Here is a 57,671-nt window from a genome sequence, read left to right as displayed (position 1 = left end):
CGCACTGGACTTGCATGCCCGCACCATCGACGTCGAGCGACGCTCTGAGGGTGGCGTCCAGTTGCTTCGGACACGGCTCCCCTGCCTGGTCACGATGCTCGAAGCGACGAACCAGATCCGCCGCGGTGCGATGGCTGATGCGCTGCGCGCTGCCCGCGCGACGATCCTGAAATGGAGCGCGCAACAGGCGGGGGTTGATGACATTTCACAATGCGGCTTGCGGGGCTCGCCCACCGTCGTCAAGCGCGTTTTCGCACCAGCCGCCCGCAACGAGAAGGCCACGATGATAGAGCCTGACGAGCAGCCCGCGGAGGCATTGATCAACGCTATTTTCAGGTGCCGGCCGGCCCTCGAGATCGAGCTCGCGGCACTGGCGCGCGGCTATTGAGCTAAAGAAAGGCGCAACATGAATACCGCATCTGAAATCGGCGCTTCCCCTTCGAGTCGCGCCGCGGCTAAGAAGCAGCTGTCTGACCGCTTCAAGACCTACAAACATGTGTGGGTCTTCATCGAGCAAGAACGCGGCCAGGTCCACTCTGTATCCTGGGAGCTAATGGGCGTTGGCCGCAAGCTTGCTGACAAGCTCAAAGTTGATCTCGCCGCAGTGGTGATCGGGCAAGAGGGCGAGGCATCGCAGGCCGCCGCTACCGAGTCGTTCTGCTACGGAGCCGACCTTGTCTATATGGTCGCCGATGATCTGCTCAAGGACTATCGCAACGAATCCTATATCAAGGCGCTCACCAAGCTCGTCAATAGCTACAAGCCCGAGATCTTGCTCCTAGGCGCGACCACTCTAGGCCGCGACCTAGCAGGTTCAGTCGCAACGACATTGCGCACTGGTCTGACTGCCGATTGCACAGAGCTCGACGTCGATGCCGACGGTTCCCTCGCCGCGACGCGTCCGACCTTTGGCGGCTCGCTGCTATGCACGATCTATACGCTGAACTACCGTCCGCAGATGGCTACAGTCCGGCCGCGCGTGATGCCTGTGCCAGAACGCTGCGCGCGCCCGATCGGCCGCATCATCACCCTCCCGCTTGGACTTGTCGAGGACGATATCGTAACGAAGGTGCTGTCGTTCCTACCGGATCGCGATTCCGCACGATCCAATCTCGCTTATGCCGATGTTGTCGTTGCCGGAGGCCTCGGCCTTGGTTCGTCTGAAAACTTCCGGCTCGTGCGCCGGCTCGCCGACGTGCTAGGTGCCGAGTTTGGCTGCTCGCGCCCCCTGGTGCAAAAGGGTTGGGTCACATCCGACCGGCAAATTGGCCAAACCGGCAAAACCATCAGGCCAAAGCTCTACATCGCCGCCGGAATCTCCGGAGCCATTCAGCACCGCGTCGGTGTCGACGGCGCCGACCTTATCGTCGCCATCAACACCGAAAGGAACGCGCCTATCTTCGAGTTCTCGCATTTAGGCATTGTCGAGGACGCGATCCGGTTGCTGCCAATCCTGACCGAGGCGTTTCGCGCCCGGCTGTCGCCGCATTCGCGCGACCGGATCGCAGGATAGGACAAGGAGAGACCTCGTGACCGCGGAAACATTTGACATCATCGTCGTCGGGGCAGGTATGGCCGGCAATGCAGCGGCGCTCACGCTTGCCAAGCACGGCCTGAAGGTTCTTCAGCTCGAGCGTGGCGAATATCCCGGGTCGAAGAACGTGCAGGGTGCGATCCTCTATGCCGATATGCTGGAGGCGCTTGTCGCTAACTTTCGACAAGACGCGCCGCTTGAGCGGCATCTGGTCGAACAGCGCTTCTGGATGATGGATGACCGCTCTCACACCGGCCTGCACTACCGCTCCGACGACTTCAACGAAGAAAGGCCGAACCGCTATACTATCATCCGCGCTCAGTTCGATAGGTGGTTCTCGCAGAAAGTTCGCGAAGCTGGCGCCACGGTGCTATGCGAGACAACGGCAACCGAACTAATGCAAGATGCTAACGGCAAGGTGGTGGGTGTGCGGACTGACCGCGCCGATGGCGAGATCCATGCTGGCGCGGTGGTCCTCGCGGAAGGCGTCAACGGCCTTCTTGGCACGCGGGCCGGCGTACGCAAGCGGCCTACGCCGGACACGGTCGCACTCGCCGTGAAGGAGATGCACTTCCTACCGCGCGAAGTTATCGAGGCCCGCTTCAATCTTAAGGGCGATGAAGGGCTCGTCATTGAGGCTGCGGGCACCATCTCCCGCGGCATGACAGGCATGGGCTTCATCTACACCAATAAGGAATGCATCTCCCTTGGCATCGGATGCCTGGTCGCGCACTTCACAAGCACCGGGGAAACACCGTATGGTCTGCTCGATCGCTTCAAGCGGCATCCTTCGGTCGCTCCGCTGATCGAGGGATCGGAAGTCAAGGAATATGCCGCTCACCTCATTCCCGAGGGTGGCTTCAAGGCCATTCCGCAGCTATATGGCGAGGGCTGGGTCGTCGTAGGCGACGCCGCTCAACTCAACAACGCTATGCATCGCGAGGGCTCAAACCTCGCAATGACATCGGGGCGACTCGCGGCCGAAGCGATCATCCAAGTCAAGTCGCGCGGCGCCCCAATGACAGCGACGAATCTGTCAATTTACAAGACGATGTTGGACCATTCGTTTGTCATTAGGGACCTAAGGAAGTACAAAGACATGCCCGCGCTGATGCACACCTACTCCCGGAACTTTTTTCTGACATATCCGGAGCTCGTCTCGGAATCGATGCAGAATTTCTTGCGGGTCGACGGGACACCAAAGGCCGAAAAGGAAAAGCAATCACTAAACTCCTTCGTCAAGAGCCGTTCGTGGAGCGGCCTGCTCGGTGATGCCGTTCGCCTCGCGCGCGCTTGGCGGTAACGCTTCTCTCACACCCCCATGAGGGCTAACCATGTCGACCGACCGATCCGCGCGCGTCGAGGACAGGCTATTCTACAACCGCTACCTGCTTGATCCTGGGCACCCTCACATCAAGGTGCGGCCACACACGATGCCATCCTCGGAGCTCGTGAGCATGCTGACAACCTGCCCGGCTCACTGCTATGTAGCTAACGACAAGCACCAGATAGAAGTCGCCGTGGACGGCTGCATCGAGTGCGGCACTTGCCGCGTGATCTGCGAGGAGAGAGGTGACATCGAGTGGAGCTATCCGCGAGGTGGTTACGGCGTACTGTTCAAGTTTGGCTAATAATTCGGCTCAACGTAGCTGTGATCTTTCAGGAAGTGCCCATCCGTTCTGAACCGAGAAAGCTGAGTTTCCGAAGCTGCAGTGTTCTGGGAGAGACCGGATGAACACCCACAAGAATGCGCCGTTGATGCCCAAAGGTCGATAGGCGATGCTGCGGAGGAGTAGGCTGCCGCAAGCCGATGGCTGACCTGTGAAACATCTTGCCGAAGACGATTGAAAATAGGTCAAGCGGTTCCGCGCGGAAGGTGTTGCTTGGTTGCGCAATCGCTCCTCCAGACCCTTTCGTCGCCAAGTCCCGCCAGCCACATGTGCAGGCTTCGACGCATTGCGCCGACATCTACACCGGCACGCAGATCGCCGACCAGGTCGAAGTGTCGACGGCCGCCGTCAGCCATCCTCGTCGCTTAGAATTGAACCGGATCGCGAGGAGCTGACTGAGCGGGGAAGGCCGATATGAGCGTGAAAGCCCAGGCGAGATCATTCACATCGACATCATAACGCTGTGGCGTTTTTGGAGGGATCGGAGACGGCATTACCCGGCGCTCCCAGCCCGTCTACATTGACGACCACTCCCGTGTCGCCTTTTCCGAGATCAAGCCATTGGCGCCCAAGGGACGCTGCTGCCTTTCGGACGTCCCTAAGACCCGCGCGGCATTTTTGGTTCGGCGTGCAATAGACGTGTTTCTGTTGCCTAACCTCGTCTGCAATGTCCCCGGCCGCGCGCCGCAAGCCGTCCATCACCGGAACAGTTGCGCCCCTCCACGTGCTCAACGCCGCGGGATTTGGTTACGCGAAGAAGTACTCACACCATGATCGCGCAATCATCAAAACCTCCGGCCTGCTGATGTTGCCATTCAGAGAGACATTTTCTCTTTCTTAAATTGACCATTGACCCATTTCTGTCGTCTCCCCTAAGAAGCGCAGCTGCAACGAATGCGGATTGAACACAACCGGGGATCGCAGATGAGCCACATATCTCAAGCGCCCAGTGCGCGAGTGACGATTCCGCTCCTTCAACAATGGAAGGAGGAACGGCGGCGCATAACGATGACCACCGCCTATGACGCCGTGACAGCGCGGATTGCCGATTCCATCGTCGATATCCTCCTCGTGGGCGACAGCGTCGGCAATGTCTGTCTCGGCTACGACAATACCCTTCCGGTCAGCATGCCGATGATGAACTATCATCTGGAGGCTGTCGCGCGCACAAGACCTCGTGCGCTGCTCGTGGCTGATATGCCGTTTCTCAGCTTCCATGTCAGCCCGCAGGAAACTATCCGCAACGCAGGTGGCTTCCTGCAACGGGGAGCAGATGCCGTCAAGCTGGAAGGGGGCGCCAAGCGCATCGACATGATACGCGCGCTGGTCCAATGCGAAATCCCGGTGATGGGACACCTCGGCCTCACCCCGCAAAGCGTCAACGTCATGGGCGGCTTCAGGGTGCAGGGTCGCACGAGCGAGGCTGCATTGCAACTGCTCGAGGACGCGCACCGGTTAGAGCAAGCGGGATGCTTTGCGCTCGTGCTCGAGGGCATTCCGGCCGAGCTTGCAGCGCGTGTGACCGAGATCCTGAAGATTCCGACCATTGGGATCGGCGCGGGAGCGAAATGTTCGGGCCAGGTACTCGTGTTCCACGACGTGGTCGGATTGACGGAGGGGCACCGGCCGAAATTCGTGCGCCCCTATTCGAACGGATTTCAGGTCTTGCAGGATGCCCTCGCAAGCTGGGCGACCGATGTCCGGGAGGGCACATTTCCGGACGCTCAGGAGTCCTACCGTTTGCCGGAATCCCTGGCGGAGGTCGTCGCAAACTGGACGCCAGGCGAGCGGGACGGAATTTAGCGTCGTGCGCACCATAAAAACCGTCCGCGAGCTGCGCCGCGCCCTCGCTGGTCACAAACCGAATGGTCGCGTCGGATTTGTGCCCACAATGGGATACCTGCACGATGGTCATCTCGCGCTTGTTAAAGCGAGCCGGGCACGCTGCAACACCACGGTCGTCAGCATCTTCGTCAACCCGGCCCAGTTTGGCCCGAAGGAAGATCTCAGCGTGTATCCACGGGACTTCCCCCGAGACGAACGACTGTGCCGCGAGGCTGACGTCGATATTATCTTTGCTCCCGGGGCGGAGGAAGTGTATCGGTCGGGGTTCGACACCTTTGTCGAACCGGGTGCACCGGCACAGCCCCTCTGTGGCCCGTTCAGGCCCGGCCACTTTCGGGGTGTTACGACCGTCGTCTGCAAGCTGTTCAACATGGTGCAGCCTGATCTGGCGTTCTTCGGACAAAAGGACTTTCAGCAATGTGCCGTAGTGCGGCGGATGGTCACCGATCTCAATCTCCCGATCGAAATCGTCACCGTCCCGACGGTTCGCGATCCGGACGGGCTCGCCATGAGCAGCCGGAACCGCTATCTCAGCGCTCCTGAACGCAGCAGCGCCCTTTCCATCAGCCGCGGCCTTTTCGCAGCAAAGGCTGTCTTTCAGGCAGGCGAGCGCGATTCCATCCGGCTGTTGTCACTCGCCAGGCAGACTATAGAGATCGACGAGCTGCAATACCTGGAAATCGTCGATGCCGAAACGCTCACGCCAGCTACAAGCGAGCTGACGCGTCCTGCTGCGATTTGTGTCGCAGGTTATGTTGGCTCAACCCGGCTGATCGACAACATCCTGCTCGATACCACGGAGGCTCGCAGGCTGACCGCGCGGTGATAAGCGAGCACGATCTCCGTCGCGCCAGGAGGCAGGGCGGTGCTCCAGCGCGCGTGCTGATCCCAGCCGCGCTCACTGCGATGATGTTGCAGCTCGTTCGACCTTTTGCACCTTGAGTGCACGACGCTTCATTGTCGCCGTCAGCTTTTTTGCTTTTGCCGGGCGAGGTTTCTTTGGAAAAACGATGCCGGCTTGAGATAGCTCCTTCGGTCCGCGCTTCGTCATCATCATTCTCCGAACATATCTGGTTGATTTCGGGACGGCGCCGCAGCAGCTAACGCCGCACACCTGGCCGCTCGCCAGCTCGCGGCGGTGAAGCTGGATGTCGCGCGCCGCCTGGCGCGCTGAGCAGCAAAAACAAAGCCCTGTTAGCCTCATACCGGGCGGCCAGCCGGCTACGTTTTGAACCTGCCATGACCAGCATCCCTTCATCCGTCGAGAGCGACCAGAACCAGCCGCGGCCACGGCGAGTGAGCAAAATCTCATAATAGGGAAAACGGTCGGACATCGAATCCATTGTTCGTCTGCGCGCGGCGAGTTCCGGACCACCCGCTCGGCCGCGCCTGCCTAGCGGATGGGTTCACATCCAACCGTTGGGGGGCGTGCTGAACAGCTGGATCGGCCTGTTGCAATCCCGCTGCGGTGAAAATCATCAACAAATCCCAGTTCAACGCCGAATTCCGCCAGGACAGCCGGGTCCGTTCTTGCCCCTAGTTGCGCAATGTCGTCCGTGTTCGTTGACACCCGGCCTGGGTGCGTCATCCGGGCTAACAGTTTATATTGTCCTACTTTCAGACGAAAGATCAAATTTGCAACGTGCCTGCTCGTGCCCTTATTTTCCTTCACGTTTTCGGAGTCGCCCGTGTTGGACCCAGCGACGAGTGTCCTTCTCCGCGCCGTGCTTGATGAGGTCTGCCAGGAGATCTCCCGCAGTGAAACTGGCCTTCGTGCCCATGTCGCCTCCAAGTTGATCGAAGCCGCAACCAAGGGTGAGACAACAGCGGAGCGCCTAAGGCAGGTCGCGCTTGAGGCACTTCGCTCGACGCCGACGATGTGGCGCTAGGGAAGGGCGTGGCTGTGACTTTCAAGGTTCGTGTTGAACATCCTGGCCACCGGCAAAGACGGCCTCGCACAGATGCCGGATCTCAAGCAAATATACCAGGTTTAGCTACGGTGGATCCGATTAGGCCAAGCGCTCGAGAAGAATGATCGCATACTTGAGCTAGCCTTTTCTCAGAAGTTGATCGAGCGCATCGATCGAGATAGCGCGTCACCGAACAGAGCCCCGTGCCCTGGAGGCGATGGAAGTAAAGTCGCCTGCTGTCAGCGAGGGCACCAATATCAACAGCGCTTTTCTCGATGCGATTGTAGCTGGCGAGCCGCAGCGCATGACAACAAGCAAGCCGGTGTTCTAGCGACGCCTTTGGCTGCACGCGGATGGAGCCGGTCGCCAAGGCGGCCGGCAGCGGCCCGCACGTCTGCATCTAAACGCATCATACGCTCGTGAAGGTAAGATCGTGCTGAGGGGAAATTTAGCTAGGCCTTCCGGCCTTCTGAGGTTGGAGCGCGCTAATTTTGCTCGGGCGCATCTCATGCCTCGCCCTGGTTATTGGAACATGCTGGCTTCTGGGCGGTTCAATGAAAGGGCCCTTGTGCCCCCACGGTCCTGCCGCATACCCCCAAAGCCCCCCAAAGGCGGGACCGTGCCCCCGCGGAGTCCGCCATGGCATTCCCGACCGAAGAGCAGATCAAAAACAAGGCCCACGAGCTCTGGGAGAAAGCAGGCAGGCCGGAAGGGCGCGAACTCGAATTCTGGCATCAAGCCGAACGCGAGCTGCAGGAGCAGGCAGAGCGCGGCGCTCCGGAAAATGGCTCGCCTGACGCGATTTAGCCGCCGCCGTTTGGCACTCTCTACACGGGATCATGTTGTGCGTGCCCGCAAGACCGCCCGAGCGGAGTGAGCGACGAGCAGACGGGTGGAAACGGTTCGGCCGGGTTATTCGTCAACGTCAACTCTCATCTCGCGTGAGCTCTGCACGTCTGATTGGACGGGCCTCAAACCGCTGGCCATTCAGATCCACGTCCGTCTTCCTCTTCTTCAATGCCGGTCGTTGTCGATGGCGTCGTTCGTTCCGCGCTCGCTCGGCATGTTTTCTGGCTTGGAGCGCGGATCAATCGCTCACGCGCACATTAAAGCGCGATGAGAATGAGATGAATCCTCGTCGCGCTTTAGGTTATTGTTTGAGCCTCCGAAAACCGCTGCACACTTCTCGGGATCATGCTCTAGAAGTTTTCAGTGTTTTGGCAGTGGTGAGGATAACCCGAGCAGCCCCAGAATTTGAAATGGGTTGTGTGATTCTCCCGGATTTTCATAGAGCGACCGCAGGCGGGGCAGGTCTTGCGAGCAAATACCCGCTGGTCCTTCGCCAGCGTCATGATCCTGACTTCGCCGGCGCCGCTGGCGGCGAGTGTCCGGACACATTCCCCGGTGGTCTCCCCGGTCGTGTAGACATCGTCGATCAGCAAGATCTTGTTATTGTTCCATCTGAAATTAGAATGGAAAGCGCCTTTGATTGCTTCGGCGCGCTCCAGCGAATTCATCTGCTTGTAGCCCTCGATTTCCTTGACGACACGCAGGCCCTTCAGCTCCAGTTCGATGTCCTCATCGAAATGATCTGCTGCCTCATTGAGCAGCAATTCAAAGCGATTGCGCTGTTGAGAAGGCTTCATCGGAACCGGCACAACATAGTCCGGTGCCCAGTCGAGGGTTGCGATGGCTCGACCTACGGCCTCACCGAGAATCTTGGCGTGGGTATCATCACTCTTCAGCGACAACACGGCTGCGCTCACGCTTCGCCAATATAGCCGCGGCCAGGAATGTTCGCGTCTCAGCAAGGTGGATGCCTTCGACATGAAGACGTCCGGTGCACTGGAGGAAAGCTCGAAGATTGACGTAGGCCCCCATCGGACCGCAACAGAAGTCACCCCGGCATGGTAACTGGCTTCGATGTCACCGACATCATCACCGATGTAGAGCGTTTCCGTCGTCGCAGCCACGCCGACACGACGTAGCGCTTCCAGGATCGGCTCGGGGTCGGGTTTGTGGTTCTGGGTATTGCCGTAGCTGACCAGCACGTCGTAAGGGATGCGGAATTGCTGGAGGACTGAAGTCGCGTACCATTCAGGCGAAGAGGTGACGATGCCGATCCTCTGTCCGTCCGCCCTGAGAAGGGCGGGAAGCTCATGAGGCGCCGCGCGGCCTTGCGCGGGGAACGGCCGGATCAGATGCATATTCTGCCGGACATTGTCCCACATCTGAAAGCGACGTTGCTGCGCAATGGCCGAGCTATCGAAAAGCGTCATGTCGAGGTCAAACAGGAACATCCCAGCCGTTAGAGCATCGACATCTGCGTGGGTGACGACGGCGGAGCGACTGTTTGGGTTTCGCCACCAGCCAAGCGGCTTTCCAATAAGCCAAGCATGGAGGCGTAGTCTTCCTTGCTGGCTAGCGGCACAGCCACCGGGCGGTTGCCATACCTCTCGGCGAGTATGCGTCGGTAGTCACCTTCAGCCCGCACAGCTTCGGCGAAGCGGCTCGCGGGCAACTGCGTCATGGCCAAGATGCCCTGGCTCTTAGGCTCTGTGGCATGACGGCCCTGCGGCACTGGCGCAAACAGCACGCGGTCCTGTTGGATCGTGAAGCGCACCGTGTGCATCGAGCCGCCCTTGATGTCTGTCTGCATGACAAAGGTTGCTATCGAAAGCCCGCTTTGCAGGCGATCGCGCTGCACAAGATTGCGCGGGGATGGCGGCACGCCGAAAGGCTGCTCGCTGATCAGCGCGCCATCCTTTTCCAGAATCTCTTCGGCGAGCTTGCTATTCTGCTTCGGGTAAATGCCCTCAAGACCACCCGCCATCACAGCGACGGTCCGCCCGCCGTGATGCAATGCGCTTTGGTGGCTCAACGTATCGACGCCGATCGCAAGGCCACTCACGATCGCCCAATTGGCGCCGACCAGTGTCTCCACGATCCTATCGCTGACGATTTCGCCGAATTCGGACGGCTCGCGCGTGCCGATGCAAGCGACGCTGCGGCGCGGCGGAAGCTGGCCCTTCACAAACAGGATGGGCGGGCGATCGGCAAGAGAGCGCAGAGCCACTGGATAATCCGTATCGAAGATCGACAGAACACGCACCCCACGCCGATCCGCCTCGTCGAGCACTCGCTGTGCCTTCTCGCTGGCTTTAACAATGGCGGCGGGCTCCTGAAGGCATTCAGCCACCGCGGCCGAAACGACCGATCGAAGCTTCGCAGGCTCGGCGCCCAAAATCGCTTCAAGAAGCGAGAATCGTTCAGCGAGACGCTCGGCCGTAGCAGGGCCGATACCGCGCAAAGCGGTGAGTGTGAGAATGCCGGCTGCAGTTCGTGTCTCGGTGCCAATCATCGCATTCAACGCCTTTCAAATTGCCCTACTTCGGCGTTCTAGAACGACAGTCTCTCTTAAGGACGAGGATGAACGAGTCCGAGGTTAACGCAGTAAATGGCGAGCACCCTAGGAGATCGGCGGCGGCGAAGGATCAAGATTGCCGTGAACACGAACTTGCGCTTGGCATCCGCACATCGATGGACATCTGCACAATAGGTCATCACAGCGTAAGCAGGCAAGCCGGCCTACTCGATCAGCAGGTTGATAGAGCCGATCACCCGTGTTGAGGAAGCCTCAGCAACGAGAGTTCTTGTCTCGACGAATTAACGACGTCGATGTTGCGGTTAAGTTGCGTTGAGAGGATCTTCTCAAATGCTTCTTCCTCCTCATCCTTCCCGTTCCGCCATCAGCTGTGTGTGTCAACGAGCGAGTAGCTGGTGCTTCTGCCCCCGGCGGCATCTTTCTTAAGGATGCCATGTTCGATCAATTCCTCAATGTCCCTTGCCGCCGTCGCCTGGGAGACCTTCGTTAGCTTTGCCCACTTTGAGGACGTTAGCTTGCCCTCAAATCCATCGAACAGGCAATTAAGCACAGTTCGTTGACGTTCATTGAGCTGGCGAGCCGCATGACGATCCCAGAAGTCCGCTTTCTGGAGAATTCTCCCGAGAATGGCATCCGCGTTGTCAAAGGCGCGATCTAAGCAATCCAGGAACCACGCCATCCAATCGGTGATGTCGAGGTTTCCTTTCTGGATCCGCTCGAGAATTGAGTAGTAGTCGTTCCGCTCGCGCCGAATCTGCGCGGACATACTGTAAAACCTTTGCGGGCTCCGCTCTGATCTTGCCAGCGCAAGGTCAGCGATCGCACGCGCAATACGACCGTTGCCGTCTTCAAATGGATGGATGGTCACGAACCAAAGATGAGCGAGAGCGGCCTTCAACACGGGATCGATGCTAACGATATTACGGTTAAACCACTCCAAGAAGGTCTGCATCTGCGCATCGAGACGCTCGGCCGATGGAGCTTCATAGTGTACGCGCTCGCGACCCATCGGGCCCGAGACAACTTGCATGGGTCCAGTCTCGACCGTCCGCCACGCGCCGACGACTATCTTGGTCATACCGCTGCGCCCAGTGGGGAAGAGCGCGGCATGCCAGCCGAAGAGGCGTTCGGCAGTTAGCTCCTCGGCATAGTGTTCGGTGGCGTCGAGGATCATCTCGACCACGCCTTCGACGTACCGGTCGGCAGGGATAAGGCCCCCAATGTCCATACCAAGATGACGAGCGATGGAGGACCGAACCTGCGCATGATCGAGGATCTCACCCTCGATCTCACTCGACTTCACCACTTCTTCAGTGAGGGTCTGAAGAGTAGCCTCAGTTTTGAGGGGGAATCCGAGCCGCTCCATCCGGCCGAGCAGGCGGCCCTGCTTATGACGGACCGCCGCCAATCGGTCTGCAATCCGCTGCATATCCCAAGTGAATGTGGGCCAAGCAGGCAGTTCATGAATGTAGGCCATAATCTCATCATCTCTTGCAGAGATTATGCAAGCTAATCATTGCGCTGACAAGCTATTCTCTGCAACAAATGATGAGAAAATTGCCATAATCTCAGCAAGAGAATTCGGGGACCTGCGTAATGAGAGTCCGGAGAAGATAACCGTCTCGGGCGGGCGGTAATCGCTTCGAAGGGTTGGATCACACTTCGCCAGCGCCGGAGAAGAGCACCGTCGGCGGCGTTGCGCGGGGCGGCGGGAGGGACCGAACGCCTGGCGATCCCGGTCTGCTCTTCAGATCGTAACGCTGGGCGAGGTCGAGAAGCCGCCGCTTGGTGAATGGGTCGGCTTTCTCTGCTAGATCGCGCGCCCGCTGCGCAAAGCCACTATAGAACTCTTCCACGACGCCCCCCCGCAACATCACTGATAACCCGAATATCATTGCCGGATGCGCGTTCCGTCAAGGGCCTGCTGATGCGTCGGACGGATTTAAAGGATCTGCTTGAGCTCACGGCGCCAGAGAAACTAAGCTCACAGCGGAGGTGTAGCGCGGCAATCTGGGTAGGAAGCGCCTTCCATCCTGATCGCCGCGCGACACGGGGGGAAATCCGATCACAAGGCTCTACGCAAGCCGAAACCCTGTGCCCGACCTGCGGCAAGCCGATGACGGCCGTGCCTGACGACGAGGCGCCCGGCCGGCCGGGCTACGTCTGCCTCGCCTGCGGAGGCGATCCCCTGCACGATCCAGCTGCGCGGAAGTGGGCGGATAGCCCGCTGTGGCCGCCGTCCAAATAGCGCAACAACGAAACCGTCCCCGAGAGCTGGAGCCGACGGTCCTCTCATCTCGTCCAAATGCTTCGTCGTCGACTGCATTTCCAGCCTTGGTTTCATCAAACGAGCTGGCGGTGCTGTAGCAGCCGACGCCACCTCTAGGACGCAAATAAGGGCGCAGAAATATCAAATCAACGGCGGCGTTTCGCGTTGCCTTCGAGAGATGAACAAAGTTGTGATCGGACGCGTCTGTTGGTCAACGCTCGCCTCACATCACGAATCTCCAAGTGCATCCTCAAGGATGGCTTTCAATCGCGCAGCTCCCTTTGCCAGCTCGCCATCAAGATCTGATTTGACGGCAGCGGCATACTCCGCTCCGAGCTCAATGGGATGACCAGCGTCGTTCTGCTCCGGCGCACCTTGAGGCAGAAGCTGATAGGCCCTTATCCCGAGCGCATGGGTGTCATTGGCCCAAGCAGCGATGCGTGCCTCATCATAGGGAGCGGGCTCAACCGCCGGCAACGATGCACCGTCGATTGCGTCCGCATAGCTTCCCCACGAATAGGCCTGAAGGTCGATCAGAGAATCATCCCACATGCTGTGAAACGTCGATGCGCGCGTGTATGACGTTCCATCCGAGCGTTTGGCACGCAATATGACGTGCAACTTGTTACCACCCTGGTCGCCATCCCGTTCACTTGCGTGAAGCGGTTGCTCAAGATCACCCGCAAGATGAACCACCAGCTTGAGCGCACGCAGCCTGTCGTCCTTACTGCGCGAAGTGTCCTTTAACACCGCAATCGCCTCAGGCAGGCCCCGCACGATGCAAGTGCCCTGATTGTTTGCCTCATTGCAGTCCAGCGCGGAATCATAAGTGGCGCGGGCGACATCGATGTCGACGAAGTGCCAGCGATACGTGTTCTTCCCTTCTGCCGTGAACTTGTAGTCGTCAGCCCAGTTCGAGATCGACGCCAACGAGGTCTCTCCGATCAGGTCCTTGAGCTTGGTCGTGGCAGCCGGGGTGAGATGTCGCTGCGCGAGCTCAGCAATCACGGAATGCCCGAGCTGTCCCCACGCGAGCGCAGTCGACGTGCTGCCCGCCAGGATGGTAATGCAGGCGGGAAGTAGAACTCTAAGCTTTGTCACGGCAACCTCCAAAAAACGCATCGCATGTCAAACAGATGGTTGTGTCGGCTCTCGCCGCATCTCGCGGGCACGGCGGAACGTTTCCGCGGATTGGGCTGTCTCAACGCTTCCGATAGCGCTGCTCACCGCGCTCTGCCCTCGACCGGCGCCGGCGGATAGTTCTTCGAATCTGACTGACGAGATAAACGCCCCAAATGATCAGCATCTTGCCAACGCATTCCTTGCTCCCGCCAAGCCTTAAGGTACGTTGACAGGCGGCATGGCTTCCGTCGGACGCAACGCGACACTCTCACGCTGGTGTCCGCGCACGGCCAAGATAATTGCAAAGATGGCAAGGACAATCAGAGACCCACGCATGTCGAAAGGATACTCCCGAACTCTTATCGCAATTATGAAGCCGCTCACATCTACCTGGACGGAGGTTCTGGACCATCTTGTACGGCCAACGTCCAAGCAGCTTAAGTCGTATGCCAAGCCTTAAACGAGGCCTGCTGCTGCAACACGCCTCAGTCGTCTCGAGCAGTGTCCAAAAAATGCATTTTCAACGCGCAATAGCCGAAAAAGTGCGAGCAAGCGGGCTAACAACAGCCGCTCCAAACCTGCTCTGATTCGAAGCTGGCAGAGACAGCTGAGGCACTCATGCGCGAACATGATCTCATCTCAGGAAGCTTCCTGGGCCTGACTGGAGCGGGATTTGTCCTCCTGTGCGCAAGCCTGTTTGCATTCACCTTTTTATAGAGAACCGCTAGATCGGAGCCGGCGCGGATCAAGCCACAGTTACTTTGATGTTTCGGTCTGGGCAGAGACGTGCGCTGGCCTTCTGCTCTTCGACTTCTAATTGCAATGATTTTGTTTGAAGGCGCCGTCAGGCGGAGTCTTGATGCTCCCGACCAAGAGAGGAACCCGATTCGTCCGTTTTGAACATGAACATCGGATGACCCTCCTGGCAGCGGACGGGCGATGGTGGCGCAACTGTATACTAATCGAGGCGTCCGAAACTGGCGCCCGCGTTCTTATCGACGGATCGCCAGACGTGCTGCGATCACGGCATTTTTTCTTGCTGCTTTCAACGACTGGCTTGGCGTTTCGGCGCTGCGAATTGGTCAGGCTGGACGGTTCTGAGGCGGACATTCTGTTCAAAACCGGCAACGCACCTTGCTGAAGAGACGACGTGCGCACGGCCCGACTGGTTTTCCACCCTCACGCAATGGCCCGCACGGCGCCCGAGAACAGGCTGGCCGGGCGGCTCAAACCGTAGTGATCGCGCAGACTGCTGCCCGCATAATCACGGCGGAAGAGGCCGCGCTTGCGCAAGATCGGCACGACCTGTTCGGCGAACAGGTCGAACCCGCCCGGCAGCCACGGAGGCATGACGTTGAAACCGTCGGCTGCGCCGTTCTCGAACCAGGTCTGGATGTTGTCGGCGATCTTTTCCGGGGGGCCGGCGATGACCCAATGCCCGCGCGCACCGGCGAGGCGCTGCACCAGCTGGCGGATCGTGGGCTTTTCGCGATCGATGATGTCGACGATCAGCTTGAAGCGGCTGGCAACGCCATGCGCACCGTCGGTATCGATCAGGTGACGTGGGAAGGGGCCATCGAGATCAAAGCCGGCGAGGTCGAGCCCGGTCATCTGGCGGAGCTGGGCGAGCGAGAACTCCGGCTGGATCAGCGCGTTGAACTCGTCCTGAAGCCGGTCGGCCTCCGCTTGTGTGCTGGCGATGAACGGCGAGATGCCGGGCAGGATCTTGATCTGGTCAGGGCTGCGATCGAACGCACGCGCCTGCCGTTTGATGTCGGCATAGAACTCCTGCGCGCTCGCCAACGTCTGGTGCGCCGTGAAGATGGCCTCGGCAAAGCGCGCTGCGAAGGCGCGTCCGTCCTCGGAAGAGCCGGCCTGGACATAGACGGGCCGGCCCTGCGGCGTCCGTGAGACGTTGAGCGGGCCGCGCACGCGGAAGTATTTCCCTATATGGTCGATCGCGTGGATCTTGCTGGTATCAGCGAAAATGCCGGAGACGGGGTCATTGACGAGCGCATCGTCCTCCCAGCTGTCCCATAGCGCGGTGACGACATCGAGATATTCGCGCGCCCGCTCGTACCGCTCGTGATGCGGAGGATGCTCAGGCAGGCCGAAGTTCTGCGCTGCCTGTGGCGAGCTTGTCGTCACGATGTTCCATCCTGCACGCCCGCGGCTGAGGTGATCGAGCGACGCGAACAGCCGAGCGAGATTGTAGGGTTCGGTGTAGGTGGTTGAAGCGGTCGCGATCAGGCCGATGTGCGTGGTAGCCGACGCGATCGCGGCGAGAAGCGTGATCGGCTCGAGCCGGAAGCGCTGCGCGTAGCGGACGTTATCCGAGAGCACCGGCCCGTCGGCGAAGAAGACCGCGTCGAACTTGTGCGCTTCGGCGCGTTGCGCCAGTTCCTGATAGTAGGTGACGTCGAGAATGCGGTCCGTCGTCGAGGCCTTGTGCCGCCACGCGGCCTCGTGATGACCGTCCGGATAGATGAAGAAGTTGAGGGAAAGCTGGCGTTTGCTCATCATCTGGCTCGCAATGGTTGGTTATCTCCGGATCGCGGCGTCACCGCGCGCGTTGCAGTTGACTCTATGTCGATGCTCGCAAAGCTGTCGATGTAATGAATTTGCGTTGTTGTCGGCGAAGCGAGCATGAACGATACGAGCGCGTCGCTAGCGGGAGATGAGTGCGTTCGTGCTGGTGATCAAGGCAAATGAACCGCGTCGTTTCGTGCGTCCGTTGGCTCGATTTTGCTCGTCTTCGCGCATGTGAGGCGCTCGCATGGGCCGTCATGATCGCAAATCTTTCCGTGCTCGCCGTCCCAACGAAGCGATCATTGCGCGGCGCCGAAAACAACGCTGGTTTCGTTTCATTGACTGGAGCGCCATCGCTTTTACCATCGGCAACGTCCAAGCGAGGTCGTTCACCATGCGGCAATCCGATCCAAACATCGTTCGCAATGTGGCCCGGCTAATGGTGCTGTGCGCATCGCTTCGCACTGCGGCGATGGCGGAGAGCTGTACCGCCGGGATCCGCCTGCTGCCGACTGTCTAGCCGCCGACGTGATCCCCTAGGGCCAACCAGGAAACCACCCGTCACTGTCCGCCGCCGCCGGCATGACCGGCGTATGGCGGAGCTTTGTCCACGAATTCAATGAGAGATACGATCATGAGCAACCCGATCACCATCGACAACGTCATTCCGCGCGCCGATATCGTCAAACGTGCGGCCCGGCTCGGTGCCGAAATCCGGAACGTCAAATTATCAGGCGATTTGTCCGACGACGTCATTCGCGCCATCAATCATGTGCTGCTGGAGCACAAGGTCACCTTCTTCCGCAACCAGGGGCATCTCGACGATGCCGAGCAGGAGCGCTTTGCTATCAGGCTCGGTAAGCTCGTGCCGCATCCGACGGTCGGTGCGACCAAGGGCACTTCATCGATCCTGGAGCTCGATTCAGGTCGTGGCGGCGGTCGTGCAGACCAGTGGCACACGGACGTCACCTTCGTCGATGCCTATCCGAAAATCTCGGTGCTGCGTGGCGTTGTGATCCCGCCATACGGCGGCGATACCGTGTGGTCGAACACGGCGGCGGCCTATCTCGACCTGCCGGCGCCGCTGCGCAAGCTTGCCGACGAGCTCTGGGCGGTCCACAGCAACGCTTACGACTACGCGGTGAAGACGCCCGCGAGCGAAGCGGATCGCAAGCATTTCGACGAGGTTTTTACCGGCACGATCTATGAGACGGAGCATCCGGTCGTGCGGGTTCATCCCGAAACCGGCGAACGCACCCTGGTGCTCGGCAACTTCGTGCAGCGCTTCGTCGGCTTGCCGAAATATGATGGCCAGAAGCTGTTCGAGCTTTTCCAGTCCCACATCACCGCGCCCGAGAACACCGTACGCTGGACCTGGCAGGCCGGTGACCTCGCGATCTGGGACAACCGGGCAACCCAGCACTACGCCGTCAACGATTATGGCGATCAGCACCGCGTCGTCCGCCGCGCCACCATCGATGGGGAAGTGCCTGTCAGCGTCGACGGTCGTCACAGCGTGACGCGCGTCAAGGCGCCGAAGGCGCAGGCGCCCAAGGCCGCTTGATCTCCAACACTTGACCGGGTTTGACACATGAACTCTCTGTTTCAATTTTTTCAAGCGCGGCATCGTGCTGCACGGAGCGCCGCACGGCGGCTGCTTGTCAGCGCGCTGGCATTGGGCCTTGCCGCTCCCGCCTTCGCCGAGCCGCCGCTCGACAAGAGCGAGATCCGGTATCAGGGCTGGGCGGGGCAGGTGACCTTCATCGAGCTCGCCGACGACCTCGGCTATCTGGCGCCCCTGAAGCTGAAATGGGTCGGCAACACCATCAGCGGCCCACAGGACATCCAGACCGTGGTGACCGGGGATATCGACATCGGCGGGGCTTTCTACGGCGCGATCCTCAAGCTGATCGCGGCAAAGGCGCCCATCAAGGCCGTGGTCGGCTATTACGGCTCGGACGCCAACACCTATAACGGCTACTTCGTCAGGGACGACAGCCCAATCAAGACCGCGCGCGACCTGATCGGCAAGAAGGTCGCCGTCAATACGCTCGGTGCCCATCTGGAATTTGTGCTCCGCGAATATCTCGCCCGCAACGGCTTGACATCAGCGGAAGCCAAGCAGGTGACGCTGGTCGCGATCCCGCCGGTCAGCGGTGAACAGGCCTTACGCCAGGGCCAGGTCGAAGTGAGCACCCTTAGCGGCGTGCTGCGCGACAAGGCACTGGAGCGTGGCGGCATCCACTCGCTGTTCAACGACACCGGTCTGTTCGGCAATTTCACCGGCGGCTCCTACGTCCTGCGCGACAAGTTCATCAAGGACAATCCGGAGGCCTCACGCAAGCTGATCGAGGGCATTTCGCGCGCCATCGCTTGGGCGCAGTCGACGCCGCCCGAGGAGGTGCGCGCGCGCTTCGGGCGCATCATCGCGGAGCGCAAACGTAATGAGGACGCGACGCCGATCAAATACTGGAAGAGCACGGGCGTCGCGAGCAAAGGCGGGGTGATCTCGGATGCCGAGATCCAGGTGTGGATCGACTGGCTGGAGAAGGACGGTCTGTTCAAGCCGGGCCAGGTCAAGGCCTCCGAGACCTACACCAACGCCTTCAACTATTTCCGTCCCGGCAAGACGGCGGAGGCCCAGTGACCCAAGCGAGCCCGATCAAAATCAGCTTCGAACACGTCCGCAAGGAATTCGTGACGCGCGGCGAGGGAGGCGGCCCGTTGGGCCGTTTCACCGCCCTCGAGGACATCACGCTCGATGTTCGCACTGGTGAGTTCCTGGCCCTGGTCGGTCCCAGCGGCTGCGGGAAATCGACCCTGCTCGATCTGTTGGGTGGGCTGACGACGCCGACCAGCGGCCGCATCCTGCTCGACGGGCGGCAGATCAAAGGGCCCGGCCGCGACCGCGGCATCGTGTTCCAGCAATACGCGCTGTTTCCCTGGCGCACCGCCCTGGAGAATGTCGAGTTCGGGCTCGACATCGCCGGGCTGAAGGCCGCGCAGCGACGCGAGATCGCGCGGCATTTCCTCGACCTCGTTGGCCTGTCCGGATTTGCCAGCCGCTATCCGCACGAGCTCTCCGGCGGCATGAAGCAGCGCGTCGCGATTGCCCGCAGTCTTGCTTACGATCCCGAGGTGCTGCTGATGGACGAGCCGTTTGCCGCGTTGGATGCCCAGACGCGCGAGACGCTCCAGACCGAGCTGCTGCGGATCTGGCGCGCCACCGGCAAGACCATCGTCTTTATCACCCATGGCATAGACGAGGCCGTAGCGCTTGGCCAACGCGTGGCCGTGATGACCTCGCGCCCGGGCCGGATCAAGCAAATCTTCGACATTCCGGCCTCGCTGCGCAGCGAAGATGAGGACGTGCGTTCGCTGCCGGAGTTCGGTCAGGTCAGGCACGAGATATGGAGCCTGCTCCGGGAAGAGGTGCAGAAGGCGCAGCAGGGACAATCGAGCCGCCCCGCCGATGTCCGTCGCGGCAACAGTGACGTGAAGGAGATCGCGCATGTCTAGCCTTGAAACGCTGACGCTGCTGGAGCTCGCGCATGGGCGTCCGAACGCGTTGTCAGGCGGAGATCGCGCATCCCCACGGATCGCCGGCCGGCTTCATGCTGCCCTGCGCGCGCTCGGCGCATTGGGGCATCGCTCGCTGCTGCTCATCGTGCTGCTGTCGGTGTGGGAGGTTGCCCCGCGACTTGGGGTGGTCGATCCGGTATTCCTGCCGCCGTTCTCCGAGGTGATTGCCGCCGGCTGGCAGCTCGCACAGAGCGGCGAGCTCTATGACGACGTGTCAGCAAGCCTGCTGCGTGCCTTGAGCGGGTTTCTGATCTCGGTTGCCTTGATCGTTCCGCTTGGCCTTCTCGTCGGCTGGTACGCGCGGCTCGGCAATCTCCTGAACCAGTTCATCGAAATCTGCCGTAACACCGCGCCGCTGGCGCTGCTGCCGGTCTTCATCCTGCTGCTCGGCATCGGCGAGATGTCGAAGATCACGATGGTAATCTACAGTTGCGCCTGGCCGCTGCTGCTCAACACGATCGCCGCCGTCAAGCAGGTCGATCCGCTCCTGATCAAGTCGGCGCGCACCATGGGCGCGAGCCCGCAGCAATTGTTCCGCAAGGTCATTCTTCCGGCAGCGCTTCCGACCATCTTCGTCGGCATTCGCCTCGCCAGCGCCTCTGCCATGCTGGTGCTGGTCGCCTCCGAGATGGTCGGGGCGAAGGCGGGGCTCGGCTATCTCATCATCAACAGCCAGTACAGCTTCCTGATCCCGCAGATGTATTTCGGCATCCTGGGCATCACTGTGATCGGGCTGGCGTTCAACGCTGTGCTCGAGGTGATCGAGCGGCGCTTCATGCGCTGGAAGGCGCCGGTTTCGGCGTGAGCGCGCCAATTGTAATGGTTCGAACTTGGGGACGTGTTCAATGACCAACCAAATCCATCGCGCCGAGCGTAGGTCCGCACCTTCAGGATCGGTCGAATATGATGCAGACGTGCTGGTGCTGGGTGGCGGGCCCGCGGGCACCTGGGCAGCGGTAAGCGCGGCCGAACGCGGCGCGCGTGTTGTTCTCGCCGATAAGGGCTTTTGCGGCACCTCGGGCTCGACCGCGGCGGCGGGAACCGGCGTCTGGTACGTCGATCCCACGCCGACTGACCGCGAGGCGTCGATGGCGAGCCGCGAGAAGCTCGGCGGATATCTTCAGGACCGCCGCTGGATGGTCCGCACGCTCGATCTCACTTTTCAGCAGAGCAATCGCCTCGCCGAATGGGGCTATCCCTATCCCGTGGATGACCACGGCAAGTCGCAGCGCAACTCGCTGCAAGGCCCCGAATATATGCGCTTGATGCGCAAGCGGACCAAGCAGGCCGGCGTCACCGTCCTCGATCACAGCCCGGCGCTGGAATTATTGCTCGACGAGGCCGGGGCGGTTGCGGGCGCGAGCGGCCTGCGTCGCCAGAAGCAGGATCGCTGGACCGTGCGCGCCAAAGCGGTGGTGATTGCGACCGGCGGCTGTGCGTTTCTGAGCAAGACGCTAGGTTCGAACGTGCTCACCGGTGACGGCTATCTCATGGCCGCCGAAGCCGGCGCCGAATTCAGCAGCATGGAGTTTTCCAATCCCTACGCGATCTCGCCGGCGTTCGGCTCGGTCACCAAGACGCTGTTCTATGGCTGGGCCAACTTCACCTATGAAGACGGCAGCTGGTGCTGCATCCAAAGGCGGTCGTTCCGCGATTGCCCGAGCCCTGCTTCGGGGGGCCGGTCTATGCGCGGCTCGACAAGGCCGACGCGGACGTCCAGCTGCACATGCGGGCCTCGCAACCGAATTTCTTCCTGCCCTTCGACCGCACCGGAATCGATCCGTTCAAGGATCGTTTTCCGGTTACGCTGCGACTGGAAGGCACCGTGCGTGGCACCGGCGGCCTTCGCATCGTCGACGAGACCTGCGCAACCACCGTCCCCGGGCTCTATGCCGCCGGAGATGCGGCGACGCGCGAATTGATCTGCGGTGGCTTCACCGGCGGCGGCAGCCACAACGCCGCCTGGGCGATGACGTCGGGGACGCTGGCCGGGCAGGGCGCCGCGGACTACGCGCGGCAAGCCGCTGACGGTCGAGAGCTGTCCTCGGCTGGAACGGTCGGCCTCCGGAGCCGGTCGCGGCGCGCATTCGAGCCGGCCGCGCTGGCGCGAGCCGTCCAGGACGAGGTCTTCCCCTATGAGCTGAATTATTTCCGCGAGGCCTCACGGCTCGGTGGTGCGCTGGCGCGCCTCGATGCCGCCTGGCGCGATGTCTCGGAAGCAGGCGCTGCCGGCGCGGCCGAATTGCTCCGCACGCGTGAAAGCGCGGCGATGCTGGCCACAGCGCGATGGATGTACCGCAGCGCACTGGCGCGTCAGGAAAGCCGCGGCATGCATCGTCGTGACGATTTCCCCGAGCAGGACCATCGGCAGCGCCACTACCTGACATCGGGCGGCCTTGACGAAGTCTGGACCGCCGTCCGGCCCCATGCCGAGGCGGCTTACGCGGAGGCTGCGGAATGATCGAGGTCATCGATAGCGAGCGCTGCACCTCTTGCGACATTTGTGTCGCGGTATGTCCGACCAACGTATTCGACAAAACGGACGGGCTTCCGGTGATCGCGCGGCAGAGCGATTGCCAGACCTGCTTCCTCTGCGAGCTCTATTGTCCTGAGGACGCGCTCTACGTCTCCCCTTTTGCCGATGAGACAGAGCGGGTCGATCTTGTCACCGTCAAGGAGGCCGGGGTGATGGGCAGCTATCGCCGTGCCGTCGGCTGGACCGACGAGACGAGCAATCGGCGCAACGCTGATCGCAGCTACCTCCTCTTTGTGCATTGAGGACAGTGCATGCATTCGCTCCCGCTCCGCCATCAATGCGACTAACGTTGCGGCGTAGGTGCGTAACGCGATGGAGGCAACTTCGCTGGGATCGACGCATAGATCTGATAGAAACCGTCAATGACGGTCTACTCGCAACTCAAGAATTTCATATCCAGCGCCGGGCGAGGCTCGCCTGACCCCACAGTCCGCGCGCAGGGACTTCATCGAATTCAAATAACCAGTGGGAAGGAAGCGTCTCTCACTCTATTCTGTCAGAAACCCCGGCTATTCAAGCCTTAGAGCTCCTTGTAGATCGGGATCGTCTCGGTATGTGCATCGATGACTTCGATGACTTGTCGTTGCAGCGGGAGTTCTGTCTTGCGCTCCTTCCAAAGTTTCTTGAAGCGCTGCACCGTTTCCGCAGCCGTTTCGAGCGCAAGCGTCTCCGACATCTTCGCCTTGGCAGCCAGATGCGCCAGCTCGTCCTTTGAGAATTCGGCCATCTTCTTCGTGCGCGAATAGTTCAACGCCATCTTGTCGTCCGGGATGTACGCAATAGTCGAGAGCAGATCGTAGGCGGGCGACAGGACGGGTGTCCGCCCATCAGGGTAGATCAATGACCAGTTCTTCAGGTGCATGTCGGCGTTGCCGATCAGTGTGCTGAATACGAGTCGTCGGACGAACTCGGCGAGGTCGGCCTCACCAGTCTCAATGCCGAGGACACGCGCGATGCTTCGGTAATTCGCCTTGTCGTATTTTTCATCCGGAAAGACGCCGAATACCTGAGCGAAATCCTCCATGTGGACCGGAGCATCAGCCGTGCGGTCGAACCGCTTCACGGCAAACGCCCGCCCCTCGAGTTCGCCGATTCCGTCCGGAAGACCTTTGATTGCCTCGACGTCGATCAGTTGAAGCTCGGGCACATCCATGCCGATGTCCTTCGCCAGGGTCATCATGGAGTATTCGTTCTCAGGCACGCCGATATACTGATGTGACGGTAGCTTGACGATCCATGAACCGCCGACACCTTCGACCGGAATAGTGAGTCCGCCCTTCTTGGGATCATTCTTGAGCGCGGAGAACTTCAGCTGCACGCCCGCAAGCGAGAAGCGCATCATGTTCTGCCGTTTATCGGGCGTAAGATTCTCCTCGACCTGGGGGGGCAGCGCGTCTCCATCGGCCGGGTGGACCGACAGGGCACCCGGAAGGTCTCGGCCCAGCATCCACAGGAGGAAGAACTCGCGCCGTTCCTTCACGCCCGCCCGTTCCGCAAGATAGCGACGAAGCGGCCCTTCCGGCAGAAGATTGGAGAAGAATGGCGCGAGAACTTGTTGATACGGTTTGAACGAGGTGAGCAGATTCCCGAACGAGTCCTTGAAAGACAGGCTCAAGGTGGAACGGTGGGCGTCATCGATGTAGGTCTGATTGAAGGCGAGCAGCGAACGATCGCCCTGCACGAGTGTGAGAGTCGCGATCGGGGTATCGTGCAGGTGGACATTTAGAACGGATACGTCAGGCATCGTCGTCCTCATCGTCGAGAGCGTAGGCGGGGCGAGGGGCTTCTTCGGGATGAGCGACCCTGTTGCGTACACCCTGTAACGCGCCTGCAGAATCTTCCAGCAGAGCCCTGGGTATAGGTTCGACGCTATAGGGACGCAGGCTCTCGACGATATCTGAGACAAGTGCCAGGTCGGTTTTTGAAAGATGGACCTGTTTCAGAAAGCGAAAATATTCGGCGATGCGGTCGAGGGTGGCTGAACTGCCATAGCGTTTCCTTTGACCAGAGACGATGCGTTCGGCCTTGCTGAAGACATCCGACGATCCTTGTTCGGACGAGAATTCGGCAGCGTTTGATCGCAGTAAGCCCTCTATCGCGGGAAGAAGTTTCTTCGGCACAAGGACGAGCTCCAGGTCGAGCGCCCGCGCCATCTGCATGAAGCTCGACAGGCCCGGTTCGAGGCGACTGGTCTCGATTTGCGAGATGTGCGCCTGGGTCATACCCGCGCGGGCCGCCAGCGCGCGTTGGCTCATGCCCGCCTTTGCGCGCTGAGCGGAGGCGGCTTTGATGAGCTCTTCACTTTGGTAAGTCACAATATATTATCCTGATCAAATAAGTCATTCGATCTGTATTATATATCGAAACGCCGACATGTCTCAAGCTGACCGATCAGTATTGTTATCAAGCAGCCATCATGATAAGTAAAATTATCGATGAAGCGCGGACGAATTTCGCTTGCGCGCGGCCTTCGCCGGGCCGGCTCTTGACTAGGCCGCCCGGCCCAGGCCCTGCGGCGTTCCCGCCCGCGCAAGAAACTGCGAAAAACCTAGCTGCCTAGACGATCATCGCTGCCATAGCCGAGAGGCGAACGGATCCATCGTGGACCGATAACGAAAGAGACTTTGAGAGCCTCAGATCCATCAACCCGCTTTGCAAAGGCCGGAACTCATAAACACGAGGGAATTGCTTCCTTGCGAACCAAAATAAAGCCTCAGCGATCGCGGTGTGTTATGGTTTTTTGCAACAACCCAAAATATAACTAGCAAAATTAGCCTCTTAGTTTGGGTTCCATGAAGCGTAGCGATCTCAGCCGCACCATCCGGGAAACCCTAAAACGGCTTCCGCCACCCTACGATTCCCACTACGGGATCGTTCCACCGGCACCTCCAGAGGACGGCGTATTCGCCCCCGGTGCAGCGAAAGCCCTGGAAGCGGCACAAGCGGCATTCGGGACGGTCAACGCCATCCTTACCAGGCGCGAGGCGGTCAGTTCCTCGTCGATCGAAGGCACCCAGAGCACTCTCGACGAACTGCTTTCCGTCGAAGAGACGGGCGATGACGGCGCCCGCAACGAGGCACGCCAGGTCTGCAGCTACGCCGTCGCCCTCGATAGGTTTGTCCCGCGGGCCACCGAGCTTGGCTACGGCGTCTTCACTATTGATCGATCAAGGATCTCCATCGCGCGTGATGAAGGACGACCCGGATTATCAGGACGATCCCGGCGACTTCCGAACGCGCGTAGTCTGGATCGGCGGGAACAAAGACATCGCATATTCAAGTATAAATCCTCCACCCCCACCCGACGTGCCAGATTGCCTCGCTCAGGCGGTCGACTACCTCCGGAACGAGGGCATGCAGCAGATGACTCAAGGGTTCATCACGCGCATGGCCATTGCGCACGCCCATTTCGAAGCGGTACACCCCTTTCGCGCCGGCAACGGTCGCGTGGGTCGTCTCCTCCTCCCGCTCATGATGGCGGCGGAGAAGCGTGTACCGCTGTACCTTTCTCCCTACATCGAAAGCAAGAAGGGCACGTACTACGCATCCCTCAAGAACGCCCAGCAGCGGCTCGACTGGGAGCCGATCATCACGTTCATGGCCGACGCCGTGACCGCCACCGTTGAAGAGCTCATCCGCACCCGGCAGGCGCTGTCGGAGTTGTCCGAACGCTGGAGGGGTCGCCGGAAATTCCGTAAGGGTTTCTGCGGCTCTTCGGGCGCTGGACGAGCTTCACAACTATCCGGTCGTGACGGCGAAACGGCTCCGCGAACTTCTCGACATCTCTACCGCCCAGATCAACCAGGGCATCGCGCAGCTGGAAGAGGTGGGCATCCTACGGGAGCGGACCGGCTACGCGCGCAACCGCGTACGCCGCCTCGGAGGCGCTTGCCATCATCAACCGCCCGTTCGGCGAAGAGCCGGTTCTCGCAAACGTCAGTCCCGAGGTCGGTCCTGACAAGATCTCGGTCGGCCCCAAGGGGCCATAGAGCGAATTCCGGAAGATGGCTGCGGCTCAGAATCGAAGAGGCGCTCCGGCTGCTTCATCGAAATAAATCCGTTCTCTTATGCCGGTATTGGCGGATGAAAAATTTAGAACTGGCAAATTTGGAACTATGGGCAGGCAAACTATGCCGCGAGAGCTAAGCGGATCGTCCAGGTGGTCCACGGCCATGGATGCTCGCGTCATGTTCAACCGCGGCCTTCTTCGCATCCGTCGCAACTGGCCGACCACTGTCCACGCCGCCGGCCTTTATTCGGTATTGGCTATCCGTTGAGCCTACGGCTGGCCGTCTGACAACGAAATCGGCCCCCGCAACCGAATTGCTGCCGGAGCCGGAATTCACCTCGTCCAAATGCTTTCGCCATCAAACTGCAATCCCACGCCTCGTTCCATCGAACGTGGCTCACGGTGCTGTCGACGCAGATCAAGGCGCGCAGGCTCGGAGTGCCGAGGAGTCCGGGGGTGCAACGTAACAGTGCCGGGGACCACGCTCGTGCCGATCGGCAGAATTCAACCTGCGTCTCGGCATGTCGCTTTGAACAGCGTCAACATCGCATCGGCCCACATAGCGGTGCCCATTCCGCAATGCGTCCGTCTGATCGTATTGCGGTCTTTTTCGAATGAACTCAGAGCCTTGATTTAGGCTGCTTCTCCTATGAGTCTCTTCGCGGCCTGAGTTAGGAGGCCCGATCTCGTAAAGCCGTGCGCTTCAGCATATTTGTCGATCTGATTCAGAACGTCCTCAGGAAGGGTGACATTCACACGTATAGCCTTTGGTTGTTCGGGTTTGACCGACACCAAAATAGCTACCCCAGTTCGATGATCAGGATCTGCCATAACATCCTCTAGAGTAGAGGGCTCCGGAATGGCTTCTCCATCTTCAGCAAGACCCTCGATATGAAGGGTGAGGGCTTCCTCTGCCATAGCACGAGCGTCATCAAGGCTTTTGCCTGCCGTGATCACTCCGGGGAAGTCTGGAAATGAGACGCCGAAATCGCTGTCGGCATCCTTATGGATAAGACCAATATAGTTACGCATGGCGCTTACCTCAGTTTGAGACCTGACTGCTTTTCAATACTCTTCAGTGTCCCGAGTGGGACATCCCGTTCGGGGTGCGGAACAATTACGCGACCCTTCTTGAATGGATGTTTGAACTGCACATGGCTGCCTTTCCGGCCCACCTCAAACCATCCATCCCCTTGAAGGATCGAGATAATTTCCCGGCTTTTCATAGTGTGTATTTATACACACTATGTGTAGACTGTCAACCCAATGGTAACCGGTATGAGCTCCCACGTCTGCAGTGATCAGCCTGTGCGAGCGTAGCGGGTCGGCATCCAGTACTGACGCATGGCCTCGACGACGTCCGGAATGTCGGCATGGGCGTTGCGCAGGAATTCCTCGGTCTCGCGGCCTTTCCTTGGTGGTCCAAGCAGTGGACGCCCTTGATCGTCGACGCAATGCAGCAGGATGGGCAGGAGCAAGCCGTGGTGTATGTTGCTGACGTCGAGCAGTGGGCCCCAGGCTGATAGTCGCAACCGCATGGCGGCATGGAATCCCTGACACCACGGCCGCGCATCAACGTCGCCATTCGGCTTGCGGCCATGGACCGGTGCGAACCGATGTGGTGCGGTGGAAAGAACATTACTGATGTCGTTGTGGCGCAGCGCGACGGCCGAAATCGCGGCGAACTCCGGCGTGCCGCCATGGTTGAATGCGTCGGCGTCGATGGCGAGCAGCGGACAGATCCAGTCGAGCGGACTCATCGACACCGGCCCGGCCACGATCGCGGCGACATAGCCGTCGAGCATGGGAAGACTGGTGGCGACGGGATGCTGCTCGGCACGAGCCTGTAGCCAAGGCTCAAGTTCGTCGAGCGGCATCGCGGCTGCCGCCATCGATGATGAAGATGATGAACGGCGGCGGCGGGTCATGCGGCCACCCGTGCGCTGAGCTCGCGGGTCGCCTTCCAGTTCCAGGGGAGAAGTTCGTGCAGCTGGTGGCTCTTGGTCTGACCGGAGACGATGCGCTCCAGCACATCGGCCAGATAGGCCTGCGGATCGAGTTCGTGGAGCTTTGCCGTATTGACCAGCGACGCAAGGATTGCCCAGCTCTCGGCGCCGCCCTCGCTGCCGCTGAACAATGAGTTACGGCGCCCCATCGCAATCGGGCGCATTGAACGCTCGACGGTGTTGCTGTCGACCTCGACGCGGCCATCGCGGAGAAATAGCGTCAGTCCGTCCCAGTGATTGAGCGTATAGTTGATGGCCTCCACTAGCTTCGATTGGGAGAACAGGTGGTCGAGCATCGAGGTCAGTCGCGCCTTCAGCACCTCCATCAGCGGTGCGGACCTGGTGCGGCGGGCGGCAAGCCGCTGTTCGGCGCTCAAGCCACGGATCTCGGCCTCGATGGCGTAGACCGCTTGCAGGCGCTCGATCACTTCGTGAGCGAACGGCGACTGCATCGTCTTGTACACCTCGACGAATTTGCGTCGGGCATGCGCGAGACAAAAAGCCAGCTGGATCGCCCCGCCTTGACCGCGGGCAAGCGCTTTGTAGGCGGCATAGCCATCCACCTGCAGAATGCCGGAGAAGCCGGCCAATTGCCCGGCGATCTCCTCGGTGCCGCGGCCATCCGCAAACACATAGGCGACCGCCGGCGGCGATGGGCCACCCCATGGGCGATCATCCATCGCATGCGCCCAGAACTGGCAGATACGAGTGCGATGTCGTCCGGGATCGAGCACCGGCATCGGCGTCTCGTCGCAGAACAGCCGCGGCGAAGCCTGGATCGTCCGCAGCTGAAGCTCATAAAGACTCTTAAGCCACCATGCCGCACGCTTCACCCAGCCGGCGAGCGTCGCGCGGTCGAGATGAAGGCCCTGACCGGCCAGGATCTGCACCTGGCGGTACAGCGGCAGATACCAGGCGAACTTCGAGATCACCACGTGAGCCACGAGTGCCGTCGATGCCATGCCGCTGTCGATCAGACGCGGCAGCACCTTCGCCTGCACCACGCCGTCGGTGCAGCCGCGGCAGGCGTATTTGGGACGAATCGTGCGCAGTACCCGCAGGATCGCCGGGATCACGTCCAGTACCTCGCTCACATCCTCGCCGATCCGGTGCAGAAGGCCCTGGCAGCACGGGCACGCTGTCGTGTCTGGCTCGAGCACCTGCTCGCAGCGAGGCAAATGCTTGGGTAGCGCGCCGATGTTGCGCCTCGCCTTCTTGCGCGGCTTCCCAGCCGGCTTCGTCGCAGGCAAATCGTCGTTGGCTGGCGCAGGTGATGTGACGCCAGTCGCGAGATCGTCCAGTTCGAGCGCGAGCTGCTCGGCCACGATCGCCGCCAGCCGCTCTGAGCGCTTGCCGAAGATCATCTCCTTCAGCGTCTGCATCGCCACACGTAGCTTCTCGTTCTCGGCGTCAAGCGCGAGCACCATCTCGGCCAGAGCCGCTGCATCGGTCGGAAGAGCTTCGGGACGAATCGCCATGATCGAACGATATATCCGCCCATCACAGGCTCCAGCAAAATCTTCGCCTCTCAGCCGACAACGGCCGGCTGCTTCACAGGCTTGTGTGAAACACGCGTCCACTCAAGTCCGTCGAGCAGCATCGCGAGTTGTGTCGCACTCAGATGCACCACGCCGTCGCGGACCGGCGGCCAGGTGAAGTGTCCCTGGTGCAGCCACTTCGTCACCAGCACCATGCCGCTACCATCCCATGCCAGAAGCTTCACTCTGTCCGCGCGCTTGCTGCGGAACACGAAGATGTCGCCGCAATACGAGGTTCGCGTGCAACGCTTCGCTCACCAGCGCCGACAGCGTGTGCACCGACTTGCGAAAGTCGACTGGCTGTGCCGCCAGCACCACCTTGAGGTCAGACCGTAATGCAATCAACGGATGCCCCGAAGCGCCGATAGCACTGTCGAAAGCGTCGCCAGCTCCACTCCGGGCTCGACCCGGATGCGTGCCCCGCCCAGCTCGATCTCGATCATTCCGCCAAGCTTGCCTGGAGCCGATGCCATCTGCGGCGGCACCTTATGCGCGCACGCTAACCGGTCCGACTCGTCTGCCGTCGCCGGACCGCTCTCGGAAGCGATCCGGACCGGCACGAAGCCTGGCGCCTGAAAGCTCACTGCCGTCGCGAACTTGCGCCGCCACACCGTCAGCAACCCACGGACAACGCCATGGCGCCGAGCGACCTCGGAAATATTGGCCCCTTCCTCGAAGCTCTCGGCCACGATCCGAGCCTTCTCTTCAGCCGTCCAGCGCCGTCGTCGACGCTGCCCTGTGATCACCTCGATCCGACGATAGGAGCCGCTTTCCTGCCTGGCATCAAGCCTGGCTTCATGCATGGCATCTGCCATAGCCCACCTCCAAAAAACAGTTCATGCCAGGCTGTATCGCAGCTCATTCGCGCGATGCCCAGGTGGGGGGCTCATGCCGGTTACACCCAATGTTGACCCCAGGGTTCCGCCTTCGATACCGGAATTTCTGAGGCGGCGGTAACAGGACCGAATCTGCAGCGGGCTGGCGTGTGGCTCTAAGCGGTTGGCTGATACAGTGTTGGAAACCAACGATCGACAACCGCAGTTGGGAAGCCGAGCTTCACCGGCGAGCGTGTTGTGGACGAGACGAGGTAACCCTTTTCAATAAGGGAGTTGAGCACCGCCCGCGCCTGGCGCTCTTTGTAGCCGGTGAGGCCGCGCGCAGGGCCCCGAGCATATTCGCCCGCCATGACCGCTTCGCGCAGCAAAGGCCATGAACCCTTTGGAAGGCGCTTTGCACGCGTCTCCTCCTCGGTCCAAATCTCCATCCGCCTCAGTAATTCTTCCGGCTCCAAAAGCCCGGCCATGAAGTTGACCTGGTCAACACAGGTGGCCAGGAAGAATTTGCAGAAATCAAGAAGCCCTGCCATCGTAAGATTGCCTCGGCTATCGAGGTCGCCGCGACGCGGCTCGTCAGCAGCCTGCAGATAGGCGTGGTATTCCTCGTGAAGCCAAGTCAGTCGATTACCTCCACGCTTTCCTATTCGATCGCATCAAAGTCGATCGCCCCTTCGTCGCGGAGCTTGGAACCAACCAGCGCTCCGACGCGATCATGCGTGCCATCGTGAGCAGGACCAGGAGTCTTGGAATACCGCTGCTGGCCGAGGGTATCGAAACGGAGCAGCAATGGTCGTGGTTGCCCAAACTCGGCTGCAACGCAGCACAAGGCTATTTGATCGGTAGGCTAAAACTGCCACACGCCGTTTTGTCCCACATGATGAGTGGCAGGTCACGTCGACGAAAGATGGGGCTTGGGCACTCCGTGTAATGCACATTGTAGCATACCGTTCGGGACCGTGAAGATCATGAAGTCTGCTTGATTTGCCGATGACAGCAGATCTTTCTGGTCGCTTTCCGTGACGCGCCTTTTCTTATCATTTTTCGAAATAATTTCGATCGGGAAGTGGGCATTGCGACGACGGCGCCGGAAGGCGCGCGACCAAAAAATTCGACGGTTGCGGGCGAGGGGGCCAGACGGCTTGGCCGGCAGGTCACTACACCCCGAAACACGCCAGTTGGCTCATCATGGTCGAGTGCGAGATCAGCGTGTTTCAGCGCCAGTGTCTTGGCCGCCGCATCGACGACCCCAAAAGGTCCCGAAACGAGATCGCAGCATGGCAAAGCCGGCGAAGCAAAACTCGAGCTCGCATCAAGTGGATGTTCGCAACCTGACAAAGCACGCGCCAAACTCGGCCGCGCCTATCCAGCCACCGCAAAGAGTCAAAATCACTGAGCTGAACCACTAGGTGCTCGCGCATTTTAGTCGTTCCAAAAAACGTTAGGGTGATCCCGCTCAAATTTCGGAGTTTCAGTCGTTTCCGACACCGATAAGCCGGGCTAGTAAGAGCAATAACCAGAAGGCACCGTTCATTCGAACACTCCCTTCTTCTCTACGCCGAAACGACGCACTCCATCCTGCTTCGATCCGTCGCGGAACGAGGAGCGGAGCTCCTCGCCGGGGGCGCTCGGGAACGGCATGCATGCCTATCTGTAGGTTCAATCCTAATTCGGACTCCGTAACGATGAATTAGGACACCGCGGTTAGGCGGAGATCGTCGGGTGCTTCCTCAGTCCCACCCGACACAGCTTAAATGCGTATATCGGAAAAGGGAGGTCCCGGCGGCAAACCGGGGCTTTTTCGTTTGGCTCAAGGCGGTAAACACAAAAAGGCAAAAACGCCGCCCGCTTGAAAAACCGATGCGAGCGGCGTTTAGCCAGCCAAGGGAAGGTGATGCAAAATCCCAGCGAGCACTAGTATGCACAGACTGTAACACGATTTTGTGTCGGGGAAAGGGACACCCGCCAGACGAGTACCTGCTATCTCGCAGCAGGGTATTGTGTGTGAGCAGACTTGGTGGAGACGCACGCATTGCTAAGCGCTCATGTCACGGCATGCACAACGTCATATTCTGGCCGCCGCCAAAGCTCCCGCGTAAATACCCGCTCGATCACCTCGATTGCTCTCATCACTTCGGCCTTGCCGATATAAAGCGGGGTGATACCGAACCGCATGATGTCGGGCGCCCGAAAGTCGCCGATCACGCCATGGGCAATCAGGGCTTGCATCGCTGCGTAGCCCCTTTCAAATGCGAACGAAACCTGTGAGCCTCGCTCTTCATGCGAGCGCGGCGTCACCAGCCTGAGCTGCGGGCAGAGACGCTCGACTTCGCCAATCAGCAGATCGGCGAGCTCGAGCGAGCGAGCGCGGACTTCATGCATGTCGATGCGGTCCCAGATATCGAGCGAGGCTTCCAGCGCTGCCATAGCGAGCACGGGCGGAGTGCCGATCCTCATGCGCTCAATGCCAACTGCTGGTGCATAGCCGAGATCGAAGGCGAAGGGCTTGGCGTGGCCCATCCAGCCCGACAGAGCAGGCCGCGCGTGATCAGCATGGCGCGGCGCAATGTAGAGAAACGCCGGCGCCCCAGGGCCGCCGTTGAGATACTTGTAGGTGCATCCGGCCGCGAAGTCGGCGCCAACGCGTGCGAGATCGACGGGCAACGCGCCGGTAGAATGTGCGAGGTCCCAGACAGTGACGATGCCCAGTGCGTGGGCTCTTGCGGTGAGCTCGGCCATGTTATGACGCCGCCCCGTGCGATAGTCCACCTCCGTGATATAGAGCACCGCGATTTCCTCGGACAGCGATTCCTCTATCTCCTCAGGCCGAACGAGCCGCAATTGGTGCCCGCGTCCCAAGGTCGCGATCAAGCCTTCGGCCATATAAAGATCGGTCGGGAAATTGCCGGTATCCGACAACACGATTTTGCGATCACGATTCATCTCGAGCGCGGCGGAGAGCGCCTGATAGACCTTCAACGACAGCGTATCGCCAACGGTGACAGACCCAGTTTCAGCGCCAATAAGCCGTGCAATCCGATCACCCAGCTTGCGCGGCTGCACATACCAGCCGGCAGTATTCCAGGCGCGGATCAGCTCGACGCCCCACTGCTGCTGGATGACGCGGCCCATTCGATCAGCCGTGCTAAGCGGCAGCGGACCAAGCGAATTGCCATCCAGATATGTCACACCGTCCGGAATGTTGAACAGCGGCTTTGTCTGTTCGTAAACGCGCAATCTGTTTTCTGTAGTGCTCATAGGACCGTTCGGACGCGCCAGAGTTCCGGGAATAGTTCGACCTCCAGCATTCGCTTGAGATAGCTGACGCCGCCGGTGCCTCCCGTACCTCGTTTGAAGCCGATGATGCGCTCCACGGTGGTCACATGGTTAAAGCGCCAACGGCGGAAATAGTCCTCGAAGTCGACGAGCTTCTCAGCAAGCTCGTAGAGCAGCCAATGCGTTTCCGGCGCCTCATAGACACAGCGCCAGGCCTCGACCACTGCATCGTTGAGGCGATGCGTTTCACGGACATCACGTTCCAGTACGGAGCGCGGAATCGCAAGCCCCTTGCGGTTGCCGAGGCGCAGCACCTCGTCGTACAGGCTTGGGATTGTGAGCTCCCTCTCAAGAAGCCGTGTCGCCTCCGCATCATGCGCGTGCGGCTTCAGCATGGCTGGATTGCGATTGCCCAAAACATATTCGATGAGGCGGTACTGACGGGATTGGAAGCCGGACGACTGTCCGAGCTTCGCCCGGAAATGCGTATACTCGCTTGGCGTCATCGTGCGCAGCACGTCCCATGCGCTGTTCAACTGTTCGAAGATACGTGAGACGCGCGCCAGCATTTTCATTGCCGGCGCGACGGCGTCGCGTGCAATCGCGTCGCGGGCCGCACCCAATTCATGAATGGCAAGTCGCATCCAGAGCTCCGAGGCCTGATGCTGCACAATGAACAGCATCTCATCGTGCGCATCCGACAGCGGATGCTGCGCGCTGAGAATGGTCTCCAATCGCAGATAATCGCTATAGGACATCCGCGCAGCGAAATTCGTTTCTGCGCCTTCTGCTGTTGGATCGTAGTCATTGTTGGCCATCGCGGGCGTCCTTAGTCAGACCGATCAGACAAGGGGTGAGCTCTGACCAGGGATCTCTTAGTGGGACGACTGCGCCTGCAGGGGTTGCGATTTGGCTCGACGACGAGACGACTCGGAACCTCCCGCCTGATCCGGACATCCCCCATCAGCTCGGCTTGGCAACTTAAGCTGAGACGTTCACCGCCGCCCACCCGCGCTGCGAGCGTGCCAAATTGCGCATTCATCGTCGCTGTTCCATCATCTGCCGGTCGACGATTTATGCAGATCTTTCGAACTGCGGCTGCCAACGCAAGAGGTATGATTGCAAATATTGTACAAGCAGCGCCAGCATGGTTCCGACGATCATCATTATAAAGATCGCGACCATCATTTCGCTGGCATTGGCGCGTGCCTCTGCCTCAATGATGAGCTTGCCGAGGCCACGTTCAGCGCCGATAAACTCTCCGACGATCACGCCGACAAGTGCAAACGACACTGCAGGGAGCAGAGACGCGAACACCCAGGCCAGCGCAGACGGAATGACAACGGTACGCAAGATGGTCAGCTCGCTCGCGCCCAATAGGCGGGCGGCGGCAATTTGATCTCTGTCGACCGCCCGCGTGCCTTCGAACGTATTAAAGAACACGATGAAGAACACGACGAGTGCGGCGGTCACCACCTTCGACACATCGCCAAGGCCAAACATGAGAATGATCAGTGGCACGAGCGCGATGCGTGGGATCGAATTGAACGCCAGAATGAACGGTCCAAATATGCGCGCAAGAACGTCCGAGCGTCCGAGGAGGAGGCCAACGACGATGCCGGCGGCCGAGCCGAACAGAAATCCCCACCAAGTATTCTTCAGCGTGACAAGCGTCGCTATCCAAAGATTGTTATCGGCATTCCTGAAGCAGACCAGAAAATCCGATGGGTCGTTGAGGCAGCTAAGCCGCAAGAAGCTCTGCCAGATCAATGACGGCTTCGCCACGAAATACGGGTCGAGAATCTTGGGAACATAGGCTCTTGGCAGAACTGCTTTGCTCCATTCAAAGCCCCATTGCCAAATCACAAGCAGAAAAGCGAAAATTGCGATCTGCCAGAGCACGATCACCTGACGACGGGTAGCCATGATCAATCGGCCTTGGTACGGCGAAACTCTTCGCCAAGCGAATGCCAGATGTGAGAATACAGGCGGCCGAATTCGGCCGTTTCGCGCAACCCGACTGGATCTCGCGGACGAGGAAAGGGCACCTGGAAGTCATCCTTCAGCCGTCCGGGCCTTGCGGACAGGACGATGATGCGGCTGGCCAGTGTAAGCGCCTCGCCGAGGTCGTGAGTTACGAACAGCACAGTCTGCCGTTCGCGCTCCCAGATATCGAGCAATGTCTTGTGCATTTCCAGCTTGGTATGAGTATCAAGCGCGCCGAAAGGCTCATCCATCAGGAGAATTTCAGGTTCGAGGATGAGGGTGCGCATTAAGGCCACCCGCTGACGCATCCCGCCCGAAAGCATCCGAGGAAAGCTCTGGCCGAAGCCAGTCAACCCGGCCTTTCCAATCGCATCGGCAACCCGCGCGGAACGCTCCGTCTTCGTGATACCGGAGATTTCGAGCCCGTAGCCGATATTCTGCTCGACCGTTCGCCAAGGAAATAGTGTGTCGCGCTGAAACACGTAACCGACGTTGGAATTTACCTTGCCGGTATCAACTAAGTCGCCGTCGACGAGAATTCGGCCGCCTGAATGTGGCAAGAGCCCGGCCACCATGTTGAGGATCGTGCTCTTTCCGCAGCCGGAGGGGCCGAGCAAGGCAACGAATTCGCCTTGGCGAACCTCGAATGATACATTGTCGACGGCAGCAAAATCGCCTCGACCGGCGCTGAAGCGCTTAACTAGTCCTTGCACAGCAATCCGAGTGCGACCAGCGTCCGCATTCGTCGTTTCTCGGGCAACGGCGAGGCTGGGGCCAGGCGCGGACATCACTTGTATTTTGCCTTCGCTACATTGAGAAAGCTCATATCGACAACGTCCTCGTATGCAGTCTCCGGAATTTCTGTACCCTTGCGGGACCAAATTCTGCTGCCCCGATCATAGGCGGCTTTGTCGATGTTTCCGTCATATGCCCAAGTCAATTTGTCAAAGCCAAGCTCTGCGCTAACGGCGGTGGGATCGATTCCAGAAAACCACTTGGGCGCAACCAGTGCCTGGACTTCGGCGAGCGGCGTCGTTTTGACCCACTTCATCGCCCGATAAATCGCGTTCACGAAGGCCTGTACCGTCGGCTTGTCCTGCTCGATCGTGTCCGCCAGCGTGTAGACGACCAGCACCGGAACCGTGCCCCCGAAATCTTTCTCAAACATCCCCGGTTGGGAGGTATCGTAGATCAGAGTGCCAAAGCCCTTTTTCTTGATTTCGATGATCCAACTTGGCGGTGCCATGATGGCATCAAACTGCTTGGTTTCGAGAGACGGAAACATGATCTCCTGCCCGCCGCCAGCGACCCAATTCACTTTTCCGCCAAGCCCTCGTGCTTCAAACAGATAAGTGCCATAGACCCAACTGCCCGATCCGATGGCCGTGGCCGCGATGATCGGCTTGGCCCCGTCTGGGCGCTTGTAGGCCGCTAGCTTCTCGAGCGACGTGATGCCGCTTTCATAGAGGTCTTGCCGCACAACAACATTGGCGTACGAGCACGCCATTTCAGTTGCGAGCAGAATTTTGCATGCCTTGCCGCGCGCCGTGAGTTGAAGGGGGTGACTGGCGTCACCGTGGGCGAACATCGCTTGGTCCGAAGCGAGCATCTGGCGACCGAAACTGCCCGAGTTGCCTGTAATCAGTTTCGAATTGAGTCCTTCATCCCTGAAATAGTTCTTGAGCTCGGCGATCATGCCGATGGCATAGATTGGCGTTGTGGGGCCGAAGGCGAGGGTGACCGGCTTGCCTTGAGCGCGCGACTGGCTCGGCAGCAACGAGGTGCCCGCAAATGCGGAGCCCGAAACAAGGACTCGGCGCCGTGTGATGGTCATGCATTACTCCCCTGCTGCTTGTTGCGAACCAGGCGCTTAAGATCCGTCATACGGCCGACGAGGCGATTGTCCCCGCTTTTTCTAACGCAGCGATTTCGTTTGTCGAAAACCCGATATCGCCGAGGATGTCGTGTGTATGTTCGCCGACCTGAGGCGGGTCATTGCCATTTGCGAGGCGGCGGCCGTCGAGCGATATCGGCAGCAAGGGGGTTTTGGTGTTACGGCCATCGGGCAAGCGGATCTCGGTCAAACCACCCGATTTATTGAGGTGGGGATCGCTGAACAAATCACCCGGTTTGTTCACGGGCGCATAGGGCAGCTCAAGTTCTTCCAGCTTCGCGGCAAGTTCGGCCTTGTTCCAGCCGCCAAATATCTTGGCGACTTCCGGGATCAGCCAGTCGCGATGATCAACTCGACCTTGAGCCGTGATGAAACGCGGATCGCTCAGCCAGGCAGCCCGATCAAACGCGAGGCAGAACGCCTGCCATTGCTCCTCCCCAACGACAGTGACGAAAAGCTTTGATCCGTCCTTTGTATCGAACAGGTCATAGATCGGCCAAGGACTGTCCTTCACCGAGTACGGAATTGAAGGGCGTCCGGTGACGACCTCGCACATCATCGCCTGTGCCATTAGAAAGACGTTGTTCTCGAAGAGGGCGCTTTGGATGTAACGACCGCGGCCGGTGCGCTGTCGTTCGGCGAGCGCGGCTTGGATCGCGATCACCCCAAACATGCCACCCATGACGTCATTCACTGAGGCGCCCGCGCGCATTGGCTGGCCCGGCAGGCCGGTCATGTAGGCGAGCCCGCCCATCATCTGAACGACTTCATCGAGCGCAAGACGGTTCTCGTAGGGTCCGGGGAGATATCCCTTGAGTGAGCAATAAATCAGCCGCGGCGCGAATGCGGCCACTGAATTGTAGTCGAGACCGACCCTCTTCATCAAACCCGGTCGGAAGTTTTCGATCAAAACATCGCTGCGCTCAGTGAGCCGGCGCGCCACCTGTTTGCCTCCCGGGCTCGACGTGTCGAGCGCGATGCTGCGTTTGTTCCTGCTGTATGTCGCAAAAAAACCCGCGGCAGGCCCCTTGAAATAGCGAGTGCGATCGCCCTTGAGCGGCTCGACTTTGACCACATCGGCGCCCAGGTCGGCGAGGATGAGCCCACAGGTAGGGCCCATGACCATCTGACTGAATTCAACGACGCGCACGCCTTCGAGGGGGCGGGGAATTGTCGGCCCTGATGTGGGATTGCCGCCCATCATGCCACCCTCCGCAACACCCTTGGAATTCCAGCCTCGTGCAGATGACCTGTCAGGTGCTTCTGCTCAACGTGCCGGGCGAGAATTTCGCGTGTCGCCATCAACCGATCCAGATCGATCCCAGTGGAGAGGCCCATCCGTTCGAGCATGAACACGAGATCCTCAGTCACAATATTGCCCCGTGCGCCCGGTGCGAAGGGACAGCCGCCAAGCCCCGAAACAGCAGCATCGAAGCGCCGGACATCCGCTTCGAGCCCCGCGACGACGTTGGCAAGACCGGCGCCAAGCGTGTCATGCAGATGTAGCCTGAGCATCATTTTTGGGCCGGTCTCGTTGCGAACCGCGCGTACGATCCGCTTAACCTGCGTTGGGGTGCCGTAGCCGACGGTATCTGCTAGTCCGATCTCGTCCGCACCCGCCTCGGCGAAACCCTGCACAAGGCGACACACCGCGGCCTCACTGACGTCGCCTTCCATTGAGCAGCCAAAAGCTGTCGCTACAGCGCCCACAAGATGCGGCCGCTCAGGAGCTTTTTGCGCGTTGATCCTCGCACGAACTACACGGAATGCTTCGAGCTGTTCCTCAATCGTGCGGCGCACATTCGCCCGGTTGTGCGTTTCGCTCGCCGAGATCACGAAATACATGCTGTTGACTCCGGCCGCGAGCGCGCGCTCAGCACCTTTAACGTTCGGTACGACCGCGCCGATGGTCGTAGACTTATGGGTCAACGCGTGCGCAACAACTGCTCCAACGTCGCCGAATTGCGGCACGACCGTAGCCGGTACAAATGAGCCCGCATCGACCTCGCTCACCCCCGCGGCGACGATCGCACTGATCAGCTCGCATTTTGCGCCTGTTGGCACAATGACATCCAAGTTTTGAAGGCCATCGCGCGGTGCAACTTCGCAGATGTGCACATCCGGTGAATTGTCCATTGGCGCCCTATTGTATATTCTTGCATTAAAGAACAATATGTGACATCATCTGTCAATGAAGATTCCGAACCGCTTCGGGGGCCCCGGAACGAGGCTCTGCCGGTGGGCGGCCAGGACATGATCCGCTCGCATTCCGCGGAATTCTATTTTCGGGTGAGGTTTGCATGGATTATCCTGTTGGCTGAACTGCCTGGCGCTGCCTGTTCGCGCGCCGCGCGGCGATATTCATCGGGCGTCCGCTTCAGGGGTGCATCCCGACGGAATCCTTTCGCCCTGCGGTTCTGGCGTAAGCCAAATAGCGTTCTTGGTGAAACGGAAGCGCCGCACCAAGAATGCCTTTCGTCCACGAAGCCACGCCCGTGCCCGATTGAAGAGGCGCGCCAACTCCAGCCCTCATTGCATAGAGCCAATGAGCCGCACAAACGATCGTTCAGTAAGGAGAAGCTATGTTTCAAGCCCTGCCTGATCTGCCGGCCGACGCCGTGTTGGCGTTAGCCGAGGCATGCCGCAACGATCCTCGGCGGGACAAGATCGACCTGAGTGTGGGGGTCTATCGAAACGATAACGGCGTTACGCCCGTCCTGTCCGCGGTGAAGGCCGCCGAACATCTCTTGCTCGAGGGACAGGACACCAAATCATACGTAAGCCCACTCGGTGACACAAAGTTCGTCAGCCTTATCCGCGAGCTCGCGATCGGAAACATCGAGGTGGATCGACTAGGTGGCGTTCAGACACCTGGCGGCGGCGGTGCGGTCCGGTTAGCTTGCGAGGTCATAAAGCTGGCGGCACCCTTTAGCCGGATATTTGTGGGCCTGCCGACATGGGGCAACCACATTCCAATCTTTGAGGCCGTGGGATTGGAAATAGGTACGTACACCTATTACGACGTCATTTCTCAAACGCTTCGCTTCGACGAAATGCTCTCATCGCTCAAGAGCGCAAGGAGAGGGGATATCGTGCTGCTTCACGCGACTTGCCACAATCCATCGGGCACGGATCTTAGCCTTGATCAATGGCGGGCGATCGCGCAACTTGTGGAGGAGAGAGGCCTCATTCCTCTCATCGACTTTGCCTATCAGGGATTCGGTGATGGTTTAGAGCAGGATAGAGAAGGACTAGAAATAGTGCTGTCCAGCGTGAGCGAAGCGTTCGTCGCTTATTCTTGTAGCAAAAACTTCGGACTGTATCGGGAGCGGACCGGAGCGCTCTTCGTCTATGGCACGAACCCGGTCTCAGTAGGGCGGACTGTTCAAGCCATGGCTGCCCTAGCGAGAGTTAACTGGTCCATGCCGCCCGACCATGGTGCTGCGGTCGTCGGCACTATCCTGTCGAACACCGCCCTTCGTCAGGATTGGCTTCGCGAGCTCACGACGATGCGGGAAAGAATTTTAAAAATTCGTGCGGCCGTCGGACGGGGTATGCCCGAATTTTCTCAGCTCGGGGCGCAAAAGGGAATGTTCTCCACCTTACCCTTGCATTCTGCCACGATCGACCGTCTCCGCAAGGATGATGCGATCTATATCGTTGGAAACGGCAGGATCAATCTGGCCGGCCTTACAACTGACGACGTGCCACGCTTTGTCGACAGTGTCCGGCGAGCAGTTTAAGCTGTCGAAATGCAACTCGGAAACGGATCCGCCTGTGGCACCTATCTGAAGACGTACACCTTAAGCGGGCGTCGAATATGACGCATCATCAGAGCCGATGCATCAGCATACCGGCGGGCCTCCAGGACGTCGAGCAGCCTCAGGTGTTCCTTCACGTGCCGGCGCATGCCGTCGCGATCAGCGAAGCTTCGGTATGCAAACAAGCGACGAATCGAATTTACGCGCTTAAGTGACTCGACGAAGAAGGGATTCTTGGCACCGCGCGCGATCTCCTCATGGAAATCACATCCCCATTGAAACACTTCACCTATCGTGAATTTTTCCAGCTCGCCATCAAAAATGCGCAGCTGGCGCTCGCGAAGTCGCTCGATGACCTCTGGCGCCAGAGCGTAACCAGGTTGAGCAATTGCTGCTGGTTCGATCACCGCGCGGAACGCCATAACTTGTGTCTGCGCTTCGGGACTTGATACAGTTTCAGCAAAACGCCACCCGTAGCCCGGTGAGCGCGCGATCCACCCTTCCGCTGCGATCCGATCCAGCAGTCGTTGTAATTCGGTGCGTGTTAGATCGTAACGGCGCAGCAATTCGGCTTCCGTGACATCGGCGGGAAGGCGCTTTGCGACCACGTCCGTTGCAATCGTCGCGTAGGCCTCTTCCGCGCGGCTTACCGCCGCCAGTGTGGATTGTGCGGCTACGCTCGTAGGGTCTCTTGTCAAGACAAAGCCGCGGTGCAATTCACCGCGCGCGAACCCCGCCTCTTCTAGAGCCTTTAAGCCTAGGCGAATTGGCGCGCGCGACAGGCCAAGCGCATCGGCAAGCTTTTGCTCGATGAGGCGATCGCCGGTCTTCATCCCATCGCGACGGACAACGGACAAAATGAGCCCAGCCAAGTGCTCGGCACGACCGAGCGGGCTCTTTTTCTTGGGCCGTCGTGAGATGGGCGACAACGGCCGAGCATCTCGATTCAAAGGTCTTTCTTTCCCGTTTGCCAGCATGTGGATGTAACTCGTGGCCAAGAGCGAAGTCAACTTGGAGCTATTGTACTAAGGATGCGAACATTGCCGCTGTGGCAAGGCTCCAAGTCCGCCGCCTTCCAACTTAAGGAGGCGCAACGCGAAGTTTGGCGAAGCCAGTTGCGGCTTTCGGATGGACGCGTCTGATTTCGCGCTCAATCTCGTCGAGGCGCACTTCGATCCGGCGTACTCCTGGTTCGCGTCCTCCTTTCTACGTAGATGCATCGACAAACTCGGTAACAATCTTATGCGCGAGATGCTGGCATAGCCCTCCTAATCTTGAACGCCTCAAGCCCATCGAGGTAGATTGCGCGACCGTCAACACAAGCCTTCGTCCATGGATCGAGATGAAGCGTCGGCAGATAGAACAGCCGGCGTTCCAGTTCGATGTCCTCTGATGCGGTACTTCCGGCTGCGCTCATGGCACCCCTCAACGTAACCTAATTTTTTGCGAGCAGCGTCAGCTATTTCCCGGAAGGGTATTGCTGCGGCAAGATCGCCAAGAAAGTGCCAGATCCCGAGCTGTCGTTCCAGGAAAGCGGACTTGAGGATGTCAACCATCTGGTTCGGCTGCACCCGTCCTCGGAGCTTGGGTTGCGTCTATGGACTTCTGGCCTGGGCTGCCATTCTTAATGCCGCCCGACCCGCGGGCGCGTCTCACCGCGCCCCAAATACAACCCTCCGCGGACGCACACGCCTGAAGGGGCGGTCGGCTCGGCGAGCCACGGTGAGGAGCAGCCGAATAGTCGCCACTGGTCTGCTGATCTTTCACCGGGAAAATACGGGACCGACGGCATTCATCTCCTGCTGAAATGGCCAAGATTCTGGAGAGGGTAAGATCAAACCGGAAATCAAACGGAATATTTACGCTTCGCCGAAGTGGTCCGGTAACGCATAGAAACTATACTGCCGCTTGTCCGAGTGGCAGGTTGGAATGAACGAGATCGCAGTAACATTAGCTTCCGTCGACGCCTGCGTGAACGGGCGACGGACGCGATCGATCAGATTCCCCCCGGACATCGAACGGCAATTTGAAGCCGACATGCACGACAAGCGGTGTAAGCGCTTGACGATCGGACTGCTCGTTTCGGCTCCCCTCTATAACCTTTTTCTGCTCGGAGATTGGCTGCTGGTCCCGGACGTCGTGCGGCTGGCCATGTGGGTACATTTCTCAATAGTGACTCCGTGGATGCTATTGGTCGCCTGGCTCGTATCGCGCAAACCGAGGCCCTTCGTACGGGAGCTCCTAGCAGCCAGTGTTCCGCTACTCATCATCTTGCAGATCGACCTCGGTTTTGCCCTGACGGCGAGCGAGAGCGCTGCGCACTACCAGTACGTGGTGATTCCAACTTTGCTCTACACCAATGTCTCACTGCACAGACTCGAATTCCGCTTCGCTCGTGTCGTGACTGCCGCGATCCTGTTGCTTCACACCGCGTTCGTCATATCCGCAAGCTACATCTCCGCCCCGATAGCGGTGACCATCATCGTTCAGCTCCTCATCTGCGGTTACATCACTCTGATCGCAAACTATACAATGGAGCGCGATCTCCGTAGAGCCTACCTCTATTCGCTGAGAGATCGGCTCAGGCACGCCGATGCGGACGCCGCTTCACGCCGCGATCCATTGACGGGGTTAGCAAACCGGCTGCATCTTGATGATGAACTGTCGCGAGTTTGGTCTCGCCCCGAGTGCCGAGCATCGCCCGTTTCAGCTGTCATGATCGATATCGACCATTTCAAGCACTTGAACGATCGCTACGGACATGCTGCAGGCGACCTCTGCCTGAAACGAGTCGCCGCCATACTTCAGGCAGAGATACGAAGGACGGGTGACCTCGTCGCCCGATATGGAGGCGAAGAATTCCTGATAATCCTGCCGGATATGGCGATGATGGATGCCGTGCGGCTGGCCGAACGCATTCGCCGATCGATCGAAATTGCTGCGATCCCCAATGAAGGCCGGAGCCTCTTAGGCATCGTCACCGCCAGTTTTGGCGTCGCAGCTTGTTCGCCGTCGGATTTGTCTCCTCTGGAATTAATTGCTGCGGCCGATCACGCCCTGTATGCCGCCAAAGGCAAAGGACGTAATCAGGTCTGGCCTCCACTTGTGGCCGACGCCACCGTTCGCTCGTTGACTGAACCATTGACGTTTATGGCGTCGTCCTCAGAAGCAGCACGAGGGGTTTGATTTTCCTGCTTGGGCAAACCCGTGGGAAGCTGCGTAAGCCAGGGACATACGCTAAGCTCTCGATTGCTTCCGTGCCTCCCCCGATCCGGGCTGGGGTAGCCGATCTCGCGTCGAGTCTGATCCACTTGAGCAGTCATATTCAGATTCCAGGATCTGAAAAAGCGATACTCGCTCGCTGCACGGCAGAGACTTGGCTACGGCTCTGCTTTGCCAAATGAACCTGCGTATAACTGTTCAATCCTCTCGACTTCCTCTTGGGTCAGCGCCGCGAACTCATTGGCTCGTGCGCGGTTTGATAGCTTACCTTGATTTTGCCGAAGAAAGCCGAAGAGGTTATTCAGCGTCCTCTCGGGCATATCGACTAAACGCTCGACGCCGGCGCAGAACGTGTCGAACCCTTGAAGAACTCTGGCTTCATTCGGAAGATCTTTCTCAGTTCAGCTCTCGACCGAGCAGCCACTCATACAGGAACCAGATGCGACGCCTGTAAAGACCGGTCAGCTTCTGTTTGACCAGCTCGACGATTTCGCCTTCGGCCACAGCAAGAAAAAGCCGCTTCAGGACGGCAAGATCCACGCCCTCGTATTTCAGCGCAATGTTAGATGCGCCTCAAGGGAAGCTTCTGGGGCGTGCCGAGGTGTGTAAAGGCGCCAGCCATCCTGCTCTAGGATACGATGCTTGGTCCCGATCGCCGAGAGCGTCCGTGGAATTGGAGCGGAGAGGTGATAAGCGTCGATGAGGGCGGCATAGCCGGCCGGAGCACCGGCTTCGGGCAAACGCCGGTCATGAAAAATCGTCCCTGCTCCTGAAAACTGTGCGCTCAACGACATATTCCCGAAAGTTCAGCGGCATTAGAGGAGGCGGACGTCGCCGATCTTACGAGATGAGATTCTTCAAGGCCGGATAGCTCGCGCCGAACACGAAACCGTCCACGCTGCGGGAATCGAAGGCGAGCAACCAGAGACCTTGGGCTTCATTGCCTGAGAACCTGAGAATTTCAAAGGTGCAAAAGCTGCGCCGTTTGGCCCGGGATTTCAACCTCTTGGATTGATGCGGCACCTCCGGGCACCTTAGGCAGGCCCATCGCTGGTGAGATCCGTCTTTCAAAGGTCGAGCACAATCGAGCTAGCGGACCGGAACGGCAATGGGCGGCGCAATCCGCGCTCGAGCCTCATTGTAGACCTCAATGATGCCTGGCATGGCTACGGTTACAGCAACGCCGAACGGAACTTGCTCGTCTATCTTGCTGCCTCTGTCAGGCTCGCGTTGAATGATCAGCTCGATTTCAGAATCGACTGTCAGAGCCGGCGCCTTGTCGCCCAGCCAGCGCCGAGAGAAAACGGTCCCCTTGCTTGCCTGATTGACATCAGGCTGCGTCTTGGATGGCTGCACGCGGAACTGATCGATCTCATCTGAACTCGCCAAAAGCGAAAGCTTCACTGAGCGATACGATTGTCGACCGGGATGCACGGGCGTGAACCATGCAAGCGTTGCGGTCACCGAGTGGGGGAGAGATTGGCCGCTCATGCAAGCCGGTAACGGAACAACAACCGAACGTCTTGTCTCCTGCGCCAGCGTTCCGACGGCCCAAAACGTCGCCCTGTCGGAAGCGCAATAAATTGCATCGTCCGGACTAACAACGCCGTAGCCTAAGAAGCGCCGGATATTATCCTTCTGCCTGACGAATTGCTTTGCATCAGCTGGACCTAGCACGCTCTTGATGAGCTCGGCGCTATCTTGCGGCCACGAGGCTGTATGCACTAACAGCGCCTTGAGAAGCGCGGCGCGCTGATGGTGGGGCAGGGACAGAAAGTCCTGCCCGTACGTGTCTTCCAAAGCGTCATGAATTCTGTGAGCCGTCCTGGAGGCCAGAGCTGCCGCAGCACTTGTGCCGGAAGTGTAATGCTCCCAATTGCTGCTGCCCTCGCGCGGCGGAGCTGCAACCTTGAGCCCATGCGGTCGAGCAGGTCCACTTGGCCTTACAGCAAGCGCCGTTCCACTGGCCACCATGGTTAAATGCTCACGAGAGCCAGGCATCAAAATATCCGGTTTGACGCCGTTTGCAAATCCTGGACCCAATCCGCTGGATGGATTGGTGATGATCATCGGATGATACGGATCGACCCTGCCTCTAGCGCTACGGCGATCGGCTGCGCTAACGGCGTCGATATTGGCGGAGCCTACCGTGATCCCGTTCACTGTTTCCGACGGTGAAAGCAGCCGGCGAGAAGTGATCAATCGCGACAGCGCGGACAACGTATGTCTGGCCCGATCGGGCTGGTCCGTCGCTTCATAAGCAGCCATGGTGGGGATGGATGCTATCTCGAATGAGCCGGCGTGATTGCCGGCACTCACGCAGAACAGAATTCCATATCGATGGGCCAATCTGTCGACCAACCTCGCCCAGGGCGACAGCCGCCCATGAAATGGCTTTCGGACATTGCCGAGCGAAAGATTGACGATCACAACTGACGGAGCGCTCGGATCGTCGTTGCGCCGCATCGAGACCACAGCTTGATAAACCAGGTCGACAATCAGCCGGTCCTCAGGAAATTGATCAGCAGCCCCCAAGAGCGGTATGCAATGGATGCGGCGCGCCAGCGGCGGCTCATTGGTGTTTCGGTCGCCATGCACGATCAGAGAAGCCATAGCTGTGCCGTGAGCCCTTTCAGCCACGACGGCTGCGCCCTCTAAATCGAATTGATCGTCGACATTCATTCGATCACGAAGCAGAGGGTGCTGGGAAACGGGCACGCCATCCAATAAGGCCAAAATTGGTTGGCCTTCAGAAGGAAGCGGTCCCAGTCCGCCTTGGAGCTGACTGGCGTCTTCGACTTGCACCGGCGCAACAATACTCTGTGGCCGAATGTGCATGACCGGGTCCATGCCGCTCAACCCGGTCGCGGAGCGCTCGGTAATTTGCCGGATCGCGGCAACTGGCAGGTTAGCCAAAAGGGCATGATAGGCGATGTCCGGGATCCGGCACTGCGTCACAAGAGTGCCACCGACCGCCCTAATCTCGCTGATGACTCCTTGTTGGTTCGAAGCCGCCATGTCCTCCGACGATCGAAACACAAGCTCGATCTCAACGGGGAGAATTTCCTCATCTCCCATGAGCTCGATCTCGTGCGCAAGGATCTCTCGATCACCATCTTGAACACGATCTCCCGGCCCCCATACTCTGATGTCACGGAGCGTCGCAAAGACATCCCGCCAGGGTGCGAACCCCTCCCCAATTGCTTGCCCGGATACCCATCTCTTCCAGAGCGACAGGATGTTCTGCAAAGCCGTGACATCTGGCACAAGAAGATAGGCCTCAGGCGACTTGTCCTTCTCATCGCCCTCCAGCTCCTCTTCATCGATGAGCTCCAGACCAGGCACTCTTCGGATCGCATTCGCAAAATTCGCAACTGCCCCCCGAACCTCAAAAACCAGCAGCCGCTCTGGCGCCAGCGCGGACGGGTCTGATCGCAAAGTTAAGCCGCTTGGGTCTCGACCCAAGACTTGTTCGAGGCGACGGAAGCGGGGGCCAAATGCTGCATTCTGTGCAGCAGCCGTGAATTTAGCCGGCCTGGGGATCGGTTGCGGCCTGCCTTTTGGTCTTGCCGCCTGATTGCCTGGCGTCAGTCGCAGCAGAGGCTTCGTTGGATCGGCCGCCATGCAGGTTCTCTGGCTTTACTCTCGATGACCAAAATTCGAGTTCAGTCTTGACCGCAGAATCGATCGAGATCTCACCAAGACCAAGAATTTGTCGCCGTCGAACGTTCTGACAGAAATCAAGCACTTCAGCATAGGAGGTTGCGTCAATCTTTTGCGCGAGTTCAAAAGCCGACAGCGAAGGGCGCTCGGGCCAGCCCATATAAATTCGTTCTATGAAATGTGCGATTTCCGCAACTTGCGGAGCGGGAAATGCAATCTTTATCTGAAAACGTCTCCATACGGCTCGATCAAGCAATTCAGCATGATTCGTAGCCGCTATTGTTACCACGTAACTGGGAAGTTTATCGATCTGCATCAAGAGAAACGAAACAACGCGCTTGATTTCGCCCGTTTCGTGATCATCTCCACGCTCTTTTCCAATCGCATCGAACTCGTCGAAAAACAAAACGCAAGGTTGGGTTCGCGCATAGTCGAATAGCGCGCGAAGACGCGCGTTTGTTTCGCCTAGATAGCTTCCTACGAGCGCGTCGTACCGCACCACGAAAAACGGCAGAGAAAGGCCCTCTGCAATCGCTTCTGCAAAGGAAGTTTTGCCGTTGCCTGGAGGACCAGACAGGAGAACCCGATGCCGCGGCTCATATCCGCTTGCCCGCAGCACGTCTGCCCGCACATGCTCCTCGATCAGCTGCATCCCTTCGGCGCGCGCAGGCAAGGGTAAAACCAGCTCATCGAGAGATATGCGTGGCGTAACTTCTAAAATCGTGTCGCGCCCAGCAGCTTGCGGAGACCGCTGAGAGGCAACCAGACTTGGCGGCGTCACAGCTATCGTCTGCAGCGCTCGCTCAAGCCGATCGGCCAGCGCGTGATGACTCTTTGCGCGCTCATCAGCCACAATCGCTTCGACCGCCGAGCGCATCATTGGCCGATCGCCGGTCACACCGGCGCGCACGAGAGATATGAGTAAGTCGCTCTTGGCCATGACAGACAGCCTATTACAGGATTGCGCGCCCACGCTGCTAGAAATGGTCCCAGCTTGTGAACAACTCGCCGATAACCAAGGTTCCTTGCCGGGGTCGCTCGGCGAGCCTATCCGGCGGGGATTAACATATTGAAAAGCTGCAACAAATAAGACTTCTCGTCCGCCGTCATGACTGGTCGAGTCTGTTCTGCCTGCTCAAGCATTCCCCGTCATCCTGTTGACTGCCTGCCTCTGACAAAACTAGCCAGCCTTCATAGCTAGCGCCGACCGAAAGTCCGGCAGAGCCTTCGAGCACTCGCCTCGCGCGCTTTGGCGCTTTATGCCCATCCGAGAGGGGTCGTCAGGGGATTGTTCACTTTTTGTTCAATGCCGTCAAGTCGCAGTCCAATACCGGCGTTCGACCTGTTCCGGAGCGAGAATCGTGAGCAAATGGATCAAGCCCACCGGGGGCGCCGATGCTCGTATCCGTGCATAGTCGAGCTGCTGCAAGCAATGGATGACCCTAATCCCTAAAAGGCGTTGGAATCGCATGCGCTGAACTTTCTCGCGTCGATGCAAATATTCACGGCCGCCGAGCAAAGTAGCCCCCTATCGAAAGTCATGGTCCCGATTGACCTAAGCCGCAACACTTCCGCTCGCGGAGATCAGCAAATCCGCTGGAATATGGAAACGTTCGCGCAGACGCTTCACCATCGTCATGCTCAATTCGCGCTTGCCGGACATGACCTCACTGACGCGACTAGCAGTGCCCAGAAGCGGCACAAGATCAGCGCGCGTCAAACCATGTTGTTCCACCAGATAGGTTAGCAAATCGGGCAACGGCGGCGCTTTGCGCGGCCAGCGTGCGCGTTCATAAGCCTCGATAAGGCGAGCCTGAGCTACCATACGCGCTCGATCGGCAGCCTCGTTAGATTGCATCAGCTTGCCGACAAGCGCCTTGGCCGCCTCATGATCGGCCTGGTTCTGGATAATTATCAATGTTGCCTTCATCACACCGTCTCCGCGTCCACCTTGTCACAGTCTTCATGACTGCCGAAAAAGCGGATCATCAACACGCCATCACGATATTGAACCATGGCGATCAGGCGGTAGTCATTGGCCTTGATGTTGAACACCACGCGTCCGCCTTTCAGGATGCTTGCCTTGGGATGCGATCGCTTCACCTGTTGCGGCGTCCGCCAGTCCGAAGCCTCAGCAATTGCCAGCCATGCCCTGTATTGAGCGCGCGCTGCATCGATGCCCCGATGACCAGAGCGTTCGGCAAAATAGCGCTCACCAAGGTCCGTGCCGACCACCAGCATGAAGGGATACTACCGTCGATTTCCCAAAAATGGAAGAGGGGAATTTCCATTTTTGGGAAACGCATGCCGCCCGCCGACAGTAAGATAGTCTTGCCACTCGGGGCTAATTCACGATCCGATCGGCTCGCACTTTCGCGGCGAAGCCGAAGCCCGCCGCGAACGCTTCTAGGCACGCCCCGCGGTTGATAAATCAAAATCGCATTTCGAACTCAGAATGACGCGGTCAATTGCGACTGGACAATTTTGTGCGTTAGAAGCAAAAGAATCGTCTCGCCGCAGATGCTCTCAAGACTTCCGCTAGGGAAGATTGGGCGGCTGACCAATTCGCTCCAGATCGGCGAGACACTTGTCCAGGTTGCTTTTGGCGTCCTGCAGGAACCTGCTCGTTTCGGCAAGCCGCCTGAGATCAGGCTTGACCGGTCCCTCGCTCACAGCGCTCAGCTGGTGGCAAACAGTTGCAAGATCACCCGAGATGTCTTCGAGGACGAAGGCGAGGTTTTCCAGCGGCACGAGCTCCGAAAAGAAAGACTTCAAGGCGCTTTCGTCCTGGCCAGAGGGACCTTCGAATCTGACTTCGACCAGTGGCACCAACACCTCGCGGTTGTCGCGCCCGACCCTTCCCATGCTCATGATGAGCGAGCTGAACGTCGTCGAAACAAAGGTCAACCGATCGAGCAGGGTGTTTCCATACAATACTAGCGATTCCGATTCGCCTTGCGCCTGCTCCGTTGTCGAAGCCCCGAGATCCTCATTCGACATGCTCGGAGTCCTCTCCTGCGCTCAAGTGCAGCATACCCGAAGGGAACGAGACGGGCTTTGGACTGTTCACCGCCTCAATCGATGTGGAGGCGCCGTGACCTTCGGCTTTCTTCACCTGCACGACCGTCACCGACGAGCCATGATACGAGCTCTTCGTTCGCGCCTTCATATAGCCGGGAGCTGTCGGTGCCGGCGGATGAAGCAGGTAGTCCTCCATCACCTGACGGACGCCAAGCGGGTCACGCATCACTAGTCCCGCCGCATGCAACGTAGGATGCATCGGGCTCGGCAAATCAAACAGGCTGCGAAGAACGACATTTTCTTCAGCCGTGAGGGCAGGGTGGGTTCTGAGACCCATTTTCCTGCGCATAAGCTGCGCCAATTGGCCAGCGCCCCTTGCTGTGGGCCCTTCGTGCCTTTCAAGCGCCATAAGGCCATCGCGCGTCAGCGCGAAATGAGCAAACTTTCCAGCCGCCGTTCGTTCCACAAAACGCGCATTGGTCATCAGGCGAAGAATGCGGCTGAGATTGGCATCCTTCAGATCCAGTTTCTTAGCAATGACCGTCTTCTCCAGCTGACGCGACGGTGCATCCCGCAACAACCGAAGTATCTCGACGACATGCTGACGGTGCATGACCTCGCTTGGACGAGCAACCTTGGCGGTGTTGATCGACATCTGCAGAAGATCGTAAAACGCTCTGAAGCGCTCGGCATAGGCGGCATTCTTCGGCGCGAGCGAGGCGCTCACCCGACGCAGAATATCAAACCATTCCCGCAGCTCCGGATCGCGGCGCCGGCTCTCCAGAGAATTCCAGAGCCAAGCCCCAAGTGTTGCGTAAATACGCTCCAGGCTGCTTTCGGATCCCTCTTTAAGGAATTCCGAAATGACGCTCCGCGCCTCAGTCGCGGTGGCCTCGCCGCTCTCTATCTTTTCCAATGCTACGTCCGACATGGCCATACCCTACGTCACAACCCTTAAGATCATTTTACAACGCTTTACTCTGATTTTAGTCTCTGAATCTAGGGTGTCACCGGCCCCATTTGTAGGCAGTCCAAACGGTCTTTTGACCGAGTTCCCGGGCGGAAACAGCGTTCGGCTCTTTGAGGAGGGGTAATATAGTACCAAGCCGGCCATCCCCGTAGCGGTTGTGGGTGGGATGTTGCACGACAAAACTTCGCGTGCCGAACTTCACTTCCACCTGGCTCGCAGTCGTCTGGTGGCCCTGCATGGTGCGGTCGTTCCCCATCGAGGGGACCAGCATCACATCGACATCCAGGTCCCTGAAGGGCGTGTCGCAGACGTCACAGAAGTCGAGGCAAATTGCGACGCCAATCAGGGCGCCTTCAGTCGCAAGCACGCACATCCGCTCGCCAGCAGTTATGTTTTCGATCCCCCAGTCGTCATCGGCGTAAGGGGCGATCTTGTCGTAGACGAGCCGCTCCTCGCCATAACCGTCATAAATCCGGGCCCGATTCACAATCTCCTTGCCTGCCACCTCGTGCCACGTTCCCGGAATGACGATCTCCGGAGGCTCCAGCGGGTCGGCCACATCTCGCTCGCGGATGAACTTGACGATCTTTTCTCGCAGTCCTGGTGGTACCGTGAGCTCGGGCCAGACGATTGCGATGCAGTTCTCCTGCAACGCGTTCGCCATCTGAAGCAAGACCGCGTTCCCCGCCGCCGGCGCATCGACGCCGCTGACGATGAAACGCTTGTCCCCGTCTACCGTTGCGAACTCCGCCTCAAGCTTGAGCGCCTCGAAAAGGCAGGCGCCCATTTTCCAATTCGTGGGGTCTTGAGCGGCACTATGCAAGGTACGGCTATCGACCACCTCGACGGCATAGCCGTCAATGAAGGTGGGCAGGATCCGATGAAATAGCAGGCCTCGCTTTGAATAGGCTTGGCTCCGCCGGGCAGGGCGGCCGGCGCTCACGCCCTGTCGCGGAATGAACCAGCATCCGAGCGCCTCCAGGCGCCACTCGCCCGATGCAATCGGCCATTGCGACCGCCGCTCGAGCAGCACGCGGTCGATGGCCCGGATGAGACCTCCAAGCGACACAGCAACCTGCTCGGGGGTCTCCTCGGAAACGGACCAAAGGAGGCGGCCTTCTCCGACGCTGTCACCGAAACTCCGGGCAGATTCTTCAAGACGCCGCTCCGAAAGATTGCGGTAAGCCTTGTACACGCTCGGCGGCGCCTTGCGGAACAACTTGTCGAGCTCGATCAGAGCCTTCCTCAGTTCGTCCCTTCTGGCATGCGTCATCGAGGCCTGTGATTGAGCAAGCTCACCAGCTGCCTTCTTCCACTTGCCGAACTCCGTTGTCTTCAGGCGGCTGTCCGCAGGCCCAGGCAAACGACTCGTCCAAACGACTTCGCCAATATGTGCCATTGATAGGCGTACGGTTCGCTATTTGCAATCGGCCCGACTGTGACTTACGCGCGTCTCATCATCTAGCTGCGGGCGCAGTTGCTCTGAATGTCAGAACGCGCAGAAACTCTGCATCGAATTATACGATGGCAACGAAAAGCTGCATATGGCTTCCGATACTCTTGACGAAGCACGAGCAAAGCATTTCAATCTGGGCGGGAGATCCGCGCGCGAGCGACGCGAAGCGGACAGGGGGCACAATCGATGTGGAAGATCAGCCGGGCCGCGGCTTGCCTTGGCGCCTGCTTTGCGATGGGCGGATGCACCAGCCTGTACTATGTGCACGATCCGCAGACTGGCGTGATCACAGCCGGCGAACTGCCATATTTTCTCAAATCGATCCGGTGCGAGGTCGTCACCTTTTATCAGATCGAGCGCGAAAGGCGGAAGCACTACCTCAAGATCTACAAGACCAGGCCGGAAGAGGCGTTCGACCGCTTCGCCCATTTCGACATCGACCCGTTCCTATACGGCACCTTCTTCCTGGAACTGAAAGTAACCGATACCGGCGGTGTCGGGTCCGGCACCGCCTTCGACTATAAGCGCGTTCTAAGTGCCACCACCGCCGAAGTGACCCATGTCGGCCCCACGGCTTCGGCGCAGGACACCTACGACCTGATCTGGTCATTTCTCTTGAAACAGAATGCCGAGCTTGCGTCTGATACCTTGCCGCTGGCATCTAGCCCGGCAACATATGAGCGCGGCTGCTACCGGGGAACGCCGACCGAGCTCCTCGAGCTCGAAGCTCTCGCCGAAAACAAATATCCGGAACGGGCCGCTTTCAAGCGCATCACCGTCGATGCCTCCAAGCCATTGGCGGCCTGGCTGCGCGACAATGCAATTTTGATCGCCGCCAACAACCTGACGCCGGCTATGCCATCGGAAATAGCTGAGCCAGCGCAGATGACCTATACTTTTTCGATCCAAGTGACCGGAGGCATCGAGGCCAAATACTCCCTTACATCGGCGCGCTGGACACCGGCCGCCATCCAAGCCTCCGCATCTGCGCAGCAATTCAGCAATCTCGGTATCTACATCAATGGGCCGAATGCCGTCTTGGCCAACGGAGCAAAGTCTGGCTCGGCCAGCTATGCAGCCAAACAGCCGGCGCTCGGATCAAAGGACAATCCGATTTACACGACACCAATCCCGGGAGGGGAAAAGTCGCAGGAGTTGCCGGAGAGCGGGGGGGCCGCAGCCCGCCGGCCAAGGGCTGGTGGTGGCCCGCGGACGAACGGCTTTATCTTCGCGCCGGTGCCAGTCTTCCCGCCATCTCCAACGCCTACTCAATAAAACATGACTCGTTACTGCCTGCTCGGATTGCTGGTTCTTCTCGTGCTCCTCCCCTGCAGCAGCGCGAAGGCTCAGCCTGCGCTTCCCTCAGGGGTGTCGGAGATGGAGCTCTTCGGAACTGTGATCCGCAGCTCCAAATGGGACGTGAAGGAAATCCCGGTCTGCTGGGAAAACCTCAATCCTCATGACCAGAAATATGCAGAACTCGTCCGAAAAGCCGTGGCCGAGACCTGGGAAAGCGCAGCACAAGGAGGCGTTTGGTTCGCCAAGACCTGGCCTGCCTGTAAAGAGGGCGCAGCCGGCGTCCATGTGCGCATCGCCGACGAGGGCGCGCACACCGACGTCGTCGGCAAGTATCTCGATGGCAAGTCTTCGGGCATGACCTTGAATTTCAGCTCCAATCATTGGAGTAAAGGATGCATCAATAAGCGCGAATTCTGCATTCGTGCGGTCGCTGTCCACGAATTCGGGCACGCGCTCGGCTTTACTCACGAGCAGAACCGCGACGATGCTCCGGAACAGTGCCGCAACGAGAAATTTTCAGGATCGGTCGGCGACTACAAAGTCACTAAATACGACCCCAATTCCATCATGAACTATTGTAATCCAGCATGGAACGGAAGCGGACAACTCAGCCCACTCGATATCGCAGCCGTCAGAACGTTTTATCCGTCCTGACCCTCGCCTTGCTCTTTGTCATCTCCGGGCAGGCGCTAGCCGATCGCGCCGCGGTGCAGATCGCCGCGCGCTATAACGTCAGGACTGTTCATGTCCAGTTTGTCGGCGTTATGTACAACGGCAAGCAGGAAGTCGGAGGCGGCTCCGGCCTTCTGATCGGCGACAACCTCGTGCTCACCAACAGCCATGTGGTCGGACGCGAGGAAAACTACAAGAGCTTTGAGGTCGATGCTCGCCTTGGCTCGCGCAACGCAAACCCAATCAAAGTCAGCGCGATTCACCGCGACGACGCCAACGATCTTGCCCTTCTCGAGTTGGCCCAGCCGGCCAGCAACAGCGGCGGAGCATCGCGCTGCCCAATGCCGGTCATCAATGAAAGCCAGCAGGCCCCAATGGGAACCCAACTCTATCTGCTCGGCTATCCCCTCGACCTGGATCTGAGCATATCGAGCGGCCTGATCAGCAATCAAACCAGCCCAAATGGGCGCTGGCAAACCGATACTGTCATGAACGTCGGCAACAGCGGAGGTCCCGCGTTCAACGAGTTCGGCGCGCTCCTCGGTATCGCTGTCGGCGGCATCGTCAAATGGAACGATGCCCAGGTCAACGGAGTGAATTTCATCATTCCTGCCACGGTCATAGCCGCGAGTCCGCTCTACAAGCTGATTGCGGCTATCCCCCAACCATCCGTCTGCTGGACCAAATGGGTCGACACTACAATCTCATTCGAGAACTGGAGCAAGCTCAACTCGACCCATGTGCAGACGCAAGCCAATCAGGGCGTGAAAATTCCCGAGATCCTGGCCGGCGCGCTTCACACGTTGCTTCCAGAAGACCGGCGGCTCATCGTCAATGTTCCGCTATCGCAACTCGTCGAGCTCAAGCAGATCGAGCGCTCATACACCGTCGACAAGACCAAGGATGATCATCCCGTCGTGTTTGCCGAGCATTCGGCCGACTACGCCGAGACGTTCCCAGCCGAGCCGGGCTACCGTATCACCGGCTGCTCCTGGCATGTCGAGACGGCAAACGGAGCCGGCAACATTGCTTGCGCCATCAACGATGGCGGTGCAGAGGCGCGCTTCACCTACAAGCTGACCAGTGGACCCGCCGTCGATCGGTACCGTGGATGGCTCGGTGCTACCGTCAATCTATCTCAAGTTCTTGCGAAGTAAGGAGGAGGGGCCATGGTCGTCTCGACATTGCGAGCCGATTCTTCAAATGCGCTGCACTGGCTCTCGTCGTTCCGGCAGCTCCGCGCGGCTTTAATTGCTCTGGTCTGCATGTTTGTCGTCGGCTGCGCTCATCAAGCACCTATCTCGAGACCGTCAAAGCCCCAAGCCCAAAACACGCATCAGCACCACGGGCGTGCATTGACAGGATATCACCATCATGCCGCAAGGTATTACGGCCCGAGGTATTATGGTCCGAGACGCCATGATTATGGCTATCATCGCCCCACAACGGGTGAGGCAAGTGAGGAAGCACCTCCCGAGAAACCGACGCCAACTGGCGCCGAGGCTCCCAACAAGCCCGCCATCAAGGGCTTGGTGCCCGTTTATTTTGCGACCAACCGCGAGGTGATGGGAGGCCCGAATCTGCAGCTGAAACAGATCACCTATGATCGTTCGGCCACGAATACCTATGGCTGCGTGACTGTGAGCATACCGATCGTTCACAAGATGGGCGAAGTCGAAACGC

At 59.1% G+C, this 57,671-nt stretch carries 52 protein-coding genes and 5 pseudogenes (2 of these 57 running past the window's edge); 25 read left to right on the top strand and 32 right to left on the bottom strand.

Annotated elements, in window-relative coordinates; genetic code table 11:
* The 7 genes from XH89_RS39285 to panC all read left to right on the top strand — a co-directional run.
* Positions 1–388, top strand: partial view of an electron transfer flavoprotein subunit beta/FixA family protein gene (locus tag XH89_RS39285; protein WP_128955188.1) — the final stretch only. It extends 455 nt beyond the left edge of the window; only the last 388 of its 843 coding nucleotides appear in the window; its start codon lies beyond the left edge, outside the window; its stop codon occupies positions 386–388.
* An 18-nt stretch (positions 389–406) separates the two neighbouring features.
* Positions 407–1,513 carry an electron transfer flavoprotein subunit alpha/FixB family protein gene (locus XH89_RS39280; RefSeq protein ID WP_128929933.1) on the top strand — a complete coding sequence of 369 codons (1,107 nt, stop codon included), beginning with the start codon at positions 407–409 and terminating at the stop codon, positions 1,511–1,513.
* 16 nt (positions 1,514–1,529) lie between these two features.
* On the top strand, positions 1,530–2,837 hold the full coding sequence (locus XH89_RS39275; protein WP_128929934.1) for an FAD-dependent oxidoreductase: 1,308 nt from the start codon (positions 1,530–1,532) through the stop codon (positions 2,835–2,837).
* A gap of 31 nt (positions 2,838–2,868) precedes the next feature.
* Positions 2,869–3,165 (top strand): ferredoxin family protein, encoded by a 297-nt coding sequence (locus XH89_RS39270; protein WP_128929935.1) that lies wholly within the window; start codon positions 2,869–2,871, stop codon positions 3,163–3,165.
* Positions 3,166–3,365: 200 nt separating this feature from the next.
* Complete coding sequence (locus tag XH89_RS39265; protein ID WP_128929936.1) at positions 3,366–3,599, top strand: hypothetical protein; 234 nt, start codon at positions 3,366–3,368, stop codon at positions 3,597–3,599.
* A 529-nt stretch (positions 3,600–4,128) separates the two neighbouring features.
* Positions 4,129–5,007 (top strand): 3-methyl-2-oxobutanoate hydroxymethyltransferase, encoded by an 879-nt coding sequence (gene panB / locus XH89_RS39260; protein WP_128929937.1) that lies wholly within the window; start codon positions 4,129–4,131, stop codon positions 5,005–5,007.
* Positions 5,008–5,011: 4 nt separating this feature from the next.
* Positions 5,012–5,875: a pantoate--beta-alanine ligase gene (gene panC, locus XH89_RS39255; RefSeq protein WP_164934262.1), complete on the top strand. Its 864-nt coding sequence runs from the start codon at positions 5,012–5,014 to the stop codon at positions 5,873–5,875.
* 72 nt (positions 5,876–5,947) lie between these two features.
* Here panC and XH89_RS39250 read toward each other — a convergent pair whose 3' ends face one another.
* Positions 5,948–6,100, bottom strand: a complete 153-nt coding sequence (locus tag XH89_RS39250; protein WP_164934263.1) for a hypothetical protein — start codon at positions 6,098–6,100, stop codon at positions 5,948–5,950.
* 1,498 nt (positions 6,101–7,598) lie between these two features.
* Here XH89_RS39250 and XH89_RS39245 point away from each other — a divergent pair.
* Positions 7,599–7,766 carry a DUF2934 domain-containing protein gene (locus XH89_RS39245; protein ID WP_128929940.1) on the top strand — a complete coding sequence of 56 codons (168 nt, stop codon included), beginning with the start codon at positions 7,599–7,601 and terminating at the stop codon, positions 7,764–7,766.
* 392 nt (positions 7,767–8,158) lie between these two features.
* Here XH89_RS39245 and XH89_RS39240 read toward each other — a convergent pair whose 3' ends face one another.
* From XH89_RS39240 to XH89_RS39220, 6 genes are all read right to left on the bottom strand, one after another.
* Positions 8,159–9,259 (bottom strand): HAD-IA family hydrolase, encoded by a 1,101-nt coding sequence (locus XH89_RS39240; protein ID WP_128929941.1) that lies wholly within the window; start codon positions 9,257–9,259, stop codon positions 8,159–8,161.
* Positions 9,260–9,267: 8 nt separating this feature from the next.
* Positions 9,268–10,320, bottom strand: coding sequence for a DNA-processing protein DprA (locus XH89_RS39235; protein WP_128929942.1), 1,053 nt, complete (start codon positions 10,318–10,320; stop codon positions 9,268–9,270).
* Between the two features lie 388 nt (positions 10,321–10,708).
* The gene (locus tag XH89_RS39230; RefSeq protein WP_128929943.1) at positions 10,709–11,821 is read right to left on the bottom strand and encodes a Fic family protein; all 1,113 of its coding nucleotides are present in this window, start codon (positions 11,819–11,821) and stop codon (positions 10,709–10,711) included.
* 178 nt (positions 11,822–11,999) lie between these two features.
* On the bottom strand, positions 12,000–12,200 hold the full coding sequence (locus XH89_RS41570; protein WP_128929944.1) for a hypothetical protein: 201 nt from the start codon (positions 12,198–12,200) through the stop codon (positions 12,000–12,002).
* A 641-nt stretch (positions 12,201–12,841) separates the two neighbouring features.
* Positions 12,842–13,714 (bottom strand): S1/P1 nuclease, encoded by an 873-nt coding sequence (locus XH89_RS39225; RefSeq protein WP_164934264.1) that lies wholly within the window; start codon positions 13,712–13,714, stop codon positions 12,842–12,844.
* A 1,200-nt stretch (positions 13,715–14,914) separates the two neighbouring features.
* Positions 14,915–16,258: an LLM class flavin-dependent oxidoreductase gene (locus tag XH89_RS39220; RefSeq protein WP_128929947.1), complete on the bottom strand. Its 1,344-nt coding sequence runs from the start codon at positions 16,256–16,258 to the stop codon at positions 14,915–14,917.
* A 253-nt stretch (positions 16,259–16,511) separates the two neighbouring features.
* On the opposite strand from XH89_RS39220, the gene XH89_RS39215 reads away from it, so the two are divergent.
* The 7 genes and pseudogenes from XH89_RS39215 to XH89_RS39185 all read left to right on the top strand — a co-directional run bounded on the left by XH89_RS39215 (position 16,512) and on the right by XH89_RS39185 (position 22,624).
* The gene (locus XH89_RS39215; protein WP_128929948.1) at positions 16,512–16,784 is read left to right on the top strand and encodes a hypothetical protein; all 273 of its coding nucleotides are present in this window, start codon (positions 16,512–16,514) and stop codon (positions 16,782–16,784) included.
* Between the two features lie 114 nt (positions 16,785–16,898).
* Positions 16,899–17,828 carry a TauD/TfdA family dioxygenase gene (locus XH89_RS39210; protein WP_128929949.1) on the top strand — a complete coding sequence of 310 codons (930 nt, stop codon included), beginning with the start codon at positions 16,899–16,901 and terminating at the stop codon, positions 17,826–17,828.
* A 27-nt stretch (positions 17,829–17,855) separates the two neighbouring features.
* Positions 17,856–18,911 (top strand): ABC transporter substrate-binding protein, encoded by a 1,056-nt coding sequence (locus XH89_RS39205; RefSeq protein ID WP_128929950.1) that lies wholly within the window; start codon positions 17,856–17,858, stop codon positions 18,909–18,911.
* Positions 18,908–19,783, top strand: a complete 876-nt coding sequence (locus XH89_RS39200) for an ABC transporter ATP-binding protein (RefSeq protein ID WP_206733218.1) — start codon at positions 18,908–18,910, stop codon at positions 19,781–19,783. Before XH89_RS39205 ends, XH89_RS39200 begins: the two co-directional genes overlap by 4 nt.
* Positions 19,776–20,651, top strand: a complete 876-nt coding sequence (locus tag XH89_RS39195) for an ABC transporter permease (RefSeq protein ID WP_128929951.1) — start codon at positions 19,776–19,778, stop codon at positions 20,649–20,651. The genes XH89_RS39200 and XH89_RS39195 overlap by 8 nt, the downstream gene beginning before the upstream one ends.
* Positions 20,652–20,691: 40 nt before the next feature.
* Positions 20,692–22,307 (top strand): annotated as a pseudogene (locus XH89_RS39190) (FAD-dependent oxidoreductase).
* Entirely contained in the window at positions 22,304–22,624 is a 321-nt protein-coding gene (locus XH89_RS39185) for a ferredoxin family protein (RefSeq protein WP_128929952.1), read from the top strand. Before XH89_RS39190 ends, XH89_RS39185 begins: the two are co-directional and overlap by 4 nt.
* Positions 22,625–22,902: 278 nt before the next feature.
* On the opposite strand, the gene XH89_RS39180 is transcribed toward XH89_RS39185, so the two are convergent.
* Positions 22,903–24,126: a type II toxin-antitoxin system HipA family toxin gene (locus XH89_RS39180; RefSeq protein WP_128929953.1), complete on the bottom strand. Its 1,224-nt coding sequence runs from the start codon at positions 24,124–24,126 to the stop codon at positions 22,903–22,905.
* Positions 24,119–24,637, bottom strand: coding sequence for a helix-turn-helix transcriptional regulator (locus XH89_RS39175; RefSeq protein ID WP_249798546.1), 519 nt, complete (start codon positions 24,635–24,637; stop codon positions 24,119–24,121). The genes XH89_RS39180 and XH89_RS39175 overlap by 8 nt, the downstream gene beginning before the upstream one ends.
* A gap of 537 nt (positions 24,638–25,174) precedes the next feature.
* Between XH89_RS39175 and XH89_RS41565 the strand changes: the two are divergent.
* Together XH89_RS41565 and XH89_RS41560 are read left to right on the top strand one after the other, a co-directional pair.
* A pseudogene (locus XH89_RS41565) lies at positions 25,175–25,435 on the top strand (Fic/DOC family N-terminal domain-containing protein); the annotation flags it as partial.
* A 4-nt stretch (positions 25,436–25,439) separates the two neighbouring features.
* The gene (locus XH89_RS41560) at positions 25,440–26,528 is read left to right on the top strand and encodes a Fic family protein (RefSeq protein ID WP_308421745.1); all 1,089 of its coding nucleotides are present in this window, start codon (positions 25,440–25,442) and stop codon (positions 26,526–26,528) included.
* Between the two features lie 496 nt (positions 26,529–27,024).
* On the opposite strand, the gene XH89_RS39165 is transcribed toward XH89_RS41560, so the two are convergent.
* From XH89_RS39165 to XH89_RS39135, 7 genes and pseudogenes are all read right to left on the bottom strand, one after another.
* Positions 27,025–27,423 (bottom strand): type II toxin-antitoxin system HicB family antitoxin, encoded by a 399-nt coding sequence (locus XH89_RS39165; RefSeq protein WP_128929955.1) that lies wholly within the window; start codon positions 27,421–27,423, stop codon positions 27,025–27,027.
* Positions 27,424–27,428: 5 nt separating this feature from the next.
* A complete protein-coding gene (locus XH89_RS39160) occupies positions 27,429–27,617 on the bottom strand; it encodes a type II toxin-antitoxin system HicA family toxin (protein ID WP_128929956.1) in 189 nt (62 codons plus the stop codon).
* 75 nt (positions 27,618–27,692) lie between these two features.
* Positions 27,693–28,319 carry a UPF0149 family protein gene (locus tag XH89_RS39155; RefSeq protein ID WP_232995571.1) on the bottom strand — a complete coding sequence of 209 codons (627 nt, stop codon included), beginning with the start codon at positions 28,317–28,319 and terminating at the stop codon, positions 27,693–27,695.
* Positions 28,316–29,875, bottom strand: a complete 1,560-nt coding sequence (locus tag XH89_RS39150) for an IS66 family transposase (RefSeq protein ID WP_128929539.1) — start codon at positions 29,873–29,875, stop codon at positions 28,316–28,318. Before XH89_RS39150 ends, XH89_RS39155 begins: the two co-directional genes overlap by 4 nt.
* A 50-nt stretch (positions 29,876–29,925) precedes the next feature.
* Positions 29,926–30,280 (bottom strand): annotated as a pseudogene (gene tnpB, locus XH89_RS39145) (IS66 family insertion sequence element accessory protein TnpB).
* On the bottom strand, positions 30,277–30,750 hold the full coding sequence (locus XH89_RS42250; protein WP_128929538.1) for a transposase: 474 nt from the start codon (positions 30,748–30,750) through the stop codon (positions 30,277–30,279). Before XH89_RS42250 ends, tnpB begins: the two are co-directional and overlap by 4 nt.
* 176 nt (positions 30,751–30,926) lie before the next feature.
* Entirely contained in the window at positions 30,927–31,301 is a 375-nt protein-coding gene (locus XH89_RS39135; protein WP_188637391.1) for a hypothetical protein, read from the bottom strand.
* 68 nt (positions 31,302–31,369) lie between these two features.
* Here XH89_RS39135 and XH89_RS39130 point away from each other — a divergent pair, with 68 nt between their 5' ends.
* Both XH89_RS39130 and XH89_RS41550 read left to right on the top strand, forming a co-directional pair.
* On the top strand, positions 31,370–31,699 hold the full coding sequence (locus XH89_RS39130) for an EAL domain-containing protein (RefSeq protein WP_128930197.1): 330 nt from the start codon (positions 31,370–31,372) through the stop codon (positions 31,697–31,699).
* 224 nt (positions 31,700–31,923) lie between these two features.
* Positions 31,924–32,164 (top strand): annotated as a pseudogene (locus XH89_RS41550) (IS630 family transposase); the annotation flags it as partial.
* A gap of 647 nt (positions 32,165–32,811) precedes the next feature.
* On the opposite strand, the gene kynU reads toward XH89_RS41550, so the two are convergent.
* The 7 genes from kynU to XH89_RS39095 form a co-directional block, all read right to left on the bottom strand.
* The gene (kynU, locus tag XH89_RS39125; protein ID WP_128929957.1) at positions 32,812–34,026 is read right to left on the bottom strand and encodes a kynureninase; all 1,215 of its coding nucleotides are present in this window, start codon (positions 34,024–34,026) and stop codon (positions 32,812–32,814) included.
* Positions 34,023–34,862: a tryptophan 2,3-dioxygenase gene (gene kynA / locus XH89_RS39120; protein WP_128929958.1), complete on the bottom strand. Its 840-nt coding sequence runs from the start codon at positions 34,860–34,862 to the stop codon at positions 34,023–34,025. The genes kynU and kynA overlap by 4 nt, the downstream gene beginning before the upstream one ends.
* 256 nt (positions 34,863–35,118) lie before the next feature.
* On the bottom strand, positions 35,119–35,970 hold the full coding sequence (locus XH89_RS39115) for an ABC transporter permease (RefSeq protein WP_128929959.1): 852 nt from the start codon (positions 35,968–35,970) through the stop codon (positions 35,119–35,121).
* Between the two features lie 2 nt (positions 35,971–35,972).
* Positions 35,973–36,818 (bottom strand): ABC transporter ATP-binding protein, encoded by an 846-nt coding sequence (locus XH89_RS39110; protein ID WP_164933581.1) that lies wholly within the window; start codon positions 36,816–36,818, stop codon positions 35,973–35,975.
* On the bottom strand, positions 36,818–37,864 hold the full coding sequence (locus XH89_RS39105) for an ABC transporter substrate-binding protein (protein WP_128929961.1): 1,047 nt from the start codon (positions 37,862–37,864) through the stop codon (positions 36,818–36,820). The genes XH89_RS39110 and XH89_RS39105 overlap by 1 nt, the downstream gene beginning before the upstream one ends.
* 46 nt (positions 37,865–37,910) lie before the next feature.
* Positions 37,911–39,125 (bottom strand): CaiB/BaiF CoA-transferase family protein, encoded by a 1,215-nt coding sequence (locus XH89_RS39100; RefSeq protein WP_128955189.1) that lies wholly within the window; start codon positions 39,123–39,125, stop codon positions 37,911–37,913.
* Positions 39,125–40,060, bottom strand: a complete 936-nt coding sequence (locus XH89_RS39095; protein ID WP_128929962.1) for a hydroxymethylglutaryl-CoA lyase — start codon at positions 40,058–40,060, stop codon at positions 39,125–39,127. The genes XH89_RS39100 and XH89_RS39095 overlap by 1 nt, the downstream gene beginning before the upstream one ends.
* Before the next feature lie 446 nt (positions 40,061–40,506).
* On the opposite strand from XH89_RS39095, the gene XH89_RS39090 reads away from it, so the two are divergent.
* Entirely contained in the window at positions 40,507–41,667 is a 1,161-nt protein-coding gene (locus tag XH89_RS39090) for an amino acid aminotransferase (protein WP_194468753.1), read from the top strand.
* A 41-nt stretch (positions 41,668–41,708) separates the two neighbouring features.
* Here the strand turns inward: XH89_RS39090 and XH89_RS39085 are convergent, their stop codons facing one another.
* The gene (locus tag XH89_RS39085; RefSeq protein ID WP_232995542.1) at positions 41,709–42,518 is read right to left on the bottom strand and encodes a GntR family transcriptional regulator; all 810 of its coding nucleotides are present in this window, start codon (positions 42,516–42,518) and stop codon (positions 41,709–41,711) included.
* A 1,096-nt stretch (positions 42,519–43,614) separates the two neighbouring features.
* On the opposite strand from XH89_RS39085, the gene XH89_RS39080 reads away from it, so the two are divergent.
* Positions 43,615–44,871 carry a diguanylate cyclase gene (locus XH89_RS39080; protein ID WP_128929965.1) on the top strand — a complete coding sequence of 419 codons (1,257 nt, stop codon included), beginning with the start codon at positions 43,615–43,617 and terminating at the stop codon, positions 44,869–44,871.
* A 435-nt stretch (positions 44,872–45,306) separates the two neighbouring features.
* On the opposite strand, the pseudogene XH89_RS39075 reads toward XH89_RS39080, so the two are convergent.
* The 8 genes and pseudogenes from XH89_RS39075 to XH89_RS39040 all read right to left on the bottom strand — a co-directional run.
* Positions 45,307–45,701, bottom strand: a pseudogene (locus XH89_RS39075) (cell filamentation protein Fic); the annotation flags it as partial.
* A 295-nt stretch (positions 45,702–45,996) separates the two neighbouring features.
* Positions 45,997–48,531 (bottom strand): S8 family serine peptidase, encoded by a 2,535-nt coding sequence (locus XH89_RS39070; RefSeq protein ID WP_128929966.1) that lies wholly within the window; start codon positions 48,529–48,531, stop codon positions 45,997–45,999.
* A complete protein-coding gene (locus XH89_RS39065) occupies positions 48,434–49,510 on the bottom strand; it encodes an AAA family ATPase (protein ID WP_128929967.1) in 1,077 nt (358 codons plus the stop codon). Before XH89_RS39065 ends, XH89_RS39070 begins: the two co-directional genes overlap by 98 nt.
* Before the next feature lie 615 nt (positions 49,511–50,125).
* The gene (locus XH89_RS39060; protein WP_074274398.1) at positions 50,126–50,500 is read right to left on the bottom strand and encodes a type II toxin-antitoxin system HigA family antitoxin; all 375 of its coding nucleotides are present in this window, start codon (positions 50,498–50,500) and stop codon (positions 50,126–50,128) included.
* A complete protein-coding gene (locus XH89_RS39055) occupies positions 50,500–50,811 on the bottom strand; it encodes a type II toxin-antitoxin system HigB family toxin (RefSeq protein ID WP_128929968.1) in 312 nt (103 codons plus the stop codon). Before XH89_RS39055 ends, XH89_RS39060 begins: the two co-directional genes overlap by 1 nt.
* Positions 50,812–51,108: 297 nt before the next feature.
* Positions 51,109–51,570, bottom strand: a complete 462-nt coding sequence (locus XH89_RS39050) for a hypothetical protein (RefSeq protein ID WP_128929969.1) — start codon at positions 51,568–51,570, stop codon at positions 51,109–51,111.
* Positions 51,560–52,522 carry a helix-turn-helix domain-containing protein gene (locus XH89_RS39045; RefSeq protein ID WP_128955131.1) on the bottom strand — a complete coding sequence of 321 codons (963 nt, stop codon included), beginning with the start codon at positions 52,520–52,522 and terminating at the stop codon, positions 51,560–51,562. The genes XH89_RS39050 and XH89_RS39045 overlap by 11 nt, the downstream gene beginning before the upstream one ends.
* Positions 52,523–52,598: 76 nt before the next feature.
* On the bottom strand, positions 52,599–53,924 hold the full coding sequence (locus tag XH89_RS39040; RefSeq protein WP_128929971.1) for a hypothetical protein: 1,326 nt from the start codon (positions 53,922–53,924) through the stop codon (positions 52,599–52,601).
* 279 nt (positions 53,925–54,203) lie between these two features.
* On the opposite strand from XH89_RS39040, the gene XH89_RS39035 reads away from it, so the two are divergent.
* The 4 genes from XH89_RS39035 to XH89_RS39015 all read left to right on the top strand — a co-directional run.
* Positions 54,204–55,292 (top strand): hypothetical protein, encoded by a 1,089-nt coding sequence (locus XH89_RS39035; protein ID WP_128955132.1) that lies wholly within the window; start codon positions 54,204–54,206, stop codon positions 55,290–55,292.
* 102 nt (positions 55,293–55,394) lie between these two features.
* Positions 55,395–55,970 (top strand): M12 family metallopeptidase, encoded by a 576-nt coding sequence (locus tag XH89_RS39030; RefSeq protein WP_232995544.1) that lies wholly within the window; start codon positions 55,395–55,397, stop codon positions 55,968–55,970.
* Positions 55,971–55,978: 8 nt separating this feature from the next.
* Complete coding sequence (locus tag XH89_RS41545) at positions 55,979–57,145, top strand: serine protease (RefSeq protein ID WP_232995545.1); 1,167 nt, start codon at positions 55,979–55,981, stop codon at positions 57,143–57,145.
* A 12-nt stretch (positions 57,146–57,157) separates the two neighbouring features.
* A protein-coding gene (locus XH89_RS39015; RefSeq protein ID WP_128929974.1) for an alpha/beta hydrolase crosses the window boundary here: on the top strand, positions 57,158–57,671 show its start. Its footprint extends 836 nt past the window's final position; 514 of the gene's 1,350 nt are visible here — the first part of the coding sequence; its start codon is at positions 57,158–57,160; its stop codon lies off the right edge, out of view.

The sequence above is a fragment of the Bradyrhizobium sp. CCBAU 53340 genome (genome assembly GCF_015291645.1).
GTDB lineage: Bacteria > Pseudomonadota > Alphaproteobacteria > Rhizobiales > Xanthobacteraceae > Bradyrhizobium.
The sequence above is the reverse complement of the archived record's forward strand: the minus strand, read 5'-3'. Positions and strand labels throughout refer to the sequence as shown.

Coding starts and splice junctions, on each gene's coding strand:
- panB (WP_128929937.1), top strand. CDS start 4,129: ATGAGCCACATATCTCAAGCGCCCAGTGCGCGAGTGACGATTCCGCTC.
- XH89_RS39165 (WP_128929955.1), bottom strand. CDS start 27,423: ATGCGTAACTATATTGGTCTTATCCATAAGGATGCCGACAGCGATTTC.
- XH89_RS39035 (WP_128955132.1), top strand. CDS start 54,204: ATGTGGAAGATCAGCCGGGCCGCGGCTTGCCTTGGCGCCTGCTTTGCG.
- XH89_RS39110 (WP_164933581.1), bottom strand. CDS start 36,818: ATGTCCGCGCCTGGCCCCAGCCTCGCCGTTGCCCGAGAAACGACGAAT.
- XH89_RS39080 (WP_128929965.1), top strand. CDS start 43,615: ATGAACGAGATCGCAGTAACATTAGCTTCCGTCGACGCCTGCGTGAAC.
- XH89_RS39195 (WP_128929951.1), top strand. CDS start 19,776: ATGTCTAGCCTTGAAACGCTGACGCTGCTGGAGCTCGCGCATGGGCGT.
- XH89_RS39050 (WP_128929969.1), bottom strand. CDS start 51,570: ATGTCGAATGAGGATCTCGGGGCTTCGACAACGGAGCAGGCGCAAGGC.
- XH89_RS39205 (WP_128929950.1), top strand. CDS start 17,856: ATGAACTCTCTGTTTCAATTTTTTCAAGCGCGGCATCGTGCTGCACGG.
- XH89_RS39030 (WP_232995544.1), top strand. CDS start 55,395: ATGGAGCTCTTCGGAACTGTGATCCGCAGCTCCAAATGGGACGTGAAG.
- XH89_RS39135 (WP_188637391.1), bottom strand. CDS start 31,301: ATGGCAGGGCTTCTTGATTTCTGCAAATTCTTCCTGGCCACCTGTGTT.
- XH89_RS39220 (WP_128929947.1), bottom strand. CDS start 16,258: ATGATGAGCAAACGCCAGCTTTCCCTCAACTTCTTCATCTATCCGGAC.
- XH89_RS39180 (WP_128929953.1), bottom strand. CDS start 24,126: ATGCCTGACGTATCCGTTCTAAATGTCCACCTGCACGATACCCCGATC.
- XH89_RS39060 (WP_074274398.1), bottom strand. CDS start 50,500: ATGAAGGCAACATTGATAATTATCCAGAACCAGGCCGATCATGAGGCG.
- XH89_RS39085 (WP_232995542.1), bottom strand. CDS start 42,518: ATGAAGACCGGCGATCGCCTCATCGAGCAAAAGCTTGCCGATGCGCTT.
- XH89_RS39100 (WP_128955189.1), bottom strand. CDS start 39,125: ATGGGCGGCAATCCCACATCAGGGCCGACAATTCCCCGCCCCCTCGAA.
- XH89_RS39250 (WP_164934263.1), bottom strand. CDS start 6,100: ATGACGAAGCGCGGACCGAAGGAGCTATCTCAAGCCGGCATCGTTTTT.
- XH89_RS39230 (WP_128929943.1), bottom strand. CDS start 11,821: ATGGCCTACATTCATGAACTGCCTGCTTGGCCCACATTCACTTGGGAT.
- XH89_RS39215 (WP_128929948.1), top strand. CDS start 16,512: ATGGGCCGTCATGATCGCAAATCTTTCCGTGCTCGCCGTCCCAACGAA.
- XH89_RS39115 (WP_128929959.1), bottom strand. CDS start 35,970: ATGGCTACCCGTCGTCAGGTGATCGTGCTCTGGCAGATCGCAATTTTC.
- XH89_RS39105 (WP_128929961.1), bottom strand. CDS start 37,864: ATGACCATCACACGGCGCCGAGTCCTTGTTTCGGGCTCCGCATTTGCG.
- kynU (WP_128929957.1), bottom strand. CDS start 34,026: ATGAGCACTACAGAAAACAGATTGCGCGTTTACGAACAGACAAAGCCG.
- XH89_RS39235 (WP_128929942.1), bottom strand. CDS start 10,320: ATGATTGGCACCGAGACACGAACTGCAGCCGGCATTCTCACACTCACC.
- XH89_RS42250 (WP_128929538.1), bottom strand. CDS start 30,750: ATGGCAGATGCCATGCATGAAGCCAGGCTTGATGCCAGGCAGGAAAGC.
- XH89_RS41560 (WP_308421745.1), top strand. CDS start 25,440: ATGACGGCGCCCGCAACGAGGCACGCCAGGTCTGCAGCTACGCCGTCG.
- XH89_RS39210 (WP_128929949.1), top strand. CDS start 16,899: ATGAGCAACCCGATCACCATCGACAACGTCATTCCGCGCGCCGATATC.
- XH89_RS39055 (WP_128929968.1), bottom strand. CDS start 50,811: ATGCTGGTGGTCGGCACGGACCTTGGTGAGCGCTATTTTGCCGAACGC.
- XH89_RS39150 (WP_128929539.1), bottom strand. CDS start 29,875: ATGGCGATTCGTCCCGAAGCTCTTCCGACCGATGCAGCGGCTCTGGCC.
- XH89_RS39045 (WP_128955131.1), bottom strand. CDS start 52,522: ATGTCGGACGTAGCATTGGAAAAGATAGAGAGCGGCGAGGCCACCGCG.
- XH89_RS39280 (WP_128929933.1), top strand. CDS start 407: ATGAATACCGCATCTGAAATCGGCGCTTCCCCTTCGAGTCGCGCCGCG.
- kynA (WP_128929958.1), bottom strand. CDS start 34,862: ATGGCCAACAATGACTACGATCCAACAGCAGAAGGCGCAGAAACGAAT.
- XH89_RS39065 (WP_128929967.1), bottom strand. CDS start 49,510: ATGGCCAAGAGCGACTTACTCATATCTCTCGTGCGCGCCGGTGTGACC.
- XH89_RS39160 (WP_128929956.1), bottom strand. CDS start 27,617: ATGAAAAGCCGGGAAATTATCTCGATCCTTCAAGGGGATGGATGGTTT.
- XH89_RS39240 (WP_128929941.1), bottom strand. CDS start 9,259: ATGTTCCTGTTTGACCTCGACATGACGCTTTTCGATAGCTCGGCCATT.
- XH89_RS39270 (WP_128929935.1), top strand. CDS start 2,869: ATGTCGACCGACCGATCCGCGCGCGTCGAGGACAGGCTATTCTACAAC.
- XH89_RS39070 (WP_128929966.1), bottom strand. CDS start 48,531: ATGGCGGCCGATCCAACGAAGCCTCTGCTGCGACTGACGCCAGGCAAT.
- XH89_RS39095 (WP_128929962.1), bottom strand. CDS start 40,060: ATGGACAATTCACCGGATGTGCACATCTGCGAAGTTGCACCGCGCGAT.
- XH89_RS39245 (WP_128929940.1), top strand. CDS start 7,599: ATGGCATTCCCGACCGAAGAGCAGATCAAAAACAAGGCCCACGAGCTC.
- XH89_RS39185 (WP_128929952.1), top strand. CDS start 22,304: ATGATCGAGGTCATCGATAGCGAGCGCTGCACCTCTTGCGACATTTGT.
- XH89_RS39155 (WP_232995571.1), bottom strand. CDS start 28,319: ATGACCCGCCGCCGCCGTTCATCATCTTCATCATCGATGGCGGCAGCC.
- XH89_RS39175 (WP_249798546.1), bottom strand. CDS start 24,637: ATGAGCCAACGCGCGCTGGCGGCCCGCGCGGGTATGACCCAGGCGCAC.
- XH89_RS39090 (WP_194468753.1), top strand. CDS start 40,507: ATGTTTCAAGCCCTGCCTGATCTGCCGGCCGACGCCGTGTTGGCGTTA.